This is a genomic window from Streptomyces sp. NPDC058758, from assembly GCF_042746075.1.
GTDB lineage: Bacteria > Actinomycetota > Actinomycetes > Streptomycetales > Streptomycetaceae > Streptomyces.
Genome location: NZ_JBHYPS010000004.1, coordinates 157291 through 214347 on the forward strand (window position 1 = coordinate 157291; position 57057 = coordinate 214347).

Annotated in this window: 46 protein-coding genes and 1 tRNA gene (2 of these 47 cut by a window edge); 20 read left to right on the forward strand and 27 right to left on the reverse strand. The window is 74.8% G+C overall.

Annotated features, from left to right (window positions below; genetic code table 11):
* Positions 1–183, reverse strand: the beginning of a protein-coding gene (locus ACFW6A_RS07180; RefSeq protein ID WP_351850622.1) for an NAD(P)/FAD-dependent oxidoreductase. It extends 1356 nt beyond the left edge of the window; only the first 183 of its 1539 coding nucleotides appear in the window; the start codon lies at positions 181–183; its stop codon lies beyond the left edge, outside the window.
* A gap of 170 nt (positions 184–353) precedes the next feature.
* Between ACFW6A_RS07180 and ACFW6A_RS07185 the strand changes: the two genes are divergently transcribed.
* On the forward strand, positions 354–968 hold the full coding sequence (locus tag ACFW6A_RS07185) for a MerR family transcriptional regulator (RefSeq protein WP_351850662.1): 615 nt from the start codon (positions 354–356) through the stop codon (positions 966–968).
* Positions 969–973: 5 nt separating this feature from the next.
* On the opposite strand, the gene ACFW6A_RS07190 is transcribed toward ACFW6A_RS07185, so the two are convergent.
* Positions 974–1777 (reverse strand): exodeoxyribonuclease III, encoded by an 804-nt coding sequence (locus ACFW6A_RS07190; protein ID WP_351850620.1) that lies wholly within the window; start codon positions 1775–1777, stop codon positions 974–976.
* A 50-nt stretch (positions 1778–1827) separates the two neighbouring features.
* Between ACFW6A_RS07190 and ACFW6A_RS07195 the strand changes: the two genes are divergently transcribed.
* Positions 1828–2307 carry a GNAT family N-acetyltransferase gene (locus ACFW6A_RS07195; protein WP_351850618.1) on the forward strand — a complete coding sequence of 160 codons (480 nt, stop codon included), beginning with the start codon at positions 1828–1830 and terminating at the stop codon, positions 2305–2307.
* A gap of 133 nt (positions 2308–2440) precedes the next feature.
* On the opposite strand, the gene ACFW6A_RS07200 is transcribed toward ACFW6A_RS07195, so the two are convergent.
* From ACFW6A_RS07200 to ACFW6A_RS07235, 8 genes are read right to left on the reverse strand one after another with little or no spacing between them, the layout of a single operon-like run.
* A complete protein-coding gene (locus ACFW6A_RS07200; RefSeq protein ID WP_351850616.1) occupies positions 2441–3649 on the reverse strand; it encodes a cytochrome P450 in 1209 nt (402 codons plus the stop codon).
* The gene (locus ACFW6A_RS07205; protein WP_351850614.1) at positions 3646–6894 is read right to left on the reverse strand and encodes an AMP-binding protein; all 3249 of its coding nucleotides are present in this window, start codon (positions 6892–6894) and stop codon (positions 3646–3648) included. Before ACFW6A_RS07205 ends, ACFW6A_RS07200 begins: the two co-directional genes overlap by 4 nt.
* Positions 6891–8045 carry an aminotransferase class V-fold PLP-dependent enzyme gene (locus ACFW6A_RS07210; protein WP_351850613.1) on the reverse strand — a complete coding sequence of 385 codons (1155 nt, stop codon included), beginning with the start codon at positions 8043–8045 and terminating at the stop codon, positions 6891–6893. The genes ACFW6A_RS07205 and ACFW6A_RS07210 overlap by 4 nt, the downstream gene beginning before the upstream one ends.
* A gap of 19 nt (positions 8046–8064) precedes the next feature.
* Positions 8065–9060: a proline dehydrogenase family protein gene (locus ACFW6A_RS07215; protein ID WP_351850611.1), complete on the reverse strand. Its 996-nt coding sequence runs from the start codon at positions 9058–9060 to the stop codon at positions 8065–8067.
* A complete protein-coding gene (locus tag ACFW6A_RS07220; RefSeq protein ID WP_351850609.1) occupies positions 9057–10265 on the reverse strand; it encodes a fatty acid desaturase family protein in 1209 nt (402 codons plus the stop codon). Before ACFW6A_RS07220 ends, ACFW6A_RS07215 begins: the two co-directional genes overlap by 4 nt.
* A gap of 34 nt (positions 10266–10299) precedes the next feature.
* Entirely contained in the window at positions 10300–12246 is a 1947-nt protein-coding gene (locus ACFW6A_RS07225) for a prolyl oligopeptidase family serine peptidase (protein ID WP_351850607.1), read from the reverse strand.
* On the reverse strand, positions 12243–14507 hold the full coding sequence (locus tag ACFW6A_RS07230) for an ATP-grasp domain-containing protein (RefSeq protein WP_351850606.1): 2265 nt from the start codon (positions 14505–14507) through the stop codon (positions 12243–12245). The genes ACFW6A_RS07225 and ACFW6A_RS07230 overlap by 4 nt, the downstream gene beginning before the upstream one ends.
* Complete coding sequence (locus tag ACFW6A_RS07235; RefSeq protein ID WP_351850605.1) at positions 14504–15904, reverse strand: ATP-grasp domain-containing protein; 1401 nt, start codon at positions 15902–15904, stop codon at positions 14504–14506. Before ACFW6A_RS07235 ends, ACFW6A_RS07230 begins: the two co-directional genes overlap by 4 nt.
* Positions 15905–16099: 195 nt before the next feature.
* Here ACFW6A_RS07235 and ACFW6A_RS07240 point away from each other — a divergent pair, with 195 nt between their 5' ends.
* On the forward strand, positions 16100–17347 hold the full coding sequence (locus ACFW6A_RS07240) for an MFS transporter (protein ID WP_351850603.1): 1248 nt from the start codon (positions 16100–16102) through the stop codon (positions 17345–17347).
* A 33-nt stretch (positions 17348–17380) separates the two neighbouring features.
* Here ACFW6A_RS07240 and ACFW6A_RS07245 read toward each other — a convergent pair whose 3' ends face one another.
* Positions 17381–18607 carry a helix-turn-helix transcriptional regulator gene (locus ACFW6A_RS07245; protein WP_351850602.1) on the reverse strand — a complete coding sequence of 409 codons (1227 nt, stop codon included), beginning with the start codon at positions 18605–18607 and terminating at the stop codon, positions 17381–17383.
* Between the two features lie 330 nt (positions 18608–18937).
* Here ACFW6A_RS07245 and ACFW6A_RS07250 point away from each other — a divergent pair, with 330 nt between their 5' ends.
* The 10 genes from ACFW6A_RS07250 (at position 18938) to ACFW6A_RS07295 (ending at position 34139) form a co-directional block, all read left to right on the forward strand.
* Positions 18938–19180, forward strand: a complete 243-nt coding sequence (locus tag ACFW6A_RS07250) for a hypothetical protein (protein WP_386481863.1) — start codon at positions 18938–18940, stop codon at positions 19178–19180.
* A 117-nt stretch (positions 19181–19297) separates the two neighbouring features.
* The gene (locus ACFW6A_RS07255) at positions 19298–21898 is read left to right on the forward strand and encodes an ATP-grasp domain-containing protein (RefSeq protein ID WP_386639226.1); all 2601 of its coding nucleotides are present in this window, start codon (positions 19298–19300) and stop codon (positions 21896–21898) included.
* Complete coding sequence (locus ACFW6A_RS07260; protein ID WP_351850597.1) at positions 21895–23181, forward strand: MFS transporter; 1287 nt, start codon at positions 21895–21897, stop codon at positions 23179–23181. The genes ACFW6A_RS07255 and ACFW6A_RS07260 overlap by 4 nt, the downstream gene beginning before the upstream one ends.
* A 42-nt stretch (positions 23182–23223) precedes the next feature.
* Positions 23224–23796: a hypothetical protein gene (locus ACFW6A_RS07265; protein ID WP_351850595.1), complete on the forward strand. Its 573-nt coding sequence runs from the start codon at positions 23224–23226 to the stop codon at positions 23794–23796.
* A 42-nt stretch (positions 23797–23838) separates the two neighbouring features.
* Entirely contained in the window at positions 23839–25989 is a 2151-nt protein-coding gene (locus ACFW6A_RS07270; RefSeq protein WP_386639230.1) for a non-ribosomal peptide synthetase, read from the forward strand.
* Positions 25986–28964 (forward strand): beta-ketoacyl synthase N-terminal-like domain-containing protein, encoded by a 2979-nt coding sequence (locus tag ACFW6A_RS07275; protein ID WP_351853434.1) that lies wholly within the window; start codon positions 25986–25988, stop codon positions 28962–28964. Before ACFW6A_RS07270 ends, ACFW6A_RS07275 begins: the two co-directional genes overlap by 4 nt.
* Positions 28961–29737 (forward strand): alpha/beta fold hydrolase, encoded by a 777-nt coding sequence (locus ACFW6A_RS07280; RefSeq protein ID WP_351853431.1) that lies wholly within the window; start codon positions 28961–28963, stop codon positions 29735–29737. Before ACFW6A_RS07275 ends, ACFW6A_RS07280 begins: the two co-directional genes overlap by 4 nt.
* Positions 29727–31040 carry an MFS transporter gene (locus ACFW6A_RS07285; protein WP_351853429.1) on the forward strand — a complete coding sequence of 438 codons (1314 nt, stop codon included), beginning with the start codon at positions 29727–29729 and terminating at the stop codon, positions 31038–31040. Before ACFW6A_RS07280 ends, ACFW6A_RS07285 begins: the two co-directional genes overlap by 11 nt.
* Positions 31040–32329, forward strand: a complete 1290-nt coding sequence (locus ACFW6A_RS07290) for an ATP-grasp domain-containing protein (protein WP_351853427.1) — start codon at positions 31040–31042, stop codon at positions 32327–32329. Before ACFW6A_RS07285 ends, ACFW6A_RS07290 begins: the two co-directional genes overlap by 1 nt.
* A 319-nt stretch (positions 32330–32648) precedes the next feature.
* Positions 32649–34139, forward strand: a complete 1491-nt coding sequence (locus tag ACFW6A_RS07295) for a hypothetical protein (RefSeq protein ID WP_386639234.1) — start codon at positions 32649–32651, stop codon at positions 34137–34139.
* 101 nt (positions 34140–34240) lie between these two features.
* Here ACFW6A_RS07295 and ACFW6A_RS07300 read toward each other — a convergent pair.
* From ACFW6A_RS07300 to galU, 7 genes are all read right to left on the reverse strand, one after another.
* Positions 34241–34317: transfer RNA gene (locus ACFW6A_RS07300), tRNA-Ala, on the reverse strand.
* 87 nt (positions 34318–34404) lie between these two features.
* A complete protein-coding gene (gene glpR, locus ACFW6A_RS07305; RefSeq protein WP_351853422.1) occupies positions 34405–35427 on the reverse strand; it encodes a gephyrin-like molybdotransferase receptor GlpR in 1023 nt (340 codons plus the stop codon).
* A 162-nt stretch (positions 35428–35589) separates the two neighbouring features.
* Positions 35590–36210 carry a GNAT family protein gene (locus tag ACFW6A_RS07310; protein ID WP_351853420.1) on the reverse strand — a complete coding sequence of 207 codons (621 nt, stop codon included), beginning with the start codon at positions 36208–36210 and terminating at the stop codon, positions 35590–35592.
* Positions 36207–36794 (reverse strand): MogA/MoaB family molybdenum cofactor biosynthesis protein, encoded by a 588-nt coding sequence (locus ACFW6A_RS07315; protein ID WP_351853418.1) that lies wholly within the window; start codon positions 36792–36794, stop codon positions 36207–36209. Before ACFW6A_RS07315 ends, ACFW6A_RS07310 begins: the two co-directional genes overlap by 4 nt.
* Positions 36791–37276 carry a cyclic pyranopterin monophosphate synthase MoaC gene (gene moaC / locus ACFW6A_RS07320; protein ID WP_351853416.1) on the reverse strand — a complete coding sequence of 162 codons (486 nt, stop codon included), beginning with the start codon at positions 37274–37276 and terminating at the stop codon, positions 36791–36793. Before moaC ends, ACFW6A_RS07315 begins: the two co-directional genes overlap by 4 nt.
* 59 nt (positions 37277–37335) lie before the next feature.
* The gene (glp, locus tag ACFW6A_RS07325) at positions 37336–38604 is read right to left on the reverse strand and encodes a gephyrin-like molybdotransferase Glp (protein ID WP_386639431.1); all 1269 of its coding nucleotides are present in this window, start codon (positions 38602–38604) and stop codon (positions 37336–37338) included.
* 124 nt (positions 38605–38728) lie between these two features.
* Positions 38729–39640 (reverse strand): UTP--glucose-1-phosphate uridylyltransferase GalU, encoded by a 912-nt coding sequence (gene galU, locus ACFW6A_RS07330; protein ID WP_351853412.1) that lies wholly within the window; start codon positions 39638–39640, stop codon positions 38729–38731.
* 105 nt (positions 39641–39745) lie between these two features.
* Here galU and ACFW6A_RS07335 point away from each other — a divergent pair, with 105 nt between their 5' ends.
* The gene (locus tag ACFW6A_RS07335) at positions 39746–40342 is read left to right on the forward strand and encodes a 5-formyltetrahydrofolate cyclo-ligase (protein WP_351853443.1); all 597 of its coding nucleotides are present in this window, start codon (positions 39746–39748) and stop codon (positions 40340–40342) included.
* 33 nt (positions 40343–40375) lie between these two features.
* On the opposite strand, the gene ACFW6A_RS07340 is transcribed toward ACFW6A_RS07335, so the two are convergent.
* On the reverse strand, positions 40376–43117 hold the full coding sequence (locus ACFW6A_RS07340; RefSeq protein ID WP_351853410.1) for a penicillin acylase family protein: 2742 nt from the start codon (positions 43115–43117) through the stop codon (positions 40376–40378).
* Positions 43118–43398: 281 nt separating this feature from the next.
* Between ACFW6A_RS07340 and ACFW6A_RS07345 the strand changes: the two genes are divergently transcribed.
* From ACFW6A_RS07345 to mscL, 6 genes are all read left to right on the forward strand, one after another.
* Positions 43399–44946, forward strand: coding sequence for a potassium/proton antiporter (locus ACFW6A_RS07345; protein ID WP_351853407.1), 1548 nt, complete (start codon positions 43399–43401; stop codon positions 44944–44946).
* Positions 44947–45204: 258 nt separating this feature from the next.
* Entirely contained in the window at positions 45205–46485 is a 1281-nt protein-coding gene (locus ACFW6A_RS07350; protein WP_386481701.1) for an MFS transporter, read from the forward strand.
* A 68-nt stretch (positions 46486–46553) separates the two neighbouring features.
* Positions 46554–46859 carry an FmdB family zinc ribbon protein gene (locus tag ACFW6A_RS07355; RefSeq protein WP_386639240.1) on the forward strand — a complete coding sequence of 102 codons (306 nt, stop codon included), beginning with the start codon at positions 46554–46556 and terminating at the stop codon, positions 46857–46859.
* Between the two features lie 180 nt (positions 46860–47039).
* Positions 47040–47906, forward strand: coding sequence for an S-methyl-5'-thioadenosine phosphorylase (locus tag ACFW6A_RS07360; protein ID WP_386639243.1), 867 nt, complete (start codon positions 47040–47042; stop codon positions 47904–47906).
* Positions 47907–48005: 99 nt separating this feature from the next.
* A complete protein-coding gene (locus ACFW6A_RS07365) occupies positions 48006–48533 on the forward strand; it encodes a hypothetical protein (protein WP_351853396.1) in 528 nt (175 codons plus the stop codon).
* Between the two features lie 135 nt (positions 48534–48668).
* Positions 48669–49133, forward strand: coding sequence for a large conductance mechanosensitive channel protein MscL (gene mscL, locus ACFW6A_RS07370; protein WP_351853440.1), 465 nt, complete (start codon positions 48669–48671; stop codon positions 49131–49133).
* A gap of 19 nt (positions 49134–49152) precedes the next feature.
* Here mscL and ACFW6A_RS07375 read toward each other — a convergent pair whose 3' ends face one another.
* From ACFW6A_RS07375 to pflB, 8 genes are all read right to left on the reverse strand, one after another.
* Positions 49153–49371, reverse strand: coding sequence for a hypothetical protein (locus ACFW6A_RS07375; RefSeq protein ID WP_351853393.1), 219 nt, complete (start codon positions 49369–49371; stop codon positions 49153–49155).
* A 72-nt stretch (positions 49372–49443) separates the two neighbouring features.
* A complete protein-coding gene (locus ACFW6A_RS07380) occupies positions 49444–49815 on the reverse strand; it encodes a DUF6755 family protein (protein ID WP_351853390.1) in 372 nt (123 codons plus the stop codon).
* A complete protein-coding gene (locus ACFW6A_RS07385; protein ID WP_351853387.1) occupies positions 49812–50510 on the reverse strand; it encodes a Rieske (2Fe-2S) protein in 699 nt (232 codons plus the stop codon). The genes ACFW6A_RS07380 and ACFW6A_RS07385 overlap by 4 nt, the downstream gene beginning before the upstream one ends.
* Positions 50507–51106, reverse strand: coding sequence for a 4Fe-4S dicluster domain-containing protein (locus ACFW6A_RS07390; protein ID WP_351853384.1), 600 nt, complete (start codon positions 51104–51106; stop codon positions 50507–50509). Before ACFW6A_RS07390 ends, ACFW6A_RS07385 begins: the two co-directional genes overlap by 4 nt.
* A gap of 6 nt (positions 51107–51112) precedes the next feature.
* Positions 51113–53425 (reverse strand): molybdopterin oxidoreductase family protein, encoded by a 2313-nt coding sequence (locus tag ACFW6A_RS07395; protein WP_351853381.1) that lies wholly within the window; start codon positions 53423–53425, stop codon positions 51113–51115.
* Positions 53422–54543 (reverse strand): MFS transporter, encoded by a 1122-nt coding sequence (locus tag ACFW6A_RS07400; protein WP_351853379.1) that lies wholly within the window; start codon positions 54541–54543, stop codon positions 53422–53424. The genes ACFW6A_RS07395 and ACFW6A_RS07400 overlap by 4 nt, the downstream gene beginning before the upstream one ends.
* A 130-nt stretch (positions 54544–54673) precedes the next feature.
* On the reverse strand, positions 54674–55492 hold the full coding sequence (pflA, locus tag ACFW6A_RS07405; RefSeq protein WP_386481684.1) for a pyruvate formate-lyase-activating protein: 819 nt from the start codon (positions 55490–55492) through the stop codon (positions 54674–54676).
* An 87-nt stretch (positions 55493–55579) separates the two neighbouring features.
* Positions 55580–57057, reverse strand: partial view of a formate C-acetyltransferase gene (gene pflB / locus ACFW6A_RS07410; protein ID WP_386481682.1) — the 3' portion only. The gene runs 793 nt beyond the window's last position; only the last 1478 of its 2271 coding nucleotides appear in the window; the start codon falls outside the window, past its right edge; it ends in the stop codon at positions 55580–55582.

Here is a 57057-nt window from a genome sequence, read left to right on the forward strand (position 1 = left end):
GTGCGAGGGCACGTCGCAGGCGCACCCGGGGTAGCTGTTGTCCCGCCAGGTCCCGCCGACGGAGTCGGCCCGCTCCAGGACGACGAAGTCGGTGATCCCCTCGCGGCGCAGCCGGACGGCGGCCCCGAGACCTCCGAACCCCGATCCGATCACCGCCACCCGAACGTGCTCGTGCTTCGCCATGCCGCCTCCCGTGCGCCCGGCCCAATTCCGCCAGCAATCACTGGCACAGTCGGACTGTAGAGCAGCTCCATACCGAGCGGTAGGGGTCGGACGAGGGAAAGTTACCGGCGGTACAACATAGGCTGGCGAGTGTGGCAGAACGATCAGGGAACCCGCCCCGCGAGTACCGGATGGCAGAACTGGCCGAGGAGGCCGGCATCACCGTCCGCACGCTCCGCTTCTACCGCGAGCGCGGCCTGATCCCGCCGCCCCGCCGCGAGGGCCGCATCGCCTGGTACGACGAGCGGCACCTGGCCCGGCTGCGCACCATCGCCGCCCTGCTCGAACGCGGCCACACCCTGACCGGCATCGCCGACCTGACGACCGCCTTCGAATCCGGCCGGGACGTCGGCGAGGTCCTCGAACTCGGCACCCCCACCGAGGAGGAGCCCGTCCGCCTCACCCCCGAGGAACTGGCCGACCACTTCGACGGCGAGGTCACCCCGGAGAACCTCGCGGCGGCCCTCGACCTCGGCTACCTGGCGACCGACGGCGAGGAGATCGTCCACGTCAGCCGCCGCCTGCTCGACGTCTCCGCCGCCCTGGTCCGCGAGGGCGTCCCCCTCGCCGAGGTCCTCAGGGCCGGCGCCCGCGTCCGCGAACACGCCGAAGCCCTCGCCGCCCTCTTCGCCGAGGCCCTGGGCCCCCACGTCAAGGACGGCGACCTGGACCGCCTCCGCCCCCTCGCCAAGCACGTCGTCGAGGCGGAACTCTCCCTGGCCCTCGACCGCCGCCTGCGCGGCTGAGCCCGCTACAGCTCGTACACCGCCGTCACGGGCGCGTGGTCGCTCCAGCGCTCGCCGTGGGTGGCGGCCCGCTCGACGTACGCCTTGACGGCCTTCGCCGCCAGGCCCGCCGTGGCCATCTGGTAGTCGATCCGCCAGCCCGCGTCGTTGTCGAAGGCGCGGCCCCGGTAGGACCACCAGGAGTACGGGCCCTCCTGGTCGGGGTGGAGGGCGCGGAGCACGTCGACGTAGCCGCCGTCGGCCTCGTCCAGGACGCGGGTGAGCCACGCGCGCTCCTCGGGGAGGAAGCCGGCGCTCTTGCGGTTGGCCTTCCAGTTCTTGAGGTCCGCCTCCCGGTGGGCGATGTTCCAGTCGCCGCACACGACGACCTCTCGGCCGTCGGCGGCGGCGCGGACCCGCAGTTCCTTGAGGTAGGGCAGGAACTCGCCCATGAAGCGGTACTTCTCGTCCTGCTTCTCCGTCTCCGCCTCGCCGGAGGGGAGGTAGAGGCTGGCGACGGTGACGCCGGGCAGGTCGGCCTCGACGTAGCGGCCCGAGCCGTCGAACTCGGTCGAGCCGAAGCCGACGCGCAGGGCGTCGGGCTCGCGGCGCAGGTAGAGGGAGACGCCGGCGCGGCCCTTGGCGGCGGCGGGGGCGTGGGCGGTGAACCAGCCCTCGGGGGCCCGCACCTCCTCGGGCAGCTGCGCCTCCTCGGCGCGCACCTCCTGGAGGCAGACGGCGTCGGCGGGGGACCCCGCCAGCCACTCGACGAAGCCCTTCTTGGCGGCGGCGCGGAGACCGTTGACGTTCGCGGTCGTGACAGTGAACATCCCGGGAGAATACCGACACCGGCCGATCGCATACACGTACGATCTCCGTCATGCGCATCCAGCCCACCCCCTACGACCACCCCGACGCCGTGAAACTGCAGGACGCGGTGCAGGCGGAGTACGTGGTCCGCTACGACGGCGAGGGCGACGTCACACCGCTCGACCCGTCGATGTTCGTCCCGCCGCACGGTCTGTACCTCCTCGCCTACGACCCCGAGGAGCGGCCGGTCGCCAGCGGCGCCTGGCGCCGCCAGGACGAGAACGACGAGGGGTACGCCGACGGCGACGCCGAACTCAAGCGGATGTACGTGATACCCGAGGCCCGCGGCCTGGGCCTGGCCCGCCGCATCCTGGCCCTCCTGGAGGACGACGCCCGCGCCGCCGGCCGCAGCCGCATGGTCCTGGAGACCGGCACGGCCCAGCCCGAGGCCATCGCCCTCTACACCTCCAGCGGCTACGAGCCCTGCGCCAAGTTCGGCCACTACCGCGACTACGAGAGCAGCCGCTGCTTCGCCAAGCCGCTGGTCTGAGGCGCCGGTGCCGCGCCCGGGACCGGGGGCCGCGGGGCCTCCTCCGGGCGGGACGGCTCCCCGGCCGGGCGGGCGGACGCCCGCGGCGCGGCCCGCCGCTCCCCTGCGGCGAGGGCGGCGATCACGTAGAGGTTCACCGGGCGGTCATCCTCACCGGGAGGCTCTCCAGGCCGTTCACCACGATCGAGCGGACCGGCACCTCGGGGCCCGTCCGCTCGATGGAGCGGACCGAGCCGAGCAGTTCCTCGAAGAGGATCCGCATCTCGGTGCGGGTCATCATCGCGCCCAGGCAGAAGTGCTCGCCCGCGCCGAGGGCGAGGTGCCGGTTGGGCCGGCGCGCGAGGTCGAAGACGTCCGGGTCGGTGAAGTAGCGCTCGTCGCGGTTGGCCGACGGGGTCCACAGCACCACCCGGTCGCCCTCCGCCAGGAGCCGGTCGCCCAGCCGGACCGGTTCGGTGACCGTCCGCATGATGTGGGTGGCGCTCGACGTCCAGCGCAGCACCTCCTCGACCGCCGCCGGCATCAGCCCCCGGTCGGCCCGCAGCCGCTCCCAGTCGCCCGGGCGGTCCAGGAAGGTGCTCATGCCGCCGGAGACGGCGAGCCGGACGTTCTCCGTGCCGCCGACCAGCAGGTTGTCGCAGTTGAGGAGGACGTCCTCCTCGGAGAGCAGTTCGCCGTCCACCTCGCCGTTGACCAGCGCGCTCACCAGGTCGTCCGCGGGCTCGTCCATCCGCCGGTACATCAGCTCGACGAAGTACCCCATGATCTCCTGGTGGGCGATGCTGCGGCCCTCCGGATCGCCCGCGCCGAACGCCCGGCTGGTCAGCGCGAAGAGCATCTCCTGCTCGTGCGCGGGCACCCCCATCAGCCGGCAGATCACGTACAGCGGCAGCCGCGCGGCGACGTCCGTGACGAAGTCGCACTCCCCCAGCTCCACCGCCCGGGCCACCACGTCCCGCACCGCGCCCCGCATCGCGTCCTCCAGGGCGCGCACCGAGCGGGTGGTGAACCAGTCCGCGACCAGCGAGCGCAGCGCCTTGTGCCGGGGCGGGTCGGTGAGCGCGAGGGTCCGGCCGCCGCCGGGGTCCTCGCCGTGGGCGCGGGGGCGCAGCAGGATGCCGCGGGCCGAGCTGAAGACGCGGGCGTCGTTGTAGACCGCGCGGACGTCGTCGTACCGCGTCACCGACCAGAAGCCGGGGTACTCGGTGGGCTCGTGCCACCGGACCGGGTCGTGGTCGCGCATCCAGCGCCAGAGGGGGTACGGGTCACCGGTGGCGTACAGCTCGGGGTCGACGAGGTCGGCCCTCGGGGGGGCCGCGGTCTCCGGGGCGAGGGTGGTCATGCGGGTCCTTCGGTGCGTCGGGGGTCCTGGCGGACCGGGAGCGGCAGCGTGTGCACGAGGTCGGCGAGACGTTTCAGCAGCTCGCGGGCGGTGTGGTCGGGGACCGCGGCCGGACGGCGGCTGACCGTCAGCCGCAGCCGGCCGTCCGGCAGCGGCCACAGCTCGGTGTGCGCCTCCAGCGGCAGGTCCAGGTAGGGCGGCCGCAGGAGCGTGGTGGTCAGGCCGTCGAGCGGCAGGGCGGGCGGGGTGTTGTCCTGGAGGACCAGCAGCGTCTGGAAGAGCGGGGGCCGGCCGGTGCGGGGCGGGTTGACGGCCCGCACCAGCTCGTGGAAGGGCACGTCCTGCGCGGCGAACGCCCGGCCGAGGATCCGGCCGGCCGCCGCGACGGAGGCCGGGCCTCCGCCGAGGACCTCGCCGCGCAGCCGCAGGCACGCCATGTCGATGTGGCAGCCGACGGCGGACTCCAGGGCCAGGTCGTGCCGCTGGGCCACCGGCACGCCGACCGCGAAGTCGTCCTGCCCGGTGAGGGCGGCGAGCACCTGCCCGTAGAGGGCGAGCAGCACCGCGTACCGGGTGGTGCCGGCCCGCCGGGCGGCCTCGTCCAGGCGGTCCGCCGCGTCGACGGCGAGCACGAGCCCGGACCGCCGGACCTCCTCCGCCGCCGCCGGTTCGGGGGCGGCGAGGGCGGCGGGCCAGACGAGCGGCGGTACGCCGGTCAGCTCGGCGACGCGCTCGGCCAGGGCCGGGCCGGTGGCGGCGCCGGCGCGGCGGGCGGCCCGGAGCCGCGCGGCCTCGGCCACGGTCGGGGCCGGCGGCAGGACCGGGCGCCCGCCGGCCCGGGCGGCCGCGTAGGCGGTGGCGAGGTCGGCCGCGAGGACCGACTCCGACCAGCCGTCGAAGGCGATGTGGTGGACCACGCAGGCGAACACCCACGCGGGTGCCGGGCCCCGGTCGGTGAGGGGGACCAGGGCGGTGCGCCAGGTCTCGCCCCCGGTGAGCCCGAGGGGCTCGCCCAGGGTCTCGCCCAGGACCCGGACCGCCGCCTCGGCGTCGGGCTCCGGGTCCAGGACCTCCAGGACGGGCGCCGGGTGGTCGCCGGGCACGGCGACCGGTTCGGGCGACGGCAGATAGGCCGAGCGCAGCACCTCGTGCCGGGCGTGGACGGCCTCGACGGCGGCGTCGAGCGCGTCCAGGTCGAGGTCCCCGTCGATCCGGAAGAGGAGCAGGCAGTGCGCGGAGCGGTTCTCGGGGGCGAGGAGGTGGTCCGTCAGGTAGCCGGTCTGCATGGGCGAGAGCGGCACCCGCCCGTCGTCCCGCACCGGGTCCCGGTCGCCCTCCGCGCTCTCCTCGGCGTTCTCCTCCGCGTCCCGCTCGGCCAGCCACCGGGCCAGCTCGCGGGCGGTCGGGTGGGCGTAGAGCGCGGAGATCGGCACGGCCCGCCCCAGCGCGGCGGACAGCCGCGCGCAGACCCGGCCGGCGTCCAGGGAACTCCCCCCGAGCTCCGCGAAGGGCACGTCGCACGGGACCGCGTCGGGGGCGGAGGTGTCGGGGGCGGAGGCGTTGGCGCCGGCCTCGGACCCGGCGCCGGTGGCGGGCTCGGCGGTCGGGTCGGCGGCCCCGGCGGCCGGACCCGCGGCGGGCTCGGCGGCCGGACCGGTGAGCACGGCCGTGAAGACGGCGGTGACCAGGGCGGTCAGGGGGGTGTCGGGGGCGGCCGGGGCTCCGGCGGCGGGGGGCGTCGTGCGGGCGGGCGGCGCGGGGGCCGGGGCCAGGTCCAGCAGGGCCCGCTCGTCGAGCTTGCCGTTGGCGGTCACCGGCAGCGCGTCCACCGGCACCACCGCCTCCGGGAGGTGGTACGGGACGAGCGCGCCGGCCAGGACCTCCGCGGCGCCGGTCAGCGGGTCGCCGGGGACGACCGGGACACAGAAGGCCAGCAGGGCGCGGACGGTGCCGGCCCCGTCCCGGCGGGCCACCACCCGGCAGCCGCGCACGGCGGGCAGCAGCGCCTCGATCTGGCGCTCCACCTCGGCCGGTTCGACCCGGTGGCCGCGGATCTTCACCTGCCGGTCGGCCCGGCCCCGGTAGTGCAGGACGCCGTCCTCGTCGAGCAGGCCGAGGTCGCCGGTGCGGTAGACCCGGACGTCCTCGCCGTCGATCCGGAGCGTGGGGAACTTCTCCTCGGTGAGCTCCGGCTCCCCGAGGTAGCCGAGGGCGAGGCCGTCGCCGGAGACGCAGATCTCGCCGTCGACGAGGTGGACGCCGGTGCCGGGGACGGGCCGGCCGACGGGGATGCCGCCGGGCACGTCGCAGTCGGCCTCGGTGAGGCGGTGGGTGGTGGCGAAGACGGTCGACTCCACCGGCCCGTAGCCGTTGATCAGGTCGATGCCGGGGTGGTGGCGCAGGAAGCGGCGGACGTGCGGGACGGAGAGGCGCTCGCCGCCGGTCATCACCCGGCGCAGCCCGGTGAAGGCCCCGGGGTCCTCGTCGACGGTGAGGTCGAAGAGCGCGGCGGTCAGCCAGACGGTGTCGGCGCCGGCCCGGCGGACCGCCTCCCGGAGCGCCGGTCCGGTGAGGTACGGCTCGTCGACGACGACGGAGGTGCCGCCGCTGAGGAGGGCCGTCCACAGTTCGAGCGAGAAGGCGTCCCAGGGCAGCGCGGCGGCCAGCGGGACCACCGTGCCGGGCCCGAAGTCGGCGAAGGTGCCGGGGCGGACGAGGCGGGCGGTGGCCCGGTGCGGGCTGAGCACGCCCTTGGGTCGGCCGGTCGTCCCCGAGGTGAAGAAGACGCAGGCCGGGTCGGCGCCGGTGACCTCGACGGCGGGGGCGGGCGGGAGCGCCTGCCCGGCGGCCGGCTCCGCGGGCGGCGTCCACGCCCGCGCGGGGGCCACCCGGTGCGCGTCGGCGGGGGTGGTGACGGCGAGGGAGGCGTCGAGCCGGCCGATCACCTCGGCGAGGCGCCGGTCCGGCCAGGCCGGGTCGAGGAGGGCGTAGGCGGCGCCGAGCCGGAGGACGGCGAGGATCGCGGTGATCAGGTCGGCGCCGCGCGGCAGCAGCACGGGGACCAGGTCGCCGGGGCGGACCCCGCGCGCGTGCAGGCCGGCGGCCCACGCGCCGGCCGTGGCGTCCAGCTCGGCGTAGCTCAGCCGGCGTTCGCCGTGGACGACGGCGGTGGCCCCGGGGCGTTCGGCGGCCCGCCGGGCGACCACCTCGTGCAGGACGTCGTCCCGGTCGCGGCGGGCGGTCACGCGGGCGCCCCGAGGACCTCGCGCAGCGCGCGGCCGAACCGCTCGATCTCGCCGAGGGTGTTGTAGTGGTGGGCGGAGGCGCGGACGGCGGTCTCCACGCCCCGCTCGGCCATGTAGAGGGGGGTGTGGTGGCCGACGATCCGCCAGACGTTGATCCGGTGGGCGGCGAGGCCGTCGCGGATCGCCTCGGCGGTGACCCGCTCGTGCCGGAAGGAGACGATGCCGGACTGGACGGAGCCGGGGGTGATCGGCTCGATGCCGGGGATCGCGGCGACGGTGGCGCGCAGGGCCTCGAAGACCTCCTTGTGGTCGAAGGGGGTGCCCTCCTCGAAGAGGGCGAGGGCGGTGTCGAAGCCGGCGAAGGCGGCCGTGGAGCGCTCGGCGAGTTCCAGGGTGCGGGCGCTGGTGTCGTCGACGCGGTAGCCGGTGGCCGAGTCCACGCGGGCGACGTGCAGGTCGTGGAAGTCGGGGACGAGCGCGGCGCGCAGCTCCGGGGCCACGTAGGCGAAGGCGGTGCCGCGGGGCCCGCGGAGGAACTTGCGTCCGGCGCCGGTGAGGAGCTGGCAGCCGATCCGCTCGACGCTGACGGGGACCTGGCCGATGGACTGGCAGGCGTCGACGGCGTAGAAGCAGCGGTACGGGGCGAGGATCCGGCCGATCTCCTCGACCGGGTTGACGATGCCGCAGCCGGACGGGATGTGGGTGACGGAGACCAGGGCCACGTCGTCGGCGATGTTGCGGGCCATCCACTCCAGGTCGAGGTCGCCGCCGGGCAGGGTGGGCACGACCTCGATCCGGCAGCCGGTGCGGTCGCGCAGCCGGAAGAGGGAGATCAGGTTGCCCGCGTACTCGTACGGGGTGACCCAGACGCGGTCGGCGGGGCCGAGCGGCAGCCGGGGGACGACGGAGCACCAGGCGCGGGTGGCGCTGTCGAAGAGGGCGAGGTCGGCGGCGGGGGCGTCCAGGACGCGGGCGAGGCGCCGGTACACGCCGTCGTTGACGAGGGCGTCGTAGTGGATCTCGGTCTCGTAGCAGCCGGTGGCGGCCTCGCGGTCGAGGACCTCGGCCATGGTCCGGCGCACCTCGGCGGGGACGAGGCCGGCGCCGGCGGTGTTCAGGTGGACGAGCGGGCCGGTGGCCGTGGGCGTCATCTCTCTCTTCTCTCCCTGCTCAGTAGTGGGCGCCGACGGCATGGCGGCCGTCGAGGTGGCGTTCGGCGATGTCGGCGAGGGCGGTGAGCACCATCGGGGGGTGCTCGGCGAGCCGGTGCAGCAGGTGGAGCCACCAGTTCTCGCCGTAGGTGGCGTAGATCCGGCAGGGGTGGCCGAGCGCGCGGTACTGGCGCAGGAGTTCGGGCCGGACGCCGTGGAGCATCTCGATCTCGTGGACGCGGTCGAGGAGGCCGCGCTCGCGGGCGGCGGCGAGGACGGTGGCGTCCTGGGTGGCCAGGCTCACCAGCGCGCCCCGGTCGGCGAGTTCGGCGGCGAGGGCGAGGTAGCGCTCGTCGAGGGCGGGGCCGCGGCCGAGGGCGGCGCCGGCGGGTGCGGCGAAGGCGCCCTTGACGAGGCGGATCCTGCGTCCGTCGAGCGGGATCGCGGCGAGGTCGTCCGGGGTGCGGTGGAGGTAGGCCTGGAGGGTGACGCCGAGGTTGGGGTGGTCGGCGGCGAGTTCGCGGTAGGTGTCGAGGACGGCGTCGACGGCGGGGGCGCGCTCCATGCTGAGCACCACGTCGGCGCCGCGGGCGGCGGCGGCCCGGGTGACGCGGGCGGTGTTGTCCCGGGCGAGTTCCCGCGAGACGGACAGGCCGAGGTTGGACAGGTCGAAGCCGAGCTGGCCGGGCAGGGGTTCGGCGGCGAGGACGGCGAGGTACTCGTCGACGACCCGCTCGATGCCGGCGGGGTCGGTGTTCTCCTCGCCGACGAACTCGACGGCGATCCGGTACTCCTTGTCCCGCAGCGCCTTGAGGTGGACGAGGAACTCGTCGCGGCCGGCGGCCAGGACGTAGCGGCGGGCGGCGGGCGAGGCGAGGTCCTGGAGGAGGGAGCCGGGGGCGGTGAAGGCCTCGCGGCAGCGGGGGTCGGCGGCGAGCGCGCGCAGGCCCCGGGCGGCGGCCTCGTGGAGCGCGCGCCGGGAGGTGTCCGCGGCGGCGGTGGGGTGCGGGGTCATGAGGTGGTCTCGGCCTTCTCGGAGGTGCGGGCGGGCACGGGGCTCGGGCTCGGCGCCGGGCTCGGGACGGCGGTGCCGGTCCGGCGGGCGAGCATCATGAGCTGGGCGAAGCTGGGGCCGGCCGCGGCCGGGTCGCCGCCGGACTGGCGCCAGGAGCGGTACTTGGCGGCGTAGCTGAGGACGGTCTCCTTGTCGCGGCGGGACCGGGGGCGGGTGAAGGCGCCGGCCCACAGGCCGTCCCAGGCGGCGTAGCCGGGGTCGGCGAGGAGCACCCGGTGGGCGCGGCCGAGGTTCCAGAAGGGGATGCCCGCGTTCATGTGGTGCACCAGGTGGTAGCGGTCGTTGTGTCGGCTGATCAGGAAGCGTTCCAGGGCGTTGCCGTGGCGGTTGCGGGTGAGCAGCACCTGCCGGTGCTCGGCCTCCGGCATCGGGTAGTGCTCGGAGAGTTCGGCGAGCCAGCCGATGGCGACGTTGGTGGTGAAGAGCGGTACGAACCAGAACAGCAGCAGCTCGGGCAGGACGCCGAACCAGGCGCAGACGCCGAGGATCGCGGCCCACTGGGCGACGAAGACCTTCTGCTCGGTCCTGAGGGGGACCGGCACGGACACGGTGATCTGGGAGCTGTCGCAGAAGACCCGTTCGCGGGCGATGTAGCCGAGGTAGGAGAGGGTGCGCAGGCCGAGGGCGGAGGCGACGACCTCCTTGAGGAAGAAGTGCCGGTCGGAGCGCTCGGTGTCGTACAGGCCGCACTCGATGTGGAAGGCGTAGTCGGGGTCGTCGGCGGCGTCGCCGAGGTTGCGGTGGTGGTTGCCGACGTGGGACGAGCGGTAGGGCCCGTACAGGTGCCAGACGAGGTAGCCGGAGAGGACCGAGCCGCCGAGGAGGTTGAGGGTCTTGTTCCGGGCGAGGACCTTGTGGCTGGACTCGTGGAGGAAGTGGGCGAGGAAGCGCTGCACGGAGCCGATGACGACGAGGGCGAGCGGGTAGAACCACCAGGAGACGGCGGTGCACAGGGCCACGCAGGCGGCGATCAGGGCGTACTCGAAGAGGATCGCGAGCGGGCCGTGGTGGTTGTCGAGGGTCCGCAGCGTGCGGAGTTCCTTGCGCACGCCGGGGGCGAGCCGGTCGAAGTCCAGCTGCTCGAAGGGGTCGGCCGGGGCGGTGGTGGCGCCCGACGGCGGCTGCTTGTCCAGCTGTTGGAGCATGGGTGTGGGTCTCTCTGTGCGTTCGGATGGCGTGTCAGGCGGGCGTGAAGCCCAGCGCGTCCGCGTACAGCCGCAGTTCGGCCCGGAGCGAGTCGGCGACGGTGGAGGAGCGGCGGAAGCCGTGTCCCTCCCCCGCGAAGGTGAGGTAGGTGTGCCGGGCGCGCGGGTCGGTGACGCGGCGCAGCAGGCGTTCGGCCTGGGCGGGCGGGCAGACGGTGTCGTCGAGGCCCTGGAGCAGGACGAAGGGGGTGCGGATCCGGTCGGCGGCGGCGAGCGGCGACTGGGCCGCGTACCGGTCGGCGGCGGCCGGCCAGGGGCCGACGAGGCCGTCGAGGTAGCGGGACTCGAAGTCGTGGGTCTCGTCGCGCCAGCTCTCCGGGTCGAGGACCGGGTAGTAGACGGCGGCCGCGCGGTACAGGTCCGGGTCGGCGGCGAGGGCGGCGACGGCGGTCCAGCCGCCGGCGCTGCCGCCGCGGACGGCGATCCGGGCGGGGTCGGCGAGCCCGTCGGCGACGAGGCCGCGGACGACGGTGGCGCAGTCGGCGACGTCGGTGCGGCCCCAGGCGTGCCGGAGCCGTTCGCGGTAGGCGCGGCCGTAGCCGGTGGAGCCGCCGTACTGGACGTCGACGACGCCGATGCCGCGGCTGGTGAAGAAGGCGATCTCCTGGTTGAGGACCAGGTGGCTGCGGCTGGTGGGGCCGCCGTGGACGTGGACCAGCCAGGGCGGCTTCTCGCCCTCGGGGCCGGTGTGGTCGGGGTGGTGGGGCGGGTGGACGTAGGCGTGGACGGGCTCGTCCGCGGCGCCGCGGTAGGTCCGGCGGTGCGGGGTGGCGGCGTAGCGGTCGGCGTCCCGCCCCGCGGGGGCGCGGACGGTCTCGACGGTGCCGGTGGCGGGGTCGGCGAGGACGACGGTGCGGCGCCGGCCGGGCGAGGAGGAGACGGCGGCGACGCGGCGGCCGTCGGTGGCGGGGAAGTGCCATTCGGTGGCGTCGCCGGCGAAGTCGGTGAGCGTGCCGTCGGCGGCGAGGACGCCGAGGGTCCGGCGGCCGACGCCGTGGATGACGGCGAGGGTGCCGTCGAGGAGCGGCAGGCACCAGCGCAGGCCGATCCGCCACAGGGCCTCGCCGAACTCCTCCTCGCGCGGGCACAGGTTGCGGGGCACGCCGTCGCGGCCGACGGCGTGGACGTTCCACCAGCCGTCGGGGTCGCTGACGGCGTAGAGGGTGCCGGAGCCGTCGGTGGCCCAGTCGGCCTGGGTGACGGACTCGTGGCCGCCGCCCATGAGCGGCACGGCCCGGCCGAGGCGGCCGTCGGGGCCGATGTCGGCGACCATCAGGTGGGTGGTGTCCCAGGGCATGTCGGGGTGGTCCCAGCCCAGCCAGGCGACCCGGTCGCCGCCGGGTTCGACGCGCGGCCCGGTCATGAAGTGGTGGCTGGCGGCGAGTTCCCGCACCCGGGCGGGGTCGGCGGCGGCGGAGCCGTCGAGCGGGAGCGCCACCAGGTGGCGGCGGGCGGTGCGGGCGGTGGGGTCGCCGACGGTCTCGCGCAGGCACCACACCTCGTCGCCGCGGACGGCGAAGTCGGCGTAGCGGAGCTGTCCGGGCCAGTCGCCGGGCGGGGTGAGCGGCACGGGGTCGCCCTCGCCGGGGCGCCAGCGGTAGGCGCGCTGGTCGGGGCCGTGGGTGAAGACGACGCCGTCCTCGGCGCGGTCGCCGAGCGGGAGCCAGGGCCGGCCGCCGTACTCGATGACCCGGGTGCGCACGTCCCAGCCGGGCGGGAGCAGTTCGCCGGTGGTGCCGTCGGCGCGGCGGCGCATCAGTCCGCCGCGGCCGCCGTCCTCGGGCAGCACCTCGGTCCAGCAGACGTCGCCGCCGAGGAAGCCGGTCCATTCGAGGAGGGCGTCGCCGCGGGCGGCGTCCTCGGGGCCGATCGGCGAGGGCCAGGAGCCGTACGGCAGCGGGGTGGGGGCCGTGGTGGTCACGCGGCACCGCCGGCGGGCGCGTCGCCGTAGTGGATGCGGGGGATGCCGGGCGCGGAGCTGTCCAGGGTGTAGCCGGGGACGGCCGGGTCGTCGCTGACCCAGAAGTGCCCGTCGAGGTCGGACCAGTCGCTCAGGCCGGCGAGCTGGGCGGCGTACGCGATGGCGCGCGGCGGCTCCAGGAAGCAGCCGAGCATGCGGGTGGCGCCCCGCTCGGTGGCGGAGGTGAGCGCGGCGAGGGCGGGCAGGATGCCGCCGAAGCGCATCGGCTTCACGTTGAGGCCGCCGGCGGTGCGGATCGCGGTCTCGGCGTCGGCCGGGGTGGCGACGCCCTCGTCGAGGAGGACGGCGGTGCGGGGCAGGGCGGCGCGGACGGCGGGCAGCAGGGCGGGGTCGCGGACCGGGTCCTCCAGGACGGCCGGGGCGAGTTCGGCGAGCAGCGGGCGCAGCCGCTCCCAGTCGGCGGCGGACCAGCCGCGGTTGGCGTCGAGGATGAGCGGGGCGTCGACGCCGAGGAGGCCGCGCAGGACCCGCTCGTCGTCGGGGCCGCCCAGCTTGATCTTCAGCGGCCGGCCGTCCAGCGGGATCTCCTCGCCGATGGGCACGGTGTGCAGGAGGCGGACGGGGCCGGGCTCGGGCAGGCCGAGCAGCCGCCACACGGGCAGGCCGGCCGTGCGGGCGGCGCGGTCGAGGAAGGCCATCTCGGTGAGCATCCGGGCCGGGGCGCTGACCCCGTCGGCGGCGGCCTTCTCCAGGGCGAGGCGGACCGGGGCGACCGGGTCGGGCCCGTCGGCGGGGCAGCCGGGGGCCATCCGGAGGGCGAGGGCCCGCGCCTCGTCGGCGATGGCGGGGCCGTCCTGTCCGTAGCCCCGGTCGGCGGCGATCTCGCCCTCGCCGAGGACCCGGTCGCCGTCGAGGAGCCGCAGCCGCAGGACGTCGACGGTCTCGATGGTCATGTGGGAGATCTGGAAGGAGGTGGTGAGCGGCCGGGTCTCGATCGTGACGCTCACCCCGGGGGCGGGCGGGCGCCCGGCGGGCTCGGTGGTGATGCGGACGGAGTCGACGAGGCGGCGGGCGAGGGCGCGGGCCTCGGCGGGGGTGTCGGCGCCGACGACGACGGCGCCGATCCGGTCCGCGCCGCTGCGGTACGGGGCGACCGTGTCGCCCGGTCCGACGTGCAGTTCGGCGTGGAGGACGGCCGGGTGGTCGCGCACCTCCTCCCAGCCGGTGACGGCGGTGACGCGGCCGGGCGGCGGGGCGAAGTAGCGGGTGGCGGCGGCGCGCGCGGCGGCCGGCAGGGTCACGGGGCGGCCGAGGGCGTCGTCGTACACGGTGCCGTAGAGCTCCAGGCCGGGCAGGGCGTGGGGCAGCATCCGGTGGATCCAGCCGCCGCCGACGCGGGCGTGCACCTCGCCGAGGACGAGGCCGTCGGCGGTCCGCCACAGTTCCACGTGGAAGAGGCCGAAGGAGAGGTCGAGGGCGGTGAGGGCCGCGACGACGGTCTCCTCGATCGCGGTCCGCTCGGCGGCGGGCAGTTCGGCCGGGAGGGTGTGGCCGATCTCGACGAAGTGCGGCGGGTCCAGCTTCTCCTTGGCGGTGACGGCGAGGACGCGGGGCCGGCCGCCGGTGAAGACGCCCTCGACGCTGTACTCGTCGCCCTCGACGAACTCCTCGACGAGGAACGGGGCTTCCGGGTCGGGCAGGGCGGCCAGGGCGGCCGCGAGCTCGTCGGGTCCGGTGACCTTGCGGACGCCGGCGCTGTCCGCGCCGTCGCGCGGCTTGACCACCCAGGGGCCGGTGGTCGCGGCGAGGGCGGCGCGGGCCTCGGCCTCGCCGGCGCAGAGCCGGACGGCGGGCTGCCGGAAGCCGGCGGCGGCGAGCGCGGCGCGGCAGGCGTCCTTGGTGCGGATCCGGCGCACGGCGGCGGGCGGGTTGCCGGGCAGGCCGAGGGCCTCGGCGGTGGCGGCGACGGCCTCCTGCGCCATCTCCCGGACGCCGAAGGCGAGGACGGGCGCGGGGGCGGGCAGGGCGGCGGCCCAGGCGGCGGTGGCGGCGGGGTCGGTGAAGTCGACGGCGTGGGCGGACCCGGCGGCGGCGGTCACCTCGGGGGTGGCGGCCAGCGTGGCGGCCTGGTTGGTGACGGCGGTGGCCAGGCCGCGGGCCCGGGCCTGCTCCAGCGCCTGGACGGCGACGTCCACGCTGAGCGTCATCGCGCCGCCGCCGCCGATCAGCAGCAGCTCGGGAGGGGTGGGGGCGGCGTTCACGCGGCGACCTCCCGCGCGTCGGAGGCGGCGGCCGGAGCGGAGGCGGCGGCCTCGGTGCCGGTGGTCGGGGCGGAGGAGGCGGCCTCGGTGCCGGCGGTCGGGGCGGAGGAGGCGGCCTCGGTGCCGGCGGTCGGACCGGTGTCGCGGAGCCGGTAGACGCGGTCCTTGAGTTCCTGGATGCGGGCGTAGTCGCGGGCGAGCGTCTCGGCGGAGTCGTGGACGAGGTGCACGGCGGCGGTGGCCGTGTAGAGGTCCACGGTCGGGCGGATCCGCTTCCCGGGCGCCACCTTGGGCACGAAGGTGTGGACCGACTCCAGGGCCTGGATCTCGGCGACGACCCGCTCGTCCAGCTCCTCGACGACGCCGTCGAGGGTGGTGGAGGTGAGCACCATGCTCGCCTCGGCGAGCTTGCGGTAGGTGCCGCCGGCGTGGCGGGCGCGGAACTCCTCGGGCCGAGCGTAGGCGAGCGCGGTGAGGTCGGCCTGGTTGCCGCCGAGGCAGCGGTCGTGGAAGTCGGGGACGACGCCGCCGCTGAGCCGGGCGCCGATCTCCACGAGGACGGGGCCCTCCGGGGTGACGATGACCTCGGCGTGGGTGGGGCCGTAGGCCAGGCCGAGGGCGTCGTGGACCTCGTGCAGGTAGGCGATGATCTCGGGCGCGGGGCCGGCGTCGGGCGGGAGGACGGAGTCCCGGTCGTAGATGCGGTGGGTGCCGACCAGGCGCTTGTGGTACTGCCAGACGCAGCAGGCGTAGCGCTCCCCGTCGTACGAGACGAAGTCCGCCATGTACTCCTCGCCGCGGAGGAAGGACTGGACGAGGACCTCGTCGTTGCGCTCGCCGAAGATGTTGACGGTGCCGAGGACGGCCTCCGCGGCCTCGCGGACCTCGCGGGCGTCGGAGCAGACGGCCACGCCCTCGGTGGCGGCGGACGACAGCGGCTTGACGACGACGGGGTAGTCGGCGCGCCGCTCGGCCCAGGCGACCAGCTCGTCGGCGCTGCCGCTCTTGTACTGGTCGGCGCAGCGCACCCCGGCCCGGCGCAGGGCCTCGATCATCTCGTACTTGTCGCGGCGGGCGGCCGACAGGGCGGTGCCGTTGCCGGGCAGGCCGAGCCGCTCGGAGAGTTCGTCGGCGAGCGGGACGCCGGGCTCCTGGCCGGCGACCACGCAGATCGGCGCGTAGGCCGCGAGGCGCTCGGCGGTCTCGGCGGGGGTGCCGTACGGGAGCGCCGCCCGGTAGCGGGAGAGCTCGGGCAGCCGCATCGAGGTCATCAGCTCGGGCGTGCTCTGGACGTGCACCACGTCGACACCCAGCTTGGCAAACGCGACTGGCAAGTGGTTGCCCGTCGTGTAGGCGTCCACCAATACCGCAACAGGGCGCAGTTCAGCACCGCTCATGTTCTCCACCTTGGTCTCGGGGAACGTATTTCAGCCAACACGGCGAGGCCCGCTCCGAGGGAATTGGCAAGAGATTGCCATGAGGGTTGCCACGATGGCAATATCGACCCGGAAGATTCGTGGATCAGGCACCCACCCGGCCCGGCCGCGAACCACAGCGGGACGCGGCGCAGCGCGGCGCGGAGGGGACGGACCATGACCACCGACGCTCGGACCGCCGGCGCACCGGCAGGACCCCCCGGACGGCCGGAGCCGGCCGGACCCCCCGGCCCCCCCGGACTGCGCAGGCGCACGGCGCTGCTCTTCGCCACCGCGGGCGCCCTGACGGTCGCGAACATCTACTTCCCGCAGCCGCTCCTGGACGCCATCGCGGCCGGCCTCGGGGTCTCCGACACCGCCGCCGGCCTGGTCGCCACCGCCGCCCAGGCGGGGTACGCGCTCGGCATCGCCCTCGTCGTGCCCCTCGCCGACACCGCGCGGCTGCGCCGGCTCACCGCCGTGCTCCTCGTGCTCACCACCGCCGGGCTGCTGGTCGCCGCGACCGCCCCCGGCCTGGTCACGCTCACCCTGGCCACCGCCGCGCTCTCCACGACCACCGTGCTGCCCCAGGTGCTGATGCCCACCGCCGCCTCCATGGCGGGCCCGGAGCACGGCGGCCGGGCGGTCGGCCTCATCGGGATCGGGCTCACGCTCGGCTCGACGCTCTCGCGCACGCTCTCCGGCACGGTCGCCGGGCTCAGCGGCGACTGGCGCACCGCCTACCTCGTGGCGGCGGCGCTCACCGGCCTCCTCGCCCTCGTCGTGCCCCGGGCGCTGCCCGAACGGTCCCCCGGCGGCGGGGCGAAGCTGTCGTACGGCCGGCTGCTCGCCTCCCTGCCGGGCCTGGTCCGCGCCCACCCCGAGCTGCGGCTCTCCGCCTTCCTGGGCGCGACCGTCTTCGGCGCCTTCAGCGCCTTCTGGGCCACGCTCGCCTTCCACCTGGCGGGCCCGCCGTTCTCCCTCGGCGCGGCCGGCGCCGGGCTCTTCGGCCTGCTCGGCCTGCCCGCCGCGCTGCTGTCCTACCCGGCGGGCCGGCTCAGCGACCGGCGCGGTCCCCGGTACGTCAACGTGCTGGCGCTCGGCTGCTGCGCGACGGCCTTCGCGGGCATGGGCCTGTTCGGCCGCGACTCGCTGGCGGTCCTGGTGCTGGGCACCAACCTGCTGGTGTACGGGGGCGCCTGCTGCCAGGTCGCCAACCAGGTGCGCATCTTCCGGCTGCCCGGGGAGATCCGGGCGCGGCTCAACACCCTCTTCATGCTGGCGAGCTTCTGCGGCGGCGCGCTGGGCTCGCTCGGCGGCACCGCGCTGCACGCCCGCCACGGCTGGCCGGGCCTGACGCTGGGCTGCCTCGCCCTGCTCGCCCTGGCGGGCGCGGGACTGCTCCGCGCCCGGCACCTCGACTGAGGCGCCGGGCGCGGAGCCCGTACGGGACGGCGGTCAGGAACGGCCGCGCGTCCCGCTCAGCGTCTCCGCCAGGAGGCGCCAGATGTCGGCGGCCAGGTCGATGTTGGCGGTCGCCTGGGCCTCCTCGGCCAGGGCGCGCATGCGGTCGAGCCCGGCCTGCTCCTGGCCCTCGACGATCAGCAGCCTGCCGTCCAGGATGTCGAGCCGGGCGCGGTTGCGGTAGGTCATCTGCGGGGCCGCCCCGCGCACCCGGTCGAGCAGGGCCCGCGCGTCGGCGAACCGGCCGTCCTGGAAGGCGAGTTCGGCCCTGAGGGAGGTCACCTCCTGCTCCAGGGCGGGGATGCCGAGGAAGGCGAGGCCGCTCTCCGCCTGCTCCAGGTACCGCTCGGCCGTGTCCAGTTCGGGCGGCGACTTCTGCGTGTGGAGGCGGGCGGCGGCGACCCGCAGCCGCGTCCACAGGTCGAGGCCCCCCGTGCTGGGGAAGCCGGCCAGGGCCTGGTCGAGGAGGGCCTGGGCGGCCTCCGGGTCGCCCTGGCGGACGCGTACCGCCGCCCCGGTCCACAGGGCCTCCGCCCACAGGGTGTCCCGGCGGTCGGCGGTCAGCGCGGTGAGTTCGTCGGCGTGGGCGCGGGCGTCGGCGAGCCGGCCCGCCTCGGACTCCACGGAGACCAGGGCGAGCAGGCTGGCGGCGACGTCGGGCACGGCGAGGCCGTGCTCGCGGGCCAGCCGGTGGGCGGCGCCGGCCGCCTCCGCGGCCAGGGCGATCTCGCCGCGGGCGCGCAGGCAGCGGGCCAGCTGGGCGAGGCCCCGGACGCGCAGGGCGGGCTGGCCGAGCCGCTCGCCGAGCGCGACGAGTTCCTCCAGGAGCTCGCGCTCGCGCTCCTGGCGGTTGTGGCGGCGGTGCCAGCGGGCCACCAGCCAGAGGGCCTGCCAGCGCAGCGGCGGGTCCTGGTCGGTGCCCGCGTCGGCGACCAGGACCCGCTCCAGCGCCTCCAGGGTCTCGTCGGACTCCAGGGAGGCGGCGATGGCGAGCGCCTGGCTCAGCGAGTCGCCGGCGGCCTCCTCGTCGAAGACCGAGACGTCGGCGCCGAGCTGGGCGGCGAGATGCTCCACGGCCCGGGGGGTGGGCTTGCGGGCCCCGGACTCCAGCCGGGAGAGGTAGCCGGTGGACATGCCGTCCCCGGCGAGCGCGGCCTGCGACAGACCTCGTTCGGTACGCAGCTGCTTGAGCCGGCGCCCGAAGAAAGGCTGCTCCAGCACGTGATCAACCCCATGGTGTCGAAGCGGGCGGGTGAGAGTCGTGGGGGGTCCCGGCTCGCCTCTTCGTGGGAGCGCACCTCGCCGTGGCCCCCGCCGAGGGTAGCCCGCGCAAGGTATCTAGGCAAATCTTTGCCCAAATGCTGAACAGGCCTGAAAGACCGTTCTCGGGGGCGACTTCCCGTCGACTTGCCAATCTATTGGCAACCTCTTGCCAAGGGTCGGGCAGCTGCACTAGCTTCCACGGCAACGCGGTGGTCGACCCGGCCCCGCCCGCAGTGGTGCCCCGTCCGGGGTCCGCTCACCGCCCCCTGTTCCCAAGGGAGTCACCCCATGCGCTCGATCCTGCGTGCCACCCGGCTCCGCGCCCGTGCCGGCGCCCTCGCCGTCATCGCCCTCCTCGCCGTCGCCGCCGGCCCGCTCGGCGACATCGGCTGGCCCACCCCCGCCCCCGGCGCCGGCGCGGTCGTCGCCGGCGACATCGGCTGGCCCTCGCCCGCCCCCGCGGGCCCGGTCCTCGCCGCGGGCCTGGCCGCGCAGGACGACATCGGCTGGCCGGTTCCCCCCAAGGCCTGACCTCCCCGGGCACGCACCGCCCCCGGGCACGCACCGGCCCCGGCCCCCGGCCCCACACCGGCCCCCCGGCCCCACACCCCTCGTAGACCCCACACCGCACAGAGAGTGAGGGAACCGATGGCTCTCCCAGCGCCGCCGCCCCGTCCGTCCCGGCCGACCGCCGTCATCGTCGACGGGTACTCCTCCGGCACCTTCCTGCCGCCGGCCTTCGCCCGCCTCGGCGTGGACGTCGTCCACGTCCAGAGCAGCGCCGAACCGATGGCGAGCATGCTCCAGCCGGACCCCGCCGCCTACCGCGACGCGTACCGCTGCCCCGAGGAGGACCCGGCCGCCGTCGAGCGGACCGCCGCCGCCCTCGCCGCGCTCGCCCCGGTCGCCGTCCTGGCCGGACAGGAGCCGGGCGTCCCGCTCGCCGACAGGCTCTCCGAGCGGCTCGGGCTGGCCACGAACGGCACCGCCCTCTCGGCGGCCCGCCGCGACAAGTACGAGATGATCGAGGCCCTGCGCCGGGCCGGGGTGCGCTGCGCCGAGCAGTACAAGAGCGACGATCCGCAGGCCCTCGCCGACTGGGCCGAGCGCAGCGGCGGCTACCCCGTCGTCGTCAAGCCGCTCTCGTCCGCCTCGACCGACCACGTCTACCGCTGCCAGGACGCCGGCGAGGTCCTCGCCGCCGCCCGCGCGGTGCTCGGCTCGACCGACATCTTCGACCGCCCCAACGGCGAGGCCCTCGTCCAGTCCTTCCTCGACGGCACCGAGTACATCGTGGACACCGTCAGCGTCGCCGGCGAGCGGTACGTGTGCGGCGTCTGGGAGTACGAGAAGACCGTGCTGCCCGGCGGGCGCAACGTCTACGACCTCGACGTGCTGCTCGACCCCGACGCGGAGCCCGTACCCCGCCTGATCGCCTACGTGGACAGCGTCCTCGAAGCCCTCGGCATCGTCCACGGACCCGCCCACGCCGAGGTCATCCTGACCCCCGAGGGCCCGGCCCTGGTGGAGATCGGCGCCCGCCTCAACGGCAACATGAACCCGGGCTTCCACGACCGGTGCCTCGGCGCCAACCAGGCCGACCTCACCGCCCTCGCCTACGCCCGCCCCCAGGAGTTCCTCGACCGGTACGCCGGCCGGGTCTACCGCCCGCTGGCCGCCGCCGCCGTGCACAGCACCCGCACCGAGGCCGACGGCGTCGTCGAGTCCGTCGACACCGCCGCCGTCGACCGGATCGCCGCCCTGCCCAGCGTCCACCTGGTCGGCGTCAAACTCGGCCCCGGCAAGCGCATCCGCCCCACCGCCGACCTCCTCACCAGCCCGCTGCGGATCTTCCTGACCGCCCCCGGCATGGACGCCGTCCGCGCCGACCGGGCCGCGATCCAGGAGCTCAAGGACGCCGTCTACCGGGTGCGCGAACCCGCGAGCGTGCTGCTCCTCGGCCCCGACAAGTACGTCCTCCAGGCCTGTCTGCGCCACGGCGTCGACGCCGTCCTGGTCTGGGGCGCCGCCGGCCGCGACCACGGCCTCGCCGAGGTCCCCGACGGCGTCCGGGTCCTCCTCGTCGACGACCACAAGAGCCCCGAGGCCGTCCTCTCCGCCCTCCACCGGGCCGGACTCGGCGAGCACCGCTTCGACGCCGTGCACACCTCCGACGAGTGGGCCCTGGTCACCGCGGGCGTCCTCGCCTCCCACCTCGGCTGCCGCGCCCTCGACCCGGCCACCGCCGTCCACTTCCGCGACAAGTCCCTCCAGAAGCGGAAGGTCGCCGCGGCCGGCGTCCCCGCCGCCCGGGTCACCGTCGTCGAGGACGTCCACGACGTCTCCGGCGTCGCGTGGGACTTCGACCGGGCGGTGCTCAAGCCGGCCGCCGGCGCCGCCACCGCCCGGACCTCCGTCGTCTCCTCCGCGGAGGAACTGGCCGCGGTCAGCCGCCGGTTCCGCTCCCAGCACACCGCCCAGCGCACCTTCGTCCTGGAGGAGTTCGTCGGCGGCGAGGAGTGGATCGCCGACGGCTTCGTCCACGACGGCGAACTGCTCTTCCTCGCCGTCGGCCGCTACGGCGACCCCTGCCTCACCACCATCGACCGCAACGAACCGCTCTGGCTGCGCCACTTCGACCCGAAGGACGAGTCCTTCGCCTACGAGCGCGCCGAACCGGTCGTCCGCCGCTCCCTGGAGGCCCTCGGGCTGCGCGACGGCGTCTTCCACATGGAGCTCTTCCACGACCCGCAGACCGGCGGCCTCACCTTCAGCGAGTGCGCCGCCCGCCGCGGCGGAGCCCTCGTCCACGAGCAGGTGCAGGCCAAGTTCGGCGTCCACCTCGGCGAGGCGGCCCTGCTGCTCGCCCTCGGCCGCGCCCCGCGCGCCGACGTGGAGCTGCGCCCCGGGGTCATCGGCACCAGCTACCTCAAGGGCCGCGCCGGCATCCACTTCTCCTGCCCGTCCCCCGCCGAGCTGCGCGCCCTGCCGGGCGTCGAGTTCGCCCGGATCGAGTTCCCCGCGGGCGCCTCCTTCCTGGAGGACATCGACAACACCAACCACCGGATGGGCCAGATCCTCGTCTCGGCCGCCACCGAGGACGAGCTGCGGACCCGCTTCGCCGAGGTGCGCGCCTGGTTCGACGAGCGGCTCGTGGTGGCCCCGGTGGACGTCACCGGACGCGAACTGCGCGCCTGGGGAAGGACCCTGCGTCCCGACGCCGACTTCTCGGACCCGCTGTGGCCGTGAGCACGCCGCCGCGCGCGGCGGCGGACAAGCCGGGCCGGCGGGGGCCGCTCGACCGGATCCTCCCGCCCCCGGGCCCCCAGCGGACCCTGGCGGCCGCGTCCTTCGTGAACGCCTTCGGCAGCGGCATGTTCATGTCGTCCAGCGCCCTGTACTTCACCCGGGTCGTCCACCTGCCCATGCAGCAGGTGGCCCTCGGCCTCCTCGTCGGGGCCATGGTCGGACTCGTCGCCGGGATCTACGGCGGCCGGATCGCCGACCGCTGGGGCGCCCGGGAGACCCAGATCGGCGTGATGCTCGCGGGCGCCGCCTCCATGGGCTGCTTCCTGCTCGTCGACGCCTTCTGGTCCTTCCTCCTCGTCTCCACGCTGACCGGCGTCGTCTTCGCCGCCGACAAGTCCAGCAAGGCCCCCCTCATCCGGGGCTTCGGCGGCGACGACCCGGCCGGCTTCCGCGCCTACCTGCGGGCCGGAACCAACCTCGGCATCTCGCTGGGGGCGCTCGCCGCCGGCGTCGCCATCCAGCTCGACACCGCCCCCGCCTACCTGGCGCTCGTCGCCGGCCGCGCCCTGTCCTTCGCCGGCGGCGCGCTCGCCCTGCTGCGGCTCCCCCGGCTCGCGCCCCTCCCCGCACCGCCGCTCAGCGGCCGCTGGGACGCGCTGAAGGACCGGCCCTACCTCGCGGCCACCCTGCTCAACTGCCTGATGTCGCTGCACTTCGCGGTGCCGACCTTCCTGCTGCCGCTGTGGATCGTGGAGCACACCCAGGCACCGCGCTGGATGGTCTCCGGGGTGCTGGTCCTCAACACCGTCCTGGTCATCACCCTCCAGGTCGCGGTGAGCCGGAACGTCGCCGACACCCGGGCCGCGGGCGTGCGGATGCGCTGGGCGGGCCTCGGCATCGCCGCCGGACTGGTCCTGATGGCCGCCGCCGGCGCCGTCCCCGCCTGGGCCTCCGTCGCCCTCCTGGTGGCCGCCACCGCCGTCTACACGCTCGGCGAGCTGTGGCACGCCGCCGCGGCCATGGAGTACTCCTTCGGCCTCGCCCCCGCCCACGCGCAGGGCCAGTACTCCGGCGTCTTCGGACTCGGCGGCGGCCTCGCCGAAGCGCTCGCCCCGTCCGTCCTCGGCGTCCTCGCGCTGGGCCTCGGCACCCCCGGCTGGCTGCTGCTCGGCGCGCTCTTCCTCGCCGTCGGCCTGATCAGCCGCCCGCTCGTCGCCCGGGCCTCCCGGACCGCCGCCGCGCCGATCCACCCCACGAACCCCACGGCCACGCCCACCCGCTGAAGCCGTCCCCTCCCGTCCCACCCACCGTTACGGAGAACACCCATGGCCACGCCCACCCTCACCACCCTCGACCGGGACCTCGTCGAGATCGTCGAGTCCGTCCGGCTCGACCACGCCGAGATCGTCCGCGCCTGGGAGCAGTACGTCGAGCGGGTGCCGGACGCCCCTTCCGGCCGCCCCGAGGACAAGCTGCGCCGCCTCGGCCTGACCCACCGGGCGGGCGCCGAGGACGTCTGGCGCGACGCCGGCAACGGCCAGTTCGACCAGACCACCGGCGAGAAGAACTTCGAGGAGCGCGAGTTCGCCTTCTTCAACGAGGCGCTCAAGGACACCTACTTCGCGGAGATCCACCGCCTGCTGCCGTTCCGCGCCGGCCGGATGCGCCTCGTCACCCTGCACCCGGGCGAGATCTACCACATGCACACCGACCACTCCCGCGTCGCGCACATCGCCATCACCACCAACGAGGACAGCCGGCTGCTCTTCCGCAGCGGCCACACGTACCACGTGCCGACCGACGGCCGGATCCACATCCTCAACACCCTCCGGCACCACTCCGCCTACAACGCCGGTGGCACCGACCGCATCCACCTCACGATGACGCTGGCCGACTGACCCCCGCCGCCCGCGTCCCCCGCCGCCACCGAAGGAGCACCGATGTCATCGCCGTCCGCCGCCCGCCTGGCCCCGCGCCCCGACGGGGGCACCCGCGCCGAGTCCCCCGCCCGCCGCACCGGCCCGCAGGCGCCGACCGCCACCCCGGCGGCGGCGACCCCCGGCCCGGACCCGGCCGCCGGCCCGGCGGCCGGCGGGCCGCCGCTCCCCGACGCCGGGGAACGGCGGCGGCTGCTCGGCCTCGGCCGGGGCTCCGCGCTGCCGGCCGGACCGCTCCCGCCGGTCCACCACACGGTCGCCGCCCTCGCCGCGGCCGGCCCCGGCCGTCCCGCCGTCGTCTGCGGCGACGACGCCGTGGACCGGGGCTCCCTCCAGGCGTGGGCGGGCCGGATCGCGGCCCGGCTCGCCGACGCCGGGGTCCGCCCCGGCGACCGGGTGGGCGTGCTCGCCGACCGGTCGGTCGCGATGGTGGCCGCCGTGCTCGGCACGCTGCGGGCCGGCGCCGCCTACGTCCCCGTCGACCCCTCCCATCCCGACGAGCGGATCGCCACGCTCCTGGCCGACGCCGGCGTCACCGCCACCCTCGTCACCGGCCGGCTCGGCGACCGCCTGGGCTCCGCCCCCGTCGTCGTCGCCGACGCCCCCGGTCTGCGCGGGGGCACCGGCCCGGACGGGACCGCGGACGGCGCGCCGGCGGGCGACGGACCGGCCGCCGGGGACGAGGCGTACCTGATCTACACCTCCGGCAGCACCGGCGCCCCCAAGGGGGTCGTCGTCGGGCACGCCCAGCTCGCCGCCTCCACCGCCGCCCGCCGCGAGGTCTACCCCGGCGAGCCCGTCTTCCTGCTGCTCTCCCCGCTCGCCTTCGACTCCTCCGTCGCCGGCCTGTGGGGCACCCTCACGGCGGGCGGCCGGCTCGTCGTCGCGGGCCCCGACGAGTACCGCGACCCGGAGGCGCTCGTCGCCCTCGTCGAGCGGCACTCCGTCAGCCACCTGCTGTGCGTGCCCTCGCTGTACGACGCGCTGCTCGCCGCGGCCGAGCGCACCGGCCCGGCCCGCCTGGCCTCCCTCACCACCGTCGTCACCGCCGGCGAGGCGCTGCCGGAGGCGCTGCTGCGCCGCCACGCCGCCGTCCTCGGCCCGTCCGCCGAGCTCGTCAACGAGTACGGTCCGACCGAGTGCACCGTCTGGGCCAGCTACCGCCGCTGCCGCCCCGGCGAGCCCGTGGACATCGGCGGCCCGGTTCCCGGCGCCCTGCTCTACGTCCTGGACGACGCGGGCCGCCTCGTGCCGCCGGGCGTCACCGGCGAACTGCACATCGGCGGCGCGGGCGTCACCCACGGCTACGCGGGCCGCCCCGAGGCCACCGCGCGCGTCTTCGTGCCCGACCCCTTCGAGGGCGGCACGGCACGGATGTACCGCACCGGGGACCTGGTCCGCTGGAGCGCGGAGGGCACCCTGGAGTTCCTGGGCCGCCGCGACGGCCAGGTGAAGATCCGGGGCCACCGCGTCGAGCTGGGCGCCGTCGAGACCGCGCTGCGCGGCTGCCCCGGCGTCCGCGAGGCCGTGGTGGTGCCGGACCCGGACGGCGCCCGGCTCGCCGGCTTCGTCGTCACCGACGACCCGTCCGGTCTCCCGGACCTCCGCGCCCGCCTCGCGAAGACGCTGCCGGAGGCCGCCGTCCCCGCCGTGCTGCGGGCGATGGACGCCTTCCCGGTCACCGTCAACGGCAAGGCCGACCGGGCCGCCCTCACGGCCCTGCTCACGGAACGGCCCGCCCCGGCCCCGGCCGCTGCCCCGGCCCCGGCCGCCGCCCCGGTCCCGGCCGCCGCTCCTGCCCCCACTCCGGCCCCGGCCTCCGGGGGCGACGCGCTCGCCCCGGTCGCCGATGCCTGGGCGGAGGTGCTGGCCGTCGAGACCGTCCCGGCCGACGTCAACTTCTTCGACCTCGGCGGCCACTCGCTCCTCGTCATCCGGCTCCAGGACGCCCTGGAACGCCGCACCGGCGTCCGGCTCTCCGTGGTGGACCTCTTCCGGGGCTCCACCGTCCGGGCCCAGGCCGAACTGATCCGCGCGGGCGCCGCCGCGGGCCCCGCCGCCGGCGCCGGCCCCGACCTCCGCGCCGAGCGGGCCCGCCGCGAGCGCGCCGCCCGCGCCCGCCGCCGCCGCGTGCCGCAGGGAGACGCCCGATGACCGCCCCGCACCCCGCCGAGGACCGGGAGGCGTACGGCCCCGAGGGCCGCGACCGCTCCCTCGACGTCGCCGTCACCGGCATGGCCGGCCGCTTCCCCGGCGCCCCCGACGTCGACACCTGGTGGCGGGCGCTGCTGCGCGGCGAGGTCCTCACCACCCGGCTGGACCGGGAGGCCCTGCTCGCGGCGGGCGAGAGCCCCGCCGTCGTGGACTCCCCCGACTACGTCCCGGTCCGCGGCCTGCTCGCGGACGCCGACCGCTTCGACCACGAGCTGTTCGGCATCAGCCCGCGCGAGGCCGCGCTCATGGACCCCCAGCAGCGGCTGATGCTGGAGACCGCCTGGCGGGCCCTGGAGGACGCCGGCTGCGACCCCACCCGCGAGGAGCGGGTGACCGGCGTCTACGCCTCCGCCAGCAGCAGCGCCTACCTGCGGGCCATGCTCACCTCGAACACCCTGGACGCGGCCGGCGTCGAGGAGGCCCTGCGCGCCAACGAGCCCGACTACATGGCGACCCGGATCGCCTACCGGCTCGGCCTGACCGGGCCCGCGCTCACCGTGCTGACCGCCTGCTCCTCCTCGCTCGTCGCCGTCCACCTGGCCGTGCAGGCGCTCCTCAACGGCGAGTGCGAGCAGGCCGTGGTGGTGGCCGCCGCCGTGGACTTCCCGCAGCTCGGCCACGTCCACCTGCCCGGCGGCATCCTGTCCGCCACCGGCGCCTGCCGCCCCTTCGACGCCGAGGCCGACGGCACCCTGGCGGGCTCCGGCGTCGCCGCCGTCGTGCTGCGCCGGTACGAGGACGCCGTCGAGGCCGGCTGCACGCCCCACGGCGTGCTCATCGGGTCGGCGGTCAACAACGACGGCCGGGCCAAGGCCGGTTACCAGGCGCCGTCGGCCACCGGCCAGGAGGCCGTCATCCGGGCCGCGCTCGCCGCGGCCGGCGTCGGCGCCGACACCCTCGGCTACCTGGAGGCGCACGCCACCGGGACCCGCGTCGGCGACCCGATCGAGTGGTCGGCCGCCTCGTCGGTGCTGCGCGAACTCGGCGCCGCCCCGGGCCGGATCGCCGTCGGCGCCGTCAAGGCGAACATCGGGCACCTCGACGCCGCCTCCGGCCTCGTCTCGCTCATCAAGACCCTGCTGGTGGTCCGGGACGGCAAGGTCCCGCCCGTCACCGGCTTCCGGGCCCTCAACCCGCTCCTGGAGACCGCAGGTTCGCCGCTGCGCGTCCCGTCCTCCGGCTTCGACTGGGACGGGGCCGGGGCCCCGCGCCGGGCCGGCGTCAGCTCCTTCGGCATCGGCGGCACCAACGCGCACGTCGTCGTCGAACAGGCCCCCGCCCCGGCCGGCCCCGCCGCCGAGGAGGACGCCGACGGCCCCGAGCACCTGCTCGTGCTCTCCGCGGCCACCCCGGACGCGCTGCGCGCCTCGGCCGACCGGCTCGCCGCCTGGCTGCCGGACGCCCCGTCCGTGCCGCTCGCCGACACCGCCCGCACCCTCGCCGCCGGCCGCGCCCCCCTCCCGTACCGCGCCGCCGTCGCCGGCCGCACCCGCGCCGAGCTGGCCGAGCGGCTGCGCGGGACCGCGGCCGGGCGGGCCGTCGGCCGGACGGCGCCGCCCGTGGTCCTCCTGCTGCCCGGCCAGGGCAGCCAGTACCCCGGCATGGCCCGCCCGTTCGCCGACGCCCTGCCCGGCTTCTCCGCCGCCCTCGACGACTGCCTGGCGCGGCTGGCCGACGGACCGACCGCCCGGGTGCGCGCCGCCCTGTACGACCCCGGGTTCCCGGCCGCCGAGCTGGAGCGCACCGAACTCGCCCAGGTCGCCCTCTTCTGCGTCGAGTACGCGGCGGCCACCGCCCTCGGCGGGCTCGGCGTCGCCCCGGTGGCGCTCGCCGGGCACAGCCTCGGCGAGTTCACGGCCGCCGCGCTCTCCGGAGTGCTGGGGCTCTCCGACGCCCTCGCGCTGGTGACCGCGCGCGGCCGGGCCATGGGAGACTGCCCGCCCGGCGCGATGGCCTCGCTCGCCGTGGGCGAGGACCGGGCCCGGGAGCTGGCCGCCGCGCACGGCCTGGAGCTCGCCGCCGTCAACACCCCGGAGAGCTGTGTGCTCGCCGGACCGGCCGGGGCCGTCGAGGCCCTCGCCGCGGCGCTCGACGGCGCCGAGCGGGTCCGGGTGCTGCGGACCAGCCACGCCTTCCACACCGGCCTGCTCGACCCGGCCGTCCCCCGGATCGAGGAGGCCGCCGCGCGGGTGCCGCTCGGCCGGCCCGCCGTGCCGTACGTGTCGAACGCGACGGGCGCCCTGCTGCCCGCCGGGTCCGCCGTCACCGCCCGGTCCTTCGCCGAACAGGCCCGCGGCACCGTCCGGTTCGCCGACGGCCTGGCCGCCGTCGCCCGCGCCCACCCCGACGCGGTGTGCGTCGAGGCCGGCCCCGGGCAGGCGCTCAGCGGCATGGCGGTCGCCGCCGGCCTCACCGCCGTCCCGCTCGGCGGCCGGCAGGGCGTCCTGGCCGCCCTCGGCGCCCTGTGGGCCGCCGGACTGCCGCTGGACCCCGCCGCGCTGACCCGGCCGGGCCGGCCGGCCCACCTGCCCGGCTACCCCTTCGCCGGCCCCCGCCTCCTCGCCCCGGCCGCCGCCGTCCGCACGGCCCCGCCGGCGAGCACCACGCCCCCGGCCCCCGCACCGGCGGCCGGCCCCGGGCCCGAGCCCGGCGCCGGGTCCGCCGCCGTCCCGGACCGCACCCCCGGCGAGCTGGTCGCCGCCCGCTGGACCGAACTCCTCGGCCGGACCGGCCTCACCCCCGACGCCGACTTCTTCGACCTGGGCGGCGACTCCCTCCTCGTCGTCCGGCTCGCCCACCGCCTGGGCGAGGACCTCGGGGTCCGCGTCCCCGTCCGTTCCCTGCTCACCGGCCCGACCCTGGCCGAGCACACCGCGCTCGCCGCCTCCCTGCTCCTCTCCGGAGACCGCGCATGACCCCCACGCCGACGCCCCCCGCCCCGACGACCCCCGCCTCCCGCTGGCTGCGCCGCGGCACGCCCCGGCCCGAAGCCGCCGCCCGCCTGGTCTGCTTCCCGCACGCCGGCGGCTCCGCCTCCTTCTTCGGCCGCTGGGACGCGCACCTGCCCGGGTACGAGCTGTACGCCGTCTGCTACCCCGGCCGCGCGGCCCGCCTGGCCGAGCCCCCGCCCACCGACCTGCCGGCGCTCGCCGCCGATGTCGCCGGCGAGCTGGAGCGTCTCGCCGACCGCCCGCTGGTCCTCCTCGGGCACAGCATGGGCGCCGTCGTGGCGTACGAGACGGCCCGCCTCCTCGAAGGCCGCGGCGTCCCCGTCCGCCACCTGTACGCCTCCGGGGCCCGCGCCCCGCAGCTGGCCCGCCCCGACGACGGGCAGGACACCTCGGCGATGGACGACGACGCCATCGCCGACGCCCTGCTGGCCCTCGGCGGCACCGACGCCGAACTCCTCGCCGACCCCGACTTCCGCGAGCTGGTCCTGCCGTACGTCTGCGCCGACTTCCGGATGTTCGACCGGTACGTCCACCGGCCCGAGCCGCTCCTCGGCTGCCCGGTCACCGCGATCGCCGGGGACGCCGACCCGCAGGTGGGCGCCGGGCACGCGGCGGCCTGGTCCGCCGTCACCTCGGGGCCCTTCCGCCACCACACCGTCCCCGGCGACCACTTCTACCTCGCCGACCGGCCGCCGTTCGGCCTGCTGGCCTCGGCGGAGGTGCCCCGTGCGGATTAGCGCCGCGCTGCTGCCGGAGTCCCGCGGCGGCCGGATCGTCGCCCTCGCCGCCGCCGTGGACGCGACGGCCGTCGGCCTCTTCCTCGCCGCCGCGACGCTCTACTTCGTCGGGACGGTGGGCATCCCCGCCGTCGCCGTCGGCGGCGTCCTCACCGCCGCCAACGTCCTCGGCCTGCTCGCCCCGGCGCCCTTCGGCTCCCTCGCCGGACGCCTCGGCGCGCTCCCCGTGTACGTGGGCCTCACCCTCGTCCGGGCGGCGGGCTTCCTCGCGTACGCCGCGGTCGACGGCCTCGCCGGCTACCTGGCCGTCACCTGCGTGGTGACCGTGGCCACCCGGGCCGCGATCCCGCTGCTCCAGGTCGTCGTGGGCGAGCTGGAGCCGCCCGAGCGGCGGACCCGCACCATGGCCGCCCTGCGCGCGGTCGCCAACATCGGGATGACGGCGGGCTTCCTGCTCGCCGCGGTCGTCCAGGCCACCCGCGAACGGTCCGCCTTCACCGCCCTGTTCGTCGCCAACGCCGCCGCCTTCACCGCCGTCGCCCTGCTGGTCCTGCGCGCCCGCCGGCTCTCCGGTCCCGCCGCGGAGAAGCCGCCGGCGCCCGCGTCCGGGGCGCCCGCGTCCGAGACGCCCGTGGCCGGGGCGCCCGTGGCCGAGGCGCACGGCTCCCCCTACCGTGACCGCCGCTTCCTCGCGGCGGCGGCCGCCAACGCCGTCCTCCTCCTCAACGACTCCGTCCTCTTCGTCCTCGTCCCGCTGTGGACCGCCCGCCAGGAGGGCCTGCCGTCCGGCACCGCCTCCGTCGTCCTCGCCGTCAACACGGTGCTGACGGTGGTGCTCCAGGTGTACGTGGCCCGGCTCGCCTCCGACGCGGCGGGCGCGCTGCGCCTGCTGTGGCCGGCCTGGCTGGCGCTGGTGGCGGCCTGCCTGCTCTTCGCCGCGGCGGACGGCCGCGGCCTCGCCGTCGCGCTCGGCGCCGTCGTCCTCGCGGTGACCGCGCTGACCGTCGGCGAGAACCTGCACGCGGTCTCCGCCTGGGAGCTGTCCTACGAGATGGCGCCGCCGGCGTCCCGCCCGCAGTACCTGTCCGTGTTCAGCATGGGCATGAGCGCCCAGCTGATCGCGGGCCCCGTCCTGATGACCGCCTTCGTCCTGCCGTCCGGCCCGCTCGGCTGGCTCGTCCTGGCCGGGCTCTTCACCGCCGCGACCGCCGTGTTCGCGGCGGCGGCCCGCCCCGCCGCGGCCGGCGCCCGTCCGGCGCACCCCCCGACCACCGCACCCACCCCAGAGAGGGCCCTCGTCTGATGTCCGCACCCGAGCAGGTCTCCGTCACCGAACCGGCCGAGCACTACCTGCTGTTCGCCGTCGGTCCCCGCCTCGACCACGCCGCCCGCCTCCGGGAGCTCGACCCGGCGGCCCGCTTCTCCGTGGTGTGCCGTCCCCAGCATCTCGCGGCGCTCACCGCCCTGCCCTCCGCCGAGGGCTTCCTGCGGGTGCTCGCGGTGCGCCAGGACGCGCCCGTCGAGGAGGTCGTCGCCCTGGCCCGCACGGTCCACGCGCTGGACCCGGTGACCCGGATCACCGCCTTCTGGGAGCAGGACCAGGACCGGGCCGCGGCCGTCGGCGAGGCCCTCGGCGTGGCCACCCACCGCCCGGAGACGGTGCGGCTCGTCCAGGACAAGGGCCTGATGCGGGAGCGGCTGCGCGAGACGGGCGTGGAGGACACCGCGGCGGCCCGCGCCTTCGGCGAGGACGACCTGCGGGCCTTCGGCGAGCGGGCCGGCTACCCGTTCATCGTGAAGCCGGTGGCGGGCACCGCGAGCTTCGGCGTCACCCTGGTCCACACGCCCGAGGAGGCGGCGGAGGCGTTCCGCACGGCTGCCGGCGACTTCCCCGGCATCAGCCGGCTCGGCGTGCTGGCCGAGGAGTTCCACAGCGGAGCCCAGTACAGCGTCGAGGCCTTCTCGGAGGCCGGCGAGCACGTGGTGGTGGCCGTCACCCGCAAGTACTCCGACCCGCGCGGCATGGTCGAGCTCGGCCACGTCCTGCCGGCGCCGCTGGACCCGGCGGACCGGGAGGCGGTCCACGCGCACGTGGTGCGGGTGCTGGACGCGCTGGGCGTGGAGTTCGGCCCGACGCACACGGAGGTCGTCCTCACCGGGGACGGCCCGCGGGTCATCGAGACGCACCTGCGGGTCGGCGGCGACGAGATCTTCAACCTGGCCAAGGACGCGACCGGCGTCGACATGATCGACCTCCAGACCCGGCAGGCGACCGGCGAGAAGGTGCTGCCCGAGGTCCGCGCCGTCCTGGAGAGCGACCGGGAGCCGCGCTGCGAGGCCGTCTGGTACACGGCCCCCGAGGTCACCGGCACCTTCATGGGGCTGGCCGGCGGCGAGAGCACGGACCCGGACGTGACGGTCCTCCTCACCCCCGGCTCCGGCCTGACCGGCCTGGCCGGCTCCTTCGCCCGGGTCGTCCGCGCACGGGCCTCGGCCCCCACGGCCGAGGAGGCGGTGACGAAGGTGCGCGCCAAACTGGACGCCCTCTCCCTCGTCTTCCACGTCACCCCGCCGGAGCGCGACCACGTCTGACGCGGAACGTCCCGGCCCGCCCGGATCGCCGTGCGCTCCGGGCGGGAGGGGATGCCGGCCGTTCCCGTTCGACTTGACGGACTCGTACCGGAACTCTCGAATCCCTTCACCTCGTCTCCCGTGCGTTCGCGCCGTTTTCGAAGCCGTCTTGGCGCGAACCCGGCCACCGAACCGGAGCCCGAGAACCGGGCGATCTCGCCTGAAACTGCGTCAAACCGCCCTGAAAATGCCCCAGTAGGCCGCCTCCGTACGGCGGGCGGGGCGGGGAAACCGCCGCCATAGGCTCGCGACCGCGCCGCGCACCACACCGTGCGAACGAATGAGGCGGATTCGACCGGTCAGGGGGCGACCGTCTGTGACGAAACCCGGCGGTCTCCGTTCCCGGCCCTGCGCTCCCGTATGGCTCGTCCCCTTCCTGTGGACCGTCGCGCTCGGCCTGTGGGGGCTTTCGCGGGAGGACAGCGTCTGGCGGGACGAAGCCGCGACCTGGCAGGTCGCCCTGCGGTCCACCGGCGACATCACGCGCATGCTGGAGCACGTCGACGTCGTCCACTCCCTCTCCTACCTGTTCATGCACGCCCTGTTCGAGTGCTTCGGCCCTTCGACCACGGTGTTGCGGCTGCCCTCCGTGCCGGCGGTCGCGGTGGGAGCGGCGTGCGTGGCGGAGATCGGGCGGCGGCTCTCCGGGAGCGCGGTGGGCCTGGGCGGAGGCCTCGCGTTCGGACTGATCCCCTCCGTGCAGTTCCACCTCCAGGAGGGCCGTCCGTACGCCCTGGTGGCGGCGGGCTCCGGGCTCTCGACGCTGCTGCTGGTGGCGATGCTCCAGGAGCGGCGGAACCGGTGGGGGCACTGGACCGCCTACGGCTGCGCGGTCCTGGTGTGCGCCCTCCTGAACTGGCTCTCGTTGCTGATCCTGCCCGCGCACCTGGCGACCCTGGCGCGGGCCCGGGCGGGGCGCGGGACGTGGGTCCGCTGGACCGCGGCGTCCGCGGCGGCGACGGCGGGCGCCGCGCCGCTGGTCCTCTTCAGCCGTACCCAGTCCGGGCAGGTGTCCTGGATCCCGCCGCTGACCTGGCACGTGCTGATCGGACCGGCGGTCCTGCTCGCCCTCGCCGGCGCCGGGGCCCTGCTGGACCGGCCCCGGGCGGGACGGCTCTCGGTGACGGCCGTCGGGCTGCCCCTCCTCGCGGTCCCACAGCTCGGCCTCGTCGGGATCTCGCTGTTCAAGCCGCTCTTCGTGGACCGCTACGTGCTGTTCAGCCTCCTGGGCACGGCCCTGATGGCCGGTGTCGTTCTCGGCGCGCTCGTGGAGGCGGTACGGCGGCGGTCGCGGTCCGCCGCGCGCCGGGTCCTTCCCTGCGCGGTCGCCGTCGCCTCGGTCGTCCTGCTTCCGCAGTCGCTCGCGAAGCGCTCGCCGCAGAGCCGGGTGGACGACGTCCTGGCGCCCGCGGCGCAGGTGGAGCGGTGGAAGAGGCCCGGCGACGCCGTGCTGTTCGTCCCGGCGGCGCGGCGGGACACCTGGTCGGTCTCGCCCGAGGCGTTCGCGGGCCTGCGGGACATCGCCCTGAAGGAGACGCCGGAACGTTCCGGCACGCTGAAGGGGGTGGAGTGGGACGCCGCGCGCATCCGGACCGAGATGCTCGCCCGGCAGCGCGTCATCCTCGTCACCGACGCGGGGGACGCGTCGGGGCCGGCGGTTTCGGCGCGGGACGGGGCCAAGCTCTCGACGCTGCGGGAGCACTTCCGGCCGGTGGCCGACGAGCAGGTCCGCGGCCGGAGGGTGACGGTGTACGAGCGGCGCACGCCCTGACCGGCCGCCGTGACCGCGGGCCCGAAACGACGAGATCCCGCCCGATCTTGCGATCGGACGGGATCTCGTCACCATTCCCGAGCTGACTCGAGAACGGCCGCTGGTGGACCTGAGGGGATTCGAACCCCTGACCCCCTCGATGCGAACGAGGTGCGCTACCGGACTGCGCCACAGGCCCCTGCGACGTGTGAAACATTAGCACCTCGATCGGCGAGAAGAAAAATCGCTTCCGCCGCAGGTCAGGCGCGGGCCCGCCGCACCGCCCTCATTCGTTGGCGGCACGGGGGCGGTCCTCCTCCGCGTACTGGTCGAAGAGCGGGGTGCGGCCGCGGTCCCGGCCGCGGCGCGGCGGGGCCGGGCGGCGGCGGGGGGCCGGCGAGGCGGCCGGGGGCTGCTCGGCGGCGGTGGAGGAGCGGGCCGCGCTCCAGGTCTCCGGGTCGGTGACGTCCACGCCGTTGGAGGCGCGCGGGGCGACCGGCGCGGTCACGTAGGTGGGCAGCGGCACCGGCACCGGGTCCCAGCTGTCGCCGCGAGCCGGGCCGCGCTCGCGCTGCTGGTCCACCCACTCGGCGTGGTCGGTCTGCTCGACCAGCGCGCGCCGGTCGGCCTCCTGCGGGGAGACCGGCTGGGCGGGCGAGGGCTCCGGCTCGGGCGCCGGCGCGGCGGCCCGGCGGCTCTCGCGGAGCCGGGCGGCGGCGGCCTCGGCGCGCCGCCGGTCCATCACGTAGACGAAGCGGCGGCGCTCCTGTCCGCGCAGGTGGACGATGTAGGCGCTGAGCAGCACGGCGGGCACGCCGGGCGCCCACAGGAAGGCGATGCCGCCGACGGCGGCGACGACGGCGCCGAGGGTGAAGGCGGAGAAGAGCACGATCGTGGTGCGCCGGCGGCGCGCCAGGGCCTTGCCGCGGCGGGCCCGCTCGGCGGCGGAGCGGGGGGCCTGGGCGGCCTCCGGCGCGGGTTCCGGTGCCGGCTCGGGGAGTTCGAGGCGCGCCTCGGTCCTGGCCGGAGGCGCGGAGAAGGCCCGGACGTCGACCGAGCCCAATTGCTCGGTCGCCGCGTCCGGGTCCACGTCGGTCGCCGCCTCCGGGGCCGTACGGTCCCGCTCGCGGAGCTCCTTGGCGTACCGGCGCTCCATGCCCGCCCGTCCGGAAAGGAGCCGGATGGCGGTGCTGAAGCGTTCCGTCGGACGGGCCTCGTTCAGCTCGTCCTGCCTGCGGAGCCACATCGGCACCAGGTAGGCGGCCCAGGCCCCGACGATGACTGCGTAGATGAGGCCGCTGCTGCTCACGCCTCACACGGTAGAGGGGTTCGCGACGGGCCATCGGCCAATTGGCCCGGTGTGTCGCACGATCTGGCTGATATCACTGAACTTTTTTGTGATTGTTCAGATCGATCGGTGTTCATATGCCACTGGAATTCGAACAGTTATATGAATTGTGCGATCGAGCGGCTATGCGGCGTCCCTGCGGCGCGTCCGGTGCCAGCGGGCGAGCAGCCCCTCCGGAACCTCCTCCGCGGTCAGCGCGAAGACCAGATGGTCCCGCCAGGCGCCGTCGATGTGCAGATAGCGCGGCCGCAACCCCTCCTCGCGGAAGCCGAGTTTCTCCACCACCCGGCGCGAGGGGCCGTTCTCCGGCCGGATGCACACCTCCATGCGGTGCAGCCCCACCACGCGGAAGCAGTGGTCCGTGGCGAGCGCCACCGCCGTCGGCATCACCCCGCGCCCGGCGACCTCGCTGTCCACCCAGTAGCCCACGTGCCCCGAGCACATCGACCCCCAGGTGATCCCCGCGACGGTCAGCTGCCCGGCCATCCGGCCCCGGTACTCGATGACGAACGGCAGCATCCGGCCCGCGTTCGCCTCCGACCGCAGGTGGCGCACCATCTGACGGTACGTGGGGCGCTGCGCGGGCGGCATGCCCGGCGCGGGCGGCGGCACCGTCGCCTCCCAGGGGCGCAGCCACTCGCGGTTGCGGCGGTTCACCTCCCGCCACTCCCGCTGGTCGCGCATCCTTATCGGGCGGAGCACCACGTCTCCGTCGGCGAGGACGGCCGGCCAGGCCGCGATCATGACGCCGGGCCCGCTTCCGCCGGTCTCGGGTGGTCGCCGCCGCGGATCTGGTCCACGGCGTGCCGCAGCAGCGGCTCCAGGACGGCGAGCCCGTCCCGCACCCCGCCGGTCGACCCCGGCAGGTTCACGATCAGCGTGCCGCCCGCGACCCCGGCGAGGCCGCGCGAGAGCGCCGCCGTCGGCACCTTCTCCCGGCCGTACGCCCGGATCGCCTCCGGGATGCCGGGGACGTGCCGCTCCAGGACCCGGGCGGTGACCTCGGGCGTCTCGTCGGTCGGCGAGATGCCGGTGCCGCCGGTCGTGAGGATCACGTCGTACCCGGCCGCGATCCCGGCCCGCAGCGCCGCCTCGACGGGCGCCCCGTCCGGGACGACCTGCGGCCCGTCGACCGCGAAGCCCAGCGCGCGCAGCCCCGCGACGATCAGCGGGCCGCCCTTGTCCTCGTAGACCCCGGCGGAGGCCCGGTTGGAGGCGGTGACGACGAGCGCCGCGTACGGCGTGGGCAGGGGGGCTCCGGAGGGCTTCCCCGCGGCGTGCCCGTGCTCGTGCTCGTGCGCGCCCGCGACCCGGCCGCCGCGCGTCACGCGTCGTCCCGGGTCCAGTGGCCCGACTTGCCGCCGGTCTTCTCCTCCACCCGCACGTCGGAGATGACCGCGCCCTTGTCGACCGCCTTCACCATGTCCACGACGGTCAGCGCCGCCACCGACACGGCGGTGAGCGCCTCCATCTCGACGCCGGTGCGGTCGGTGGTCCTGACGGTCGCCAGGATCTCCACGGCGTCGTCCGCGACCGTGAGGTCGAGCGTCACGCCGGAGACCGCCAGCGGGTGGCAGAGCGGGATGAGGTCGGGGGTCCGCTTCGCGCCCATGATCCCGGCGATCCGCGCGGTCGCCAGGGCGTCGCCCTTCGGCACGCCCTCGCCGCGCAGCAGCTCGATCACGCGCGGCGAGACGCGCACGCGTCCGCTGGCGCGCGCCGTGCGGGAGGTGACGTCCTTCGCCGATACGTCGACCATGCGGGCGGCGCCCGCCTCGTCGATGTGGGTGAGGCCTTGCTGCGTGCTCATCGCCGTGACACTCCCGGTCGCTGTGTGGGACGACACACCGTACCCCCGCCCGGCCCCCCTCAGCCGAGGAGGACCACGTCCAGCTCCTCCCCCGGGCCGGCGGCGGTGCGGTCCTCCGGGACCACGAGCAGGCAGTCCGCGTGGGCGAGGGCGGCGATCAGGTGGGAGCCGGCGCCGCCCACGGGGGTGACGGTGCCGGACTCGGCGTCGTACGCCCCCCGGAGGTACTGGCGCCGGCCGGCCGGGGAGGAGAGCGGGGCGTCGGCCTTCAGGGTGGCGCGGACGACCGGGCGGTGCAGGTCGGCCAGGCCCATCAGGGCGCGGATGGCCGGCCGGACGAAGAGCTCGAAGGAGACGTACGAGGAGACCGGGTTGCCCGGCAGGGCGAGGAGCGGGATCTGCTCGGCGCCGATCGCGCCGAAGCCCTGCGGCTTGCCCGGCTGCATGGCGAGCTTGCGGAAGTCGACCTGTCCGTCGGCGGTCAGGGCCTCCTTCACCACGTCGTAGGCGCCGACGCTGACGCCGCCCGTGGTGACGAGGAGGTCGGCCCGGATGAGCTGGTCCTCGATGGCGGCGCGGAGCGATTCGGCGTCGTCGGCGACCGCGCCGACCCGGTAGGCGAGGGCGCCCGCGTCCCGGGCGGCGGCGGCGAGCGCGAAGCTGTTGGAGTCGTGGATCCGGCCGGGGCCCAGCTCCTCGCCGGGCTGGACGAGTTCGCTGCCGGTGGAGAGGACCACCACGCGGGGGCGGGGCCTGACCCGGACCGTGCCCCGGCCGATCGCGGCGAGCAGGCCGATCTGCGGCGGCCCGAGGACGGTGCCGGCGGCGAGGGCGAGCTCGCCCGCGCCCACGTCGCTGCCGGCCCGGCGGACGTGGGCGCCGGCCTCCGCGGCGCGGTGCACCCGGACCTCGCCCGCGGCGCCCTCCGGGGCGCTGCTCGCGGCCCGCATGCCGGTGGCCGCGCCCTCGCCCGCGCCGCCGTCGGTCCACTCGACGGGGACGACGGCCTCGGCGCCGGGCGGCAGCGGGGCGCCGGTCATGATGCGGGCGGCCTGGCCGGGGCCGACCTCCGGCAGGCCGTCGGCGCCCGCGGCGACGTCGCCGACGACCGTGAGGACGGCGGGGAACTCCTCGGTGGCGCCCGCGACGTCGGCGACCCGGACCGCGTACCCGTCCATGGAGCTGTTGTCGAAGGGCGGCAGCGCCGCCGGCACCGTCACGTCCTCGACCAGGACGCAGCCCTGGGCGTCGAGCAGCTGGAGCTCGATCGGCTCCAGGGGGCGGACGGTCGCCAGGATGTCGGCCAGGTGCTCGTCGACCGACCACAGGCCGGCCCGGTCCGGTCCCGCGCAGGGGTCGCCCGGTCCGTGCCCGTGACCGCGGTCCTGCGGGTCCTGCGGGTCCTGCGGGTCCTGCGGGTCCTGGGACGGTGCCGCGTCGCTGCTCAAGGTGCTACATCTCCTCGCTGACATATCTCCGGAGCCAGGCCCGGAAGTCCGGTCCCAGATCTTCACGCTCGCACGCGAGTCTGACAATGGCACGCAGATAGTCGCCGCGGTCCCCGGTGTCATAGCGGCGTCCCTGGAAGACGACGCCGTGCACCGGGCCGCCGAGCTTCTCGTCGCTCGCCAGCTTCTGGAGCGCGTCGGTCAGCTGGATCTCGCCGCCCCGGCCGGGCTCGGTCTCGCGCAGCATGTCGAAGACGGCCGGGTCGAGCACGTAGCGGCCGATGACGGCGTAGTTGCTGGGCGCCTCGGCCGGCTCCGGCTTCTCCACCAGGTCGGTCACCCGCACCACGTCGCCGTCGACGGTCGGCTCGACCGCAGCGCAGCCGTACAGGTGGACCTGGGAGGGCTCGACCTCCATCAGCGCGACGACGCTGCCGCCCTCGCGCTCCTGGATCTCGACCATGCGCGCCAGGAGGGGGTCGCGCGGGTCGATCAGGTCGTCGCCGAGGAGGACCGCGAAGGGCTGGTCGCCCACGTGCGGCGCCGCGCACAGCACCGCGTGGCCGAGGCCGCGGGGGGCGCCCTGGCGCACGTAGTGCATGGTGGCGAGGTCGCTGGACTCCTGGACCTTGGAGAGTCGTTCGCCGTCGCCCTTGCGGAGCAGCGCCTCCTCCAGCTCGTAGTTCCGGTCGAAGTGGTCCTCCAGCGGACGCTTGTTCCGGCCGGTGATCATGAGCACGTCGGAGAGTCCGGCCGCGACGGCCTCCTCGACCACGTACTGGATCGCCGGCTTGTCGACGACCGGCAGCATCTCCTTGGGCGTCGCCTTCGTCGCCGGCAGGAAGCGGGTGCCGAGACCGGCGGCCGGGATGACAGCCTTGCTGATCCGGCCGGGCCGGGGGAACGACTGATTCATGCAGGCACCTTAACTGCTGGGGAATGAGAGGAAGATGTAACTCTGATTAACTTTCTCCCCATAAAGGCGGTTACGAACGATTCACGAGGATCTCCCGTGCAGAAAGTGAATGCGGACTTGTCCGAAAAAGCCCTCCTGCGGCGGCGACTTCTCGACGCGCGCGCCGCGCTCTCCCCCGACGCGCTCGCCCGGACCGCCGAGGCGCTGGCCGCGCACGGCCTCGGCCTGCCGGAGCTGGCCGGGGCCGCCACCGTCGCCGCGTACGTCTCGGTCGGCCGCGAGCCCGGCACCCGCGCGCTCCTCGACGCCCTGCACGCGCGCGGGGTGCGGGTCCTGCTGCCGGTGCTGCTGCCCGACAACGACCTGGACTGGGCGGTCTACGAGGGGCCGGAGGCGCTGGCGAAGGCCGGCCGCGGCCTGCTGGAGCCGACCGGCCCGCGGCTCGGGCCGGACGCCGTGTGCACGGCCGACGCGGTGCTGCTCCCGGGGCTCGCGGTGGACGCGCGCGGCATGCGGCTCGGCCGGGGCGGCGGCTCGTACGACCGGGTCCTCGCCCGGCTCGCCCGCGCCGGGAGGGAACCGGCCCTGGTGGTGCTGCTGCACGCGAACGAGGTGGTCGCGCGGGTCCCGGAGGAACCGCACGACCACCCCGTGCAGGCGGTGGTCACCCCCGAGGGGGCGACCCGCTTCGGCCGTTCGTGATCACCGGCCGGACGCTTTCCGGCCGTTCCGCGATCACGGCTTGAGCGTCAGCGTGTCCTTCGTCGCCGCGTCGACCGCGGCCTTGCCGTAGGCCCAGTCGTACAGCTCGCCCTCGGCCCAGGCGTCGGTCTGGTCGGTGTAGTTGTCGTGGAAGGCGTGGCCGGAGGCACCGGTCAGGTTGATCCACCGGGACTTGTCCCAGTCGCCGACGTTCACGACCATCCGCATCGACGGCACCCAGATGACCTCGTAGCCGCCGGCCGCGTTCCAGCCGGTCGCGTCGACCGCGGCCTCGCCGCCGCCGAGGTTCCACGGGCCGCGGTTGAGCAGCTTCTGGACCACGCCGGGTCCGGCGGTGCCGAGCGTCTGGTTCTTCAGGGTCAGCTGGTGCAGCCGGCCCCAGCTCCAGGTGGAGACGTCCTTGCCGAGCTTGGCGGTCAGCTCCCAGCGGGCGTCCTTCATCGCCCGGGCGAGCAGCTGGTCGCGGGTCTCGGTGGCCGGGTCGGTGCGGGTGGCGGGGGTGTTCCACCACGCGCTCTTCTCCTGCTTGAGCAGCGGGCGGACCACCTCGTACCAGCGGTCGCCGCCGTCCGGCTGCGCCGAGTCGGGGTCGCGCTCGCCGCACTCGCGGACCAGCTTGTTCTGCTCGTCGACCGGGCCGGTCGCGTCCACCGGGCGCACGTTGACGCAGTCGCCCTCGGCGCGCACCTCCTTGGGCAGCTTGTCGCCGAAGGAGAGCTTGAGGACGTTGCGCCAGACCGCGTTGAAGTACGCGGCGGCGGCCGAGTCGGGCTCCTGGGTGTAGTCCCAGCCCTCCAGGAGCTTCTGCGCCTCGCGGACGTACGGGTCGGAGACGTCGACCTTCAGCAGCAGCGGGTTGAGCAGGGTGGCGATCTCGCTGCGGTTGTCCGTCTGCATGGTCCGCATGTCGTCCGGCGAGATCTTGCCGCCGTCCTTGGTCTTCGACTCGATGAGGTCGTTGATCCGCTGACTGCGGGAGCCGTAGCCCCAGTCCTCGGTGAGCAGGTCGTCGTACTGCTCCGGGGAGATCACGGCCTGGTTGGCGGTGACGATGTAGCCGCGGTCCGGGTTGTACTCGTACGGCAGCTGCTCGAAGGGGATGTAGCCCTTCCAGCGGTAGGCGGAGTTCCAGCCGGGGGCGGGCACGGTGCCGTCGCCGGTGGCGCGGCGCGGGATCTTGCCCGGGGACTGGTAGCCGATGTTGCCCTTGGTGTCGGCGTAGACGAGGTTCTGCGAGGGGACCTCGAAGTTCTTCGCGGCGGCCCGGAACTGCTTGAAGTCCTTGGCGAGGTTGAGCGCGAAGATCGCGTCCATGGACTTGCCGGGCTGGAGGGCGGTCCACTGGAGGGAGACGCCGTAGCCGGTGCCGCGGTCGGGGGCGGAGTTGCCGACGGGGGCCTTCTGGCCGACCTGCTCCAGTTCGGAGGAGCGGTCGGAGACCAGCGGGCCGTGGTCGGTGGAGCGGACGGTGATGGTCCGGCTGGAGCCGCCGGCGACCTTGATGGTCTCCTCGCGGGTGTCGAAGGGCTTGACCTTGCCGTCGACGAGGTAGCCCTCGGGGCTGACCTTCTCCAGGTAGAGGTCGGTGACGTCGGCGCCGAGGTTGGTGAGGCCCCAGGCGATGGAGTCGTTGTGGCCGATGATCACGCCGGGCATGCCGGAGAAGGTGTAGCCGGCGACGTCGTAGCGGCAGGTCGCCGAGACCGAGCGGCAGTGCAGGCCCATCTGGTACCAGAGGGACGGCAGCATCGGCGCGAGGTGCGGGTCGTTGGCGAGCAGCGGCTTGCCGGAGGTGGTGAGCTCCCCGGAGACGACCCAGGAGTTGGAGCCGATGCCGTTGCCGTTGGGGCCGAGCAGCGCGGGCACCTGGTCGAGGACGTCCGAGAGGCCGGAGAGGGCGGCGAGCTGGGCGCTCGGGCCGCCGGTGCCGCCGGCCGCGCCCGTGCCGGTGCCGGCGCCGTCGGCGTCCTCGTCGTCCTTGCCCGCCTTCGGGTCGAACTTCTTCGTCACCGGGTCGACCGTGCCGCGGTCGAGGATCGGCTGGTGGAGCTCGTACGGGTACGCCGGGTAGAGCTGCTTGATCTGCGCCGGGGTCAGCCGGCTGGTGAGCAGCGAGCGGTCGATCTCGTCCTGCATGTTGCCGCGCAGGTCCCAGGCCATGGCCTTGAGCCAGGCCACCGAGTCGACCGGGGTCCACGGCTCGATCGCGTAGTCGTTGGTGAGGGCCAGGGCCGCGTACTCGACGGAGACGTCCTTCGGCGCCCGGTCCTTCAGGTAGGCGTTGACGCCCTCCGCGTACGCCTGGAGGTACTTCTTCGTCTGCGGCGCCAGGACCTTGTCGTACTCCTGCTGCGCGACCTGGCGCCAGCCCAGGGTGCGCAGGAAGGCGTCGGTCTCGACCTGGCCCTCGCCGAACATCTCGGAGAGGCGTCCGGCGGTGAGGTGCCGGCGGACGTCCATCTCGTAGAAGCGGTCCTGCGCCTGGACGTAGCCCTGCGCGCGGAAGAGGTCGGCCTCGGTGTCCGCGTAGATCTGCGGGACGCCGAGGGCGTCCCGCTTGACCTCGACATCGCCGGAGAGCGCGTCGATCCGGGCCTCGCCGGTGGTCTGCGGGAACGAGGCCCGGACGGTGCCGACTCCCCACCAGCCGCCGAAGGCGACGGCCCCGACCAGCGCAAGGACCAGGAGCAGGACGATCAGGCGGGCGCGCCTGCCTTTCTTCTTGGCGGGGGGCGCGGTCGTGTTGGAGGGCATCGCTGTCCTTCGAGGGGCAGGGTGGTCCTGGAGTACGGGAGCCACCTTAGGCGCAGCGCCTGGGCGCCTTGGACGCGGTGTCAGGGAGGAACCGTACGGATGACCGTCCGATGACCGTATCGGAGAGGACCGGAGCGCAAAGAAGGCGTCAAGAAAGCGTTAAAGATTAGGTAAGGTAACGAAGTACCTGGTGCTGGAGGAACGATCCGGCGCGTGCGAGGGGAAGGAACGGCGCACTGACTGTCCACGAGCTCAACGAACTCCTGCTGATCAGCTCACTGGTGCTGCTGATCGCGGTCGCCGCCGTCCGGATCTCGTCCCGCAGCGGCCTCCCCAGCCTGCTGCTCTACCTCGGCATCGGCGTCGCCATCGGACAGGACGGCATCGGCAACGTCGCCTTCGACAACGCCGAACTCACCCAGGTCATCGGCTACGCGGCCCTCGTCGTCATCCTCGCCGAGGGCGGCCTCGGCACGAAGTGGAAGGAGATCAGGCCGGCCCTGCCGGCCGCGGTCGTCCTCTCCACCGTCGGCGTCGCCGTCTCCGTCGGCATCACCGCCGCCGGCGCCCACTACCTCGTCGGCCTGGAATGGCGGCAGGCCCTGATCATCGGCGCCGTCGTCTCCTCCACCGACGCCGCCGCCGTCTTCTCCGTGCTGCGCAAGGTGCCGCTGCCGTCCCGGGTCACCGGCGTGCTGGAGGCCGAGTCCGGCTTCAACGACGCCCCCGTCGTCATCCTCGTCGTCGCCTTCTCCTCCGCCGGGCCCGTCGACGACTGGTACGTGCTCGTCGGCACGATCGCCCTGGAGCTCGCCATCGGCGCCGCCATCGGCCTCGCGGTCGGCTTCGTCGGCTCGTACGGGCTCAAGCACGTCGCCCTGCCGGCCTCCGGCCTCTACCCGATCGCCGTCATGGCCATCGCCGTCACCGCCTACGCGGCCGGCGCCCTCGCCCACGGCTCCGGCTTCCTCGCCGTCTACCTGGCCTCGATGGTCCTCGGCAACGCCAAGCTGCCGCACGCCCCCGCCAACCGCGGCTTCGCCGAGGGACTCGGCTGGATCGCCCAGATCGGCATGTTCGTCCTGCTCGGCCTGCTCGTCACCCCGCACGAGCTCGTCCACGACTTCTGGCCCGCCGTCGTCATCGGCCTCGTCCTGACCATGGTCGCCCGGCCCATGGAAGTGCTGGTCAGCCTGCTGCCCTTCCGCATCCCCTGGCAGGAGCAGGCCCTCATGTCCTGGGCCGGCCTGCGCGGAGCCGTCCCCATCATCCTCGCCACCATCCCGATGGTGGGGCAGATCGAGGGCAGCGAGCGGATCTTCAACATCGTCTTCGTCCTGGTCGTCGTCTACACCCTCGTCCAGGGCCCGACCCTCCCCTACCTGGCGAAGGCGCTGAAGCTCGGCGACTCCGCCGGGACCGCCGACCTCGGCGTCGAGTCCGCCCCGCTGGAGCGGCTCCGCGGCCACCTGCTCTCCGTCGCCATCCCCGAGGGCTCCCGGATGCACGGCGTCGAGGTCGCCGAGCTGCGCCTCCCGGCCGGCGCCGCCGTCACCCTCGTCGTCCGGGACGACGCCAGCTTCGTCCCGGGGCCGGCGACCGTCCTGCGCAAGGGCGACGAACTGCTCGTCGTCGCCACCGACCCGGTGCGCGACGCCACCGAGCGCCGGCTGCGCGCGGTCGGCCAGGGCGGCAAGCTCGCCGGCTGGCTCGGCACCGGGGACGGGCGGAAGGCGGTCACCACGACAGCGACCCGCTTCCACCGGCCGGCCTCCATGACGGGCAAGGACGCGCCGCCGACGGGTGACCCCGGGCGAACGGATCGTTAATCGCGGGCATTATTTCGGGGTCAGGAGCGTTCTTCCCAGTGGAATCGCAGGCGGGAGAACGCTCCTCCCTGTACCATGAAGGCACACTTGATCGAACCAACTCTGCCTGACGCAGAGCTGGCGCGACCGTATGGCGGCCGGCGCCCCTCCGCAGGGGGCCCTCCCGGTATCTACCGCAGTTCCGCGCAAGAGGACAGCTCTCGGCGAGACCGGCACCACCGTGCCCGCGCGCTACCAGGCGGCAGAAAGGCCAGGACCGTGGCGTCCACGGTCGTCTCCGAGAAGCGGCCCGGCTACGGGCAGCTGCTGCGCACCCCCGGTGCGCTCTCCTTCCTGCTCCCCGGCTTCGCCGCCCGGCAGCCCTTCGCGATGCTGACCATCGGCATCGTCCTGCTCGTCCAGCACACCACCGGTTCCTACGGCAGCGCCGGCGCCGTCGCCGCCGTCACCGGTGTCTCCATGGCGCTCTTCGCCCCGCAGAGCGGCAAGCTCGCCGACCGCTTCGGCCAGCGGGCCGTCCTGGTCCCCGGCGTCCTCGTCCACTCCGCCGCCGTCTCGCTGCTCGTCGTGCTCGCGCTGGCCGGCGCCCCGCTGTGGGCGCTGTTCCTCGCCGCCGTGCCCGCCGGCGCCTCCGTCCCGCAGGTAGGCCCCATGGTCCGGGCCCGCTGGGCGGCCAAGCTCGACGGCACCCCGCTGATGCCGACCGCCGCGGCCTTCGAGTCCGTCACCGACGAGTTCACCTTCGTCGTCGGCCCGGTCCTCGCCACCGCCCTGTGCACCGGCGTCCACCCCGCCGCCGGTCTGATCACCGAAGCCGCCCTGACGCTCCTCGGCGGCCTCTTCTTCGCCGCCCAGCGCGCCACCCAGCCGCCGCACGGCCTGTCGGCCGCGGCCGGCCGCGACGGCGCCGAGCCGCACCGCTCCGCGCTCTCCGTCCCCGGCGTCCGCGTCCTGATCGTCGCCTTCCTCGGCATCGGCGCCGTCTTCGGCGGCATGCAGGTCTCCCTCACCGCCTTCAGCGAGGAGATCGGCAACCCCGGCGCGAACGGCCTGCTGTACGGCGTCTTCGCGGCCGGCAACATGCTCGCCGGCATCGCCATGGGCGCCGTCGCCTGGAAGACCGGCCCCCGCCGCCGCCTGATCCTGGGCTACGCCGGCCTCACCGTCGCCGCCTCCCTGCTGTGGAGCGCGCACTCGGTGGTGCTGCTCGGCGCCCTCGGCCTCGTCGTCGGCCTGTGCATCGCCCCGGCCCTGATCACCGGCTACACCATCGTCGAGACGCTCATCCCGGCGACCGCCCGCACCGAGGCCTTCACCTGGCTCACCGGCGCCGTCGCCCTCGGCCAGGCCCTGGCCGTCACGGTCGCCGGCCGGCTCGCCGACGCCCACGGCTCCGGCGCCGGATTCCTCGTCCCGGCCGCCGGCACCGCCCTCGCCTTCGTCACGCTCGTCGCCCTGCGCGGGAAGCTCAGGCCGCGCGAGGCGAGCCGGGTCGCGGCACGTGGTGTCGGTCACCGCGTGCCGGTGGCGGTGGACTGAACCGACGGAATACGTCACTATGGATCGTCGTTAGCACTCGATGAGTGTGAGTGCCAGGAGGAAGACTAGTGCCGACCTACCAGTACCAGTGCACCGAGTGCGGCGAGGGCCTTGAGGCGGTCCAGAAGTTCACGGACGACGCGCTGACCGAGTGCCCCGCCTGCCACGGCCGCCTCAAGAAGGTGTTCTCCGCCGTCGGCATCGTCTTCAAGGGCTCCGGCTTCTACCGGAACGACAGCCGCGGTGCCTCGTCCAGCAGCTCCCCGGCCTCGAAGAGCTCGATGTCCTCCACGACGTCCACCTCCTCGACCCCGTCGTCCTCGGACGCGAAGCCGGCCGCGTCGACGACCACGACCACCACGACGTCCTCGTAGCCGTCCTCGCCCCCGGCCGCCTGAGGCCGCGCGCACCACGAGACCCCGGCCCCGGCCCCCTCACGAGGGGGCCGGGGCAGCGGCACGCCCGGACGCCGGCGGGCCCAGGAGCCAGGGGTGCGCGGGTCCGGCGCGTACACGGTCTCGGCGGGGGCGGGGCGGGTGCGTAGGGTGACCGGCATGGTGAGCAGCGCTTCCGGCTCCGCGGCCGACGACACGTACGCCGAGATCGGCGTGATCGGGGGCTCCGGCCTCTACTCCTTCCTCGACGAGGTCCGCGAGGTCCCCGTCACCACCCCCTACGGCGACCCCAGCGACTCCCTCTTCCTCGGCGAGGTGGCCGGCCGGCGGGTCGCCTTCCTCCCCCGCCACGGGCGCGACCACCGCATCCCGCCGCACCGGATCGACTACCGCGCCAACCTCTGGGCCCTGCGCTCCGTCGGCGTCCGCCAGGTCCTCGGCCCCTGCGCCGTCGGCGGCCTGCGCCCCGAGTACGGCCCCGGCACCCTCCTCGTCCCCGACCAGCTGGTCGACCGGACGAAGAACCGCGCCCAGACCTACTTCGACGGCGAACCGCGCCCCGACGGGGCCGTCCCTAACGTCGTCCACGTCTCCTTCGCCGACCCCTACTGCCCCGACGGGCGGCAGGCGGCGCTCAAGGCCGCCCGCGCCCGGGACTGGCGGGCCGTCGACGGCGGCACCCTCGTCGTCGTCGAGGGCCCCCGCTTCTCCACCCGCGCCGAATCCCGCTGGCACGCAGCCAACGGCTGGTCCGTCGTCGGCATGACCGGCCATCCCGAAGCCGTCCTCGCCCGCGAACTCGGCCTCTGCTACACCTCCCTCACCCTCGTCACCGACCTCGACGCGGGCACCGAGACCGGCGAGGGCGTCTCCCACACCGAGGTCCTGCGCGTCTTCGGCGAGAACGTCGGCCGGCTCCGCGCCGTCCTCTTCGACGCGATCGCCGCCCTCCCGGCCACGGTGGACCGCGCCTGTCTCTGCACCCGTGCCCACGACGGCTGGGACCTCGGCATCGAACTGCCGTAACGCTCCCCAAACCGCCCGTGGGAGTGGGCGGGTCGTCCACAGGCCGTGGACCGTCCACAGGCCGGAGCGGGATCCGGCGCGGGGCGGGACCCTGGCCGCATGAACACGACGCACGCCCCCACCCCCGTCCCCGCCCCCTGCGAGGTGCCGGACTTCCCGCCGCTGCGCGTACGCGGCGGGCGGTTCCGGCCGCGCCGGGCGCCCGGCGCGCTCCTCCTCCTCGCGGCCGCCGCGCTCGCCCTGGTCGCCACCGCGCCGGCCGCCCCACCGGGCGGCGGGCCCGGCTCCGGGTCACGTCCCGTGGCGGTGCCCTCCGCCCGCTCCCCCGCCGCCGCCCCGGTGCGGCTCGTGTCCGCGCCGGTGCGGATCGCGGACGCCGAGGCCGTACGGCTGCTGCGGGCCGGCGACCGGGTGGACGTCATCGCCGCGCCGCTCGTCGGCTCCCCGTCCGGGGGCGGCGGTGCGGTGCGGGTGGTGGCGCGGTCCGCGCGGGTGGCCGAAGTCCCGAGCCCGGGGGAAACCCGCCCGGACGGAGGGGCGTTGGTCGTCCTGTCCGTGCCCCGGGCGACCGCGACGGCGCTGGCGGGTGCCGGTGTCACGTCCCAACTGGCGGTGACGCTGTGCTGATTCGCACGGACACGCTGTCAAGTCACCGTCCCGTGTGTACGGATTGGACGGCCTCGCGCCCTTCACGGCCTAATGGCTCCGCACACAGCAGCACACCCCTAGAAAGGCACCCCGGTGGCGAAGAAGGAAAGCGTGATGGCGGGCTTCAAGGCCTTCCTCATGCGCGGAAACGTGATCGACCTCGCCGTGGCGGTCGTCATCGGCGCCGCGTTCACCAACATCGTGAACTCGGTCGTCAAGGGAGTCATCAACCCGCTGGTGGGCGCCTTCGGCACCCAGGACCTGTCGAGCTACCAGTCCTGCCTCAAGGGCCCCTGCGAGGTGGACGACGCCGGCAACGTGGTCTCCGGCATCCCGATCATGTGGGGAACGGTCCTCAGCGCGATCCTCAGCTTCCTCATCACCGCGGCCGTCGTCTACTTCCTGATGGTCCTGCCGATGGCCAAGGTCCTCGCCAAGCGTGCCGCGCACGACAAGGCGAAGGAGGGCGTCCAGGAGACCATGGAGGTCAGCGAGCTGGAGGTGCTCAAGGAGATCCGCGACCACCTGGTCGCGCAGCGCGGCCCCGGCAGCGACAAGGGGACGCACTCCACCCCCTGACCGGAGGTGCGCTCCGGCGTCAGAGGTGGTGCGGCGGCTTCTCGTCGAGGAAGCGCGCGAGGTCGGCGGCGCTGCCGCCGGTCGGAGGCCGCTCGCCCCACCCGCGGTCCGTGTCGTCCGCGGACTGCGCGTCCAGCGGATCGTCGAAGACGATCGCCGGCTTCGGGCGGTTTTCGGAATGCGGCCGAATGCCGTTCGGCTTCGCGTCTCGCGGTCCGTGGGCGGGGGCGGTGCTCATGTCTTCAGGGTACGCCCGCTCCCCCGCCCCGGACCCTCCCGGCCGGTGCTCTCCCGGCCGGTGCTCTCCGGGTCACCGGTCCTTCGGGTCCAGCGCCCACAGTCCGAGGACCACCAGGAACGACAGGACGAGGAAGCCCGCGCCCCACCAGGCGGTGCCGGTGTCGCCGGACATCCACTCGTCCACCACGATGGTCAGCCCCCAGAGCTGGCCGATCACCACCGTGAGCGCCAGCGCGAGCCGCGCCGACAGCTTCGAGGAGCGCTCCGGTTCCTGCTCCGTGCCCGCCCCGGGGCCCGGCCCGGTGTGCCGGATCCGCGGGTCGCCGTAGCCGCTCGTGGGCCGGATCTGCGGATAGCGCTCGTGCACCGGCCGGTTCAGCCGCGGCTGCGCGCTGCCCGGGGTGTAGGAGGGGCGCTCCGGGAGCGGGTTCTCGGTCGTCATGCGCGCTCGCTCCGTTCTGTTCCGGCCCGGGCGGCGGGCGCCCCGGCCCGGAGGGCCGCGCAGGGCGGGGTGCCGGCGCCGCGCTGGCGGCAGTACCCCTCCTGGAGGCTCTCGCCGGAGCGGGCGGTGCCGATGGCCCAGACGCTGCCGTCGATCTGCTCGATCAGGATGACCTTGGGCAGGCCGCGCGGCGGCGGGCCGGCCGTGACCTCTCCCGTGCGGGCGTCGAAGACGCCCTCGTGGCAGGGGCAGTACAGCTCGCCCTCGCTGCCCCGGTCCTTGCGCCAGAGGACGGCGCAGGCGAGGTGGGTGCAGACGGCGGAGTAGCCGGCGAGGGTGCCGTCCTCCATGCGGACCGCGATCGCCCGGTCCTCGTCGCCCGGGTAGCGGAAGGCGAGGGACTCCCCCGGCAGGATCCGGTCGGCGATCTTCTTCACCTCGGGGGTGCCGTCGGGGTCGCCGTGCCGGTGCAGGATGCCGGAGGCGACGGCGACGCCGCCGACGGCGAGGCCGCCGGAGACGGTGGCGACGATCCGCAGGTAGTCGCGGCGGGTGGTGAGCGAGTCGGCGGCGATCCGGTCGCGGAGCGCCTCCTGCGCCGCGTCGGTCTCCCCGGGTCCCAGCCTCTGCGCGCCGGAGGACGGACCGGAGGCCGGGCCCGGACCGTCGGCGGGCGGCTGTTCGGTGACGCTCATCGGACATCCACTCCGTTGATCTCGACGACCGGGAGGCCCCCGGGGACGGGCCACTGGACCTTGTCGGCGGGGACGACCATCGCCACGCCGGTCTGGACGACGACGTCGCCGAAGGCGAAGGAGTCGGCGACCTGGACGCCGGGGCGTTCGGCGCGGAGCTCGTCGAGGGTGCCGTAGAAGAGGGCGCCGGTGGGGCAGACGGTGGCGCACATGGGGGCGAGGCCGTAGGCGGTGCGGTCGTAGCAGAGGTTGCACTTCATCTGGAGCTTCGCCCGGAGGTCGATCTTCGGGACGCCGAAGGGGCAGGCGTTGACGCAGTTGGCGCAGCCGATGCAGCGGGTGGTGTCGGCCTGCTGCACCACTCCGTCGGCGGTCACCAGGATCGCGTCGGCGGGGCAGACCTCGGCGCAGGGGGCGACGGGGTCCTCGCAGTGCATGCAGACGGTGGGGAGGGAGGCGACGGAGTGGCCCTCGTCGGTGTAGTCGAGGTGGATCATCGACTTGCCGCGGTGCGAGTCGCATTCGCGGCAGGCGGAGACGCATGCCTGGCAGCCGATGCAGCGGCCCGGGTCGATGAAGATCGTGCGGCCCATCATGTGCGGTCAGCTCCTCTCCGCGGTGCCCCGGCCCTGCGGGGACGTGGGCGGCAGGGGGTCGGTGCGGGAGACCTGGGTCTCGGGGTAGGCGAGCTGCCCGGGGGCGGTCGGGGGCGCGGGGACCTCGTCGACGCGTTCGGCGGCCTCGATGCGGGCGGCGCAGACCTTGTACTCGGGGATCTTCGAGCGGGGGTCGAGGGCGTCGACGGTGAGGGCGTTCGCGGCGGTGGGGACGGGCCAGTGGTAGGGGACGAAGACGGTGTCGGGGCGGATGGCCTCGGTGACCAGGGCGGGGAAGACCTCGCTGCCGCGGCGGGTGACGACGCGGACGGGGTCGCCGTTGCGGAAGCCGTGGGAGGGGTGGACCTCGACCCACGGGCGGGGGGTCTGTTCGACGAGCGCGCCGAGCCGGCGGGTCTGGTTGCCGGAGAGGAAGTGGGCGACGGTGCGGCCGGTGGTGAGCGAGAGGGGGTACTCCTCGCTGTACGGGTCCATCGGCGGGTGCCACTCGACGACCTGGAGGTGGATCTTGCCGTCGGGGTGGTAGGTGCGGCCGTCCTCGAAGAGGCGGGGGGTGCCGGGGTGCTCGGTGGTGGGGCAGGGCCAGGCGATGCCGCCGGTCTCCTCCAGGCGCTCGTAGGTGATGCCGTAGTAGTCGTTGACGGTGCCGGCGGAGGCGATCCGCAGCTCCTCGAAGACGGAGCGGGAGTCGGGGAAGGCGAACTTGTCGCCGGCGCCGAGCCGCTTGGCGAGCTCGCACATGACCCAGGTGTCGGTGCGGACGCCGGCCGGGGGCTCCTGGGCCTTGTTGTGCTTGACGACGCGGGCCTCGGCGTTGGCCATGACGCCCTCGTCCTCGGCCCAGACGGTGACGGGGAAGACGACGTGGGCGTTGGCGGCGGTCTCGGAGAGGAAGAAGTCGAACTGGGCGTGGAACTGGAGGGCGTCGTAGCCCTCCTTGACCGTGGCGTAGTTCGGGAGGGAGACGAAGGGGTTGTTGCAGATGCCGATGAGGCCGCGGATCTCGGCGCGCTGCATCTGCCAGACCATCTCCATCATGGAGGTGCCGGCGGCGGGGAGTTCGGATTCCTCGATGCCCCAGATCTCGCAGATCTGGCGGCGGTGCTCGGGGTTGGAGATGGAGCGTCCGCCGGGCAGGAGGTCGGACTTCTGGCCGTGTTCGCGGCCGCCCTGGCCGTTGCCCTGGCCGGTGATGGTGCCGTAGCCGGCGCCGGGCTTCCCGATGTTTCCGGTGGCGACGCACAGGTTGATGATGGTGAGGCAGTTCTCGACGCCCTGGGAGTGGTGCTCGACGCCGCGGGCGTGCCAGGCCATGGCCTTGCCCGCGCCGGCGAACATGCGGGCGACCTGGACGATCTGTTCCTCGGGGACGCCGCAGATCCGCGCGGAGCGGGAGGGCGGGTACTCGGCGACGGTGGCCCTGACCTCGTCCCAGCCGGTGGTGTGACCGGCGAGGTAGGCCTCGTCGGTGAGGCCCTCGGCGACGATCACGTGCAGCACGGCGTTGAAGAAGGCGGAGTCGGTGCCGGGCTTGAGGGCGACGTGGACGTCGGCGGTGCGGGCGATGGCGGTCTGCCGGGGGTCGACCACGATGAGGGAGGCGCCGCGGTCGCGGGCCCCCCACAGGTACTGGGTCATCACCGGGAAGCATTCGCCGACGTTGGAGCCGGCGATGAGGAGGCAGTCGGTGAGGAGGATGTCGGAGAAGGGGTTGCCGGCCCGGTCGATGCCGAAGGCGAGCTTGTTGGCGCCGGCGGCGGAGACCATGCAGAGGCGCCCGTTGTAGTCGACGTGCTTGGTCTTCAGGGCGACGCGGGCGAACTTGCCGACGAGGTAGGTCTTCTCGGAGAACAGGCTGGCGCCGCCGAGCAGTCCGAAGGCGTCGTTGCCGTACTCGGCCTGGATGCGGCGGATCTCGGCGACGGTGTGGTCGAGGGCCTCCTCCCAGCCGACCTCGCGGAACTCCTCGTCGCGGTTGCGGCGCAGGAGCGGGGAGGTGAGCCGGTCGGGGTGGTTGACCTGCTGGTAGGCGTTGATGCCCTTGGGGCAGAGCCGCATCCGGTTGATGTCGTGGTTGCGGGGCTCGACGCCGAAGACCTTGCCCGCGCGGTCGACCCGCAGGTACATGCCGCACTGCACGCCGCAGAAGCAGCAGTGGGTGGGGACGAGCGTCTCCTCGTTCTGGTCGGCGTGCCACCGGTCGGCCGGGATCCCCCCGGCGTCCCGGAAGTTCCGCGTCCCGGGCGGGGCGACGGAGGGGTCGAGCGGCACTGCCCGGGAGGGGTCGGTCGCGGTCACTCGCTGAAGCCCTTCTTGACGTGGGTGAGGTAGGCGCCGCCGCGCAGGACGCGCTTGCAGCGGGGGCAGTACTCGGCCCACTCGTCGAAGTCGAGCTTGAGGTCCTTCATGGTGCCGCGCAGGTTCTCGACGTAGTCGGGGGTGTCGATGGGCTCGTGGCAGCGGCGGCAGCCCTGGAGCTCCTCGTCCTTGCGCCGGGAGGTGTACTTGAAGAGCTGCATGCCGACGGCGGCGGGGCGCTGGACGATGTGGAAGAACTTCCCGAAGGGGATGTAGATGAGGGTGAAGACGACCGAGACCATGTGGAGGATCGCCAGGAACTCGTAGCCGCCGCCGTGCAGGAAGATCGACGAGAAGGTGAGCAGCAGGCCGGTGACCGAGATGACGACGAGGGCGATCAGCGGGATCAGGTCGTAGGCGAAGCGCTGGCCGGTGACGGCGCCGCGGTCCTTCATGCGCCGCCACAGGAAGTAGGAGGCGCCGGCGATGACGAGGACGGCGGCGATGTCCAGGCCGTGGAACATGAGCCAGCCGAGGACGTTCAGCGAGTCGAAGCCGAGGACCTTGAAGCCCCAGATCCGCATCTCGTAGCCGGGTCCGTCGCCGGTGGCGGACGTGAAGGTGAACCAGCCCCAGGTGAGCGGGAAGGTGATGAGGGCGGCGAGGACGCAGCCCCAGAAGAGGAGCTGGTGGGCGGCCCAGCGGGCGTGCGAGCGGGCGCCGAGGAACTTCTGGAAGCCGAGGTAGGTGGCGATCATCTTCGGCAGGGCGGTGGGGGCCCGGCGGAAGTTCGCGGCGGAGAAGAAGGAGCGCCAGCCCTGGCGGAAGAGGCGCCGGGCGCCGGGGGCGGAGATCCAGACGGTGTAGCGGTAGACAACGCCGAAGGCGAGGAAGACGGTGGCGACGGCGTAGGGCAGCAGGGCCGAGTCGAAGTCGCGGAGCAGCCGGCTGCCGAGGACGATCGCGAGGATCAGCAGCAGGGAGACGGCGGTGGCGGTGAGGGCGGCGCGGCGGCGGACGGCGGCGGGGGTCTGGGGCGCGCGGCCGTCCGCGGCCGGTGCGGGCGCCGGTTCCGGCTCGGTGGTGGGGGGCTCGGCGGTCTGCGGTGGCTCGGTCACGGGGCCACGGTAGGACGCATGTACCTTTTAGGCCCGTTATGCCCGGCATGGGAGTGAACGTGTCGCAGAGGGGTCTCCGGGCGGGGTCACACCGCTTTCCGGGCGGGGCCGCACCCCGTTCCGGGCGGGGTCACACCGCGTTCAGGCCGTGGCTCCGGAAGACCTCGCGGACCGCCGCGACCTGCTCGGGGGCGGGCGACGGGGTGTCGTGGAGGGTGAAGGGCATGTCGAGGGCCCGCCACTTGGCCTCGCCCAGCTTGTGGAAGGGGAGGACGTCGACGCGGGAGACGTTGCCGAGGCCGCCGGCGAAGGCGGCGACGCCCTCGACGTTGGCGGGGTCGTCGGTGAGGCCGGGGACGAGGACGAAGCGGACGTGCACCTCCTGGCCGAGGCCGGCGAGCCGGCGGGCGAAGTCCAGGGTGGGCTTCAGGGGGCGGCCGGTGACCTTCCGGTACGTCTCCGGGTCCCAGGACTTGATGTCGAGGAGGACCAGGTCGGTGTCGCGCAGCAGCGCGTCGGTGGCGCGGGCGCCGAGGAAGCCGGAGGTGTCGAGGGCGGTGTGCAGGCCCAGCTCGTGCTTCATCCGGTGCAGCAGCTCGCCGGTGAAGACGGGCTGGAGGAGGGGTTCGCCGCCGGAGACGGTGGCGCCGCCGCCGGAGGCGGAGATGAAGCGGACGTACTTGGCCGCCTCGGCGATCACGTCGTCGGCGGAGGTCCGCCTGCCGTTGCGCATCCGCCACGTGTCGGGGTTGTGGCAGTAGAGGCAGGTCAGCGGGCAGCCGGAGAGGAAGGTGACGAAGCGGGTGCCGGGGCCGTCGACGCCGGTGGAGAGGTCCCAGGAGTGCACCGAGCCCTCGGCGGGGCGGTGGGTCGCGGCGGCGGCCGGGGTGGCGGCCTGGGCCGGAGTGGCGGGGCGGACGGGGACGTCCGGGCCGAGGAGCGTGGCCATGGCAGGGCCTCCTGGGGAGGAGAGGGGTGGTGGGGGCGGGGGCCGGGGGCCGCCCGGTGAGGGCGGGCGGCCCCCGGAGCGGTGGGGCTACAGCGTGCCGTGGAAGGTGCGGTTGAGGACGTCGAGCTGCTGTTCGCGGGTGAGGCGGACGAAGTTGACCGCGTAGCCCGAGACCCGGATGGTCAGCTGCGGGTGGTTCTCCGGGTGCTCCATGGCGTCCATCAGCACGTCCCGGTTGAGGACGTTGACGTTCATGTGGAAGCCGTCGCTCGCCATGTAGCCGTCGAGGACGCCCGCGAGGTTCCTGATCCGCTCCTCGGGGGTGCGGCCCAGGCCGTCGGGGGTGACGGTGTTGGTGAGCGAGATGCCGTCCTCGGCGTCCTCGTACGGGAGCTTGGCGACCGACAGGGCGGAGGCCACGTAGCCGTGGGTGTCGCGGCCGTTCATCGGGTTGGCGCCCGGGGAGAACGGCTCGCCGGCCCGGCGGCCGTCGGGGGTGTTGCCGGTCTTCTTGCCGTAGACGACGTTCGAGGTGATCGTCAGGACGGACTGGGTGTGCTCGGCGTTCCGGTAGGTCGGGTGCTTGCGCACCTTCCGCATGAACTCCTCGACCAGCCGGACGGCGATCCCGTCGACCCGCTCGTCGTTGTTGCCGTAGGCCGGGTAGTCGCCCTCGACCACGTAGTCGACGGCGAGGCCGGTCTCGTCGCGGACCGGGCTGACCTTCGCGTACTTGACGGCGGCCAGCGAGTCGGCGGCGACCGAGAGGCCGGCGATGCCGCAGGCCATGGTGCGGCGCACGTCGCGGTCGTGGAGCGCCATCTCCAGGCGCTCGTACGCGTACTTGTCGTGCATGTAGTGGATGACGTTGAGCGCGTGGACGTAGACCTCCGCGAGCCACTCCATCTGCGCGTCGAACTTCGCCATCACCTCGTCGTAGTCGAGGACCTCGGCGGTGAGGGCGCCGGTGGCGGGGCCGACCTGGGCGCCGGACTTCTCGTCGCGGCCGCCGTTGATCGCGTACAGCAGCGTCTTGGCGAGGTTCACGCGGGCGCCGAAGAACTGCATCTGCTTGCCGACCGGCATCGCGGAGACGCAGCAGGCGATGGCGGTGTCGTCGCCGAAGCGGGGCCGCATCAGCTCGTCGGACTCGTACTGCACGGACGAGGTGTCGATGGAGACCTTCGCGCAGAACTCCTTGAAGCCCTGCGGCAGCCGCGGCGACCAGAAGACGGTCATGTTCGGCTCGGGGGCCGGGCCGAGGTTGTAGAGGGTCTGGAGGTAGCGGAAGGAGGTCCTGGTGACGAGCGGCCGCCCGTCCTCACCCATGCCGGCGATGGACTCGGTGACCCAGGTCGGGTCGCCGGAGAACAGCTCGTCGTACTCGGGGGTGCGCAGGAAGCGCACGATGCGGAGCTTGATGATGAAGTCGTCGACCAGCTCCTGGGCCTGCTCCTCGGTGAGGAGCCCGGCCTCGATGTCCCGCTGGAGGTAGACGTCGACGAAGGTGGAGGTGCGGCCGAGCGACATCGCCGCGCCGTTCTGCTCCTTCACGGCGGCCAGGT

Excerpts from the sequence above, each read along its gene's own strand:
- ACFW6A_RS07185 (WP_351850662.1), top strand. The coding sequence starts at position 354 with ATGGCAGAACTGGCCGAGGAGGCCGGCATCACCGTCCGCACGCTCCGC.
- ACFW6A_RS07190 (WP_351850620.1), bottom strand. The coding sequence starts at position 1,777 with ATGTTCACTGTCACGACCGCGAACGTCAACGGTCTCCGCGCCGCCGCC.
- ACFW6A_RS07195 (WP_351850618.1), top strand. The coding sequence starts at position 1,828 with ATGCGCATCCAGCCCACCCCCTACGACCACCCCGACGCCGTGAAACTG.
- ACFW6A_RS07200 (WP_351850616.1), bottom strand. The coding sequence starts at position 3,649 with ATGACCACCCTCGCCCCGGAGACCGCGGCCCCCCCGAGGGCCGACCTC.
- ACFW6A_RS07210 (WP_351850613.1), bottom strand. The coding sequence starts at position 8,045 with ATGACGCCCACGGCCACCGGCCCGCTCGTCCACCTGAACACCGCCGGC.
- ACFW6A_RS07215 (WP_351850611.1), bottom strand. The coding sequence starts at position 9,060 with ATGACCCCGCACCCCACCGCCGCCGCGGACACCTCCCGGCGCGCGCTC.
- ACFW6A_RS07220 (WP_351850609.1), bottom strand. The coding sequence starts at position 10,265 with ATGCTCCAACAGCTGGACAAGCAGCCGCCGTCGGGCGCCACCACCGCC.
- ACFW6A_RS07235 (WP_351850605.1), bottom strand. The coding sequence starts at position 15,904 with ATGAGCGGTGCTGAACTGCGCCCTGTTGCGGTATTGGTGGACGCCTAC.
- ACFW6A_RS07240 (WP_351850603.1), top strand. The coding sequence starts at position 16,100 with ATGACCACCGACGCTCGGACCGCCGGCGCACCGGCAGGACCCCCCGGA.
- ACFW6A_RS07250 (WP_386481863.1), top strand. The coding sequence starts at position 18,938 with ATGCGCTCGATCCTGCGTGCCACCCGGCTCCGCGCCCGTGCCGGCGCC.
- ACFW6A_RS07255 (WP_386639226.1), top strand. The coding sequence starts at position 19,298 with ATGGCTCTCCCAGCGCCGCCGCCCCGTCCGTCCCGGCCGACCGCCGTC.
- ACFW6A_RS07265 (WP_351850595.1), top strand. The coding sequence starts at position 23,224 with ATGGCCACGCCCACCCTCACCACCCTCGACCGGGACCTCGTCGAGATC.
- ACFW6A_RS07270 (WP_386639230.1), top strand. The coding sequence starts at position 23,839 with ATGTCATCGCCGTCCGCCGCCCGCCTGGCCCCGCGCCCCGACGGGGGC.
- ACFW6A_RS07275 (WP_351853434.1), top strand. The coding sequence starts at position 25,986 with ATGACCGCCCCGCACCCCGCCGAGGACCGGGAGGCGTACGGCCCCGAG.
- ACFW6A_RS07280 (WP_351853431.1), top strand. The coding sequence starts at position 28,961 with ATGACCCCCACGCCGACGCCCCCCGCCCCGACGACCCCCGCCTCCCGC.
- ACFW6A_RS07290 (WP_351853427.1), top strand. The coding sequence starts at position 31,040 with ATGTCCGCACCCGAGCAGGTCTCCGTCACCGAACCGGCCGAGCACTAC.
- ACFW6A_RS07295 (WP_386639234.1), top strand. The coding sequence starts at position 32,649 with ATGAGGCGGATTCGACCGGTCAGGGGGCGACCGTCTGTGACGAAACCC.
- ACFW6A_RS07310 (WP_351853420.1), bottom strand. The coding sequence starts at position 36,210 with ATGATCGCGGCCTGGCCGGCCGTCCTCGCCGACGGAGACGTGGTGCTC.
- moaC (WP_351853416.1), bottom strand. The coding sequence starts at position 37,276 with ATGAGCACGCAGCAAGGCCTCACCCACATCGACGAGGCGGGCGCCGCC.
- galU (WP_351853412.1), bottom strand. The coding sequence starts at position 39,640 with ATGAATCAGTCGTTCCCCCGGCCCGGCCGGATCAGCAAGGCTGTCATC.
- ACFW6A_RS07340 (WP_351853410.1), bottom strand. The coding sequence starts at position 43,117 with ATGCCCTCCAACACGACCGCGCCCCCCGCCAAGAAGAAAGGCAGGCGC.
- ACFW6A_RS07360 (WP_386639243.1), top strand. The coding sequence starts at position 47,040 with ATGGTGAGCAGCGCTTCCGGCTCCGCGGCCGACGACACGTACGCCGAG.
- ACFW6A_RS07365 (WP_351853396.1), top strand. The coding sequence starts at position 48,006 with ATGAACACGACGCACGCCCCCACCCCCGTCCCCGCCCCCTGCGAGGTG.
- mscL (WP_351853440.1), top strand. The coding sequence starts at position 48,669 with ATGGCGGGCTTCAAGGCCTTCCTCATGCGCGGAAACGTGATCGACCTC.
- ACFW6A_RS07375 (WP_351853393.1), bottom strand. The coding sequence starts at position 49,371 with ATGAGCACCGCCCCCGCCCACGGACCGCGAGACGCGAAGCCGAACGGC.
- ACFW6A_RS07380 (WP_351853390.1), bottom strand. The coding sequence starts at position 49,815 with ATGACGACCGAGAACCCGCTCCCGGAGCGCCCCTCCTACACCCCGGGC.
- ACFW6A_RS07385 (WP_351853387.1), bottom strand. The coding sequence starts at position 50,510 with ATGAGCGTCACCGAACAGCCGCCCGCCGACGGTCCGGGCCCGGCCTCC.
- ACFW6A_RS07390 (WP_351853384.1), bottom strand. The coding sequence starts at position 51,106 with ATGATGGGCCGCACGATCTTCATCGACCCGGGCCGCTGCATCGGCTGC.
- pflA (WP_386481684.1), bottom strand. The coding sequence starts at position 55,492 with ATGGCCACGCTCCTCGGCCCGGACGTCCCCGTCCGCCCCGCCACTCCG.